At 63.8% G+C, this 48,440-nt stretch carries 39 protein-coding genes and 1 pseudogene; 19 read left to right on the top strand and 21 right to left on the bottom strand.

All coding sequences use genetic code 11. The annotated features are described in order from the left end of the window. From C7450_RS34375 to C7450_RS32280, 8 genes and pseudogenes are all read right to left on the bottom strand, one after another. Nucleotides 1-687, bottom strand: a 687-nt coding sequence (locus C7450_RS34375; RefSeq protein ID WP_210206603.1) for a hypothetical protein, incomplete at its 3' end; no start/stop codon positions are given. A 2-nt stretch (nt 688-689) separates the two neighbouring features. After that, nucleotides 690-1,673 (bottom strand): IS3 family transposase, encoded by a 984-nt coding sequence (locus tag C7450_RS32305; protein ID WP_245450298.1) that lies wholly within the window; start codon nt 1,671-1,673, stop codon nt 690-692. Then, nucleotides 1,640-1,792: pseudogene (locus C7450_RS34855) on the bottom strand (transposase); the annotation flags it as partial. The gene C7450_RS32305 and the pseudogene C7450_RS34855, both read right to left, overlap by 34 nt. 182 nt (nt 1,793-1,974) lie before the next feature. Next, nucleotides 1,975-2,736 (bottom strand): hypothetical protein, encoded by a 762-nt coding sequence (locus C7450_RS32300; RefSeq protein ID WP_210206602.1) that lies wholly within the window; start codon nt 2,734-2,736, stop codon nt 1,975-1,977. Further along, a complete protein-coding gene (locus C7450_RS32295; protein WP_210206604.1) occupies nt 2,733-3,545 on the bottom strand; it encodes an ABC transporter permease in 813 nt (270 codons plus the stop codon). The genes C7450_RS32300 and C7450_RS32295 overlap by 4 nt, the downstream gene beginning before the upstream one ends. Further along, complete coding sequence (locus tag C7450_RS32290) at nt 3,545-4,375, bottom strand: ABC transporter permease (RefSeq protein ID WP_425351275.1); 831 nt, start codon at nt 4,373-4,375, stop codon at nt 3,545-3,547. The genes C7450_RS32295 and C7450_RS32290 overlap by 1 nt, the downstream gene beginning before the upstream one ends. Nucleotides 4,376-4,539: 164 nt before the next feature. Then, entirely contained in the window at nt 4,540-5,670 is a 1,131-nt protein-coding gene (locus tag C7450_RS32285; protein WP_110378523.1) for an ABC transporter substrate-binding protein, read from the bottom strand. A gap of 15 nt (nt 5,671-5,685) precedes the next feature. Continuing rightward, nucleotides 5,686-6,777, bottom strand: coding sequence for an ABC transporter ATP-binding protein (locus tag C7450_RS32280; protein WP_110378522.1), 1,092 nt, complete (start codon nt 6,775-6,777; stop codon nt 5,686-5,688). Between the two features lie 142 nt (nt 6,778-6,919). Here C7450_RS32280 and C7450_RS32275 point away from each other — a divergent pair, with 142 nt between their 5' ends. The 4 genes from C7450_RS32275 (at nt 6,920) to C7450_RS34245 (ending at nt 9,682) form a co-directional block, all read left to right on the top strand. Further along, nucleotides 6,920-7,435, top strand: coding sequence for a 2'-5' RNA ligase family protein (locus C7450_RS32275; RefSeq protein ID WP_170147557.1), 516 nt, complete (start codon nt 6,920-6,922; stop codon nt 7,433-7,435). A gap of 135 nt (nt 7,436-7,570) precedes the next feature. Continuing rightward, nucleotides 7,571-7,783 (top strand): ParD-like family protein, encoded by a 213-nt coding sequence (locus tag C7450_RS32270; protein WP_110378520.1) that lies wholly within the window; start codon nt 7,571-7,573, stop codon nt 7,781-7,783. Beyond that, nucleotides 7,780-8,580, top strand: a complete 801-nt coding sequence (gene map / locus C7450_RS32265) for a type I methionyl aminopeptidase (RefSeq protein ID WP_110378519.1) — start codon at nt 7,780-7,782, stop codon at nt 8,578-8,580. The genes C7450_RS32270 and map overlap by 4 nt, the downstream gene beginning before the upstream one ends. A 721-nt stretch (nt 8,581-9,301) precedes the next feature. After that, the gene (locus tag C7450_RS34245) at nt 9,302-9,682 is read left to right on the top strand and encodes a helix-turn-helix domain-containing protein (RefSeq protein ID WP_170147556.1); all 381 of its coding nucleotides are present in this window, start codon (nt 9,302-9,304) and stop codon (nt 9,680-9,682) included. 54 nt (nt 9,683-9,736) lie between these two features. Here C7450_RS34245 and C7450_RS32255 read toward each other — a convergent pair whose 3' ends face one another. The 7 genes from C7450_RS32255 to C7450_RS32230 all read right to left on the bottom strand — a co-directional run bounded on the left by C7450_RS32255 (nt 9,737) and on the right by C7450_RS32230 (nt 20,219). Next, entirely contained in the window at nt 9,737-12,703 is a 2,967-nt protein-coding gene (locus C7450_RS32255) for an autotransporter outer membrane beta-barrel domain-containing protein (RefSeq protein WP_110378517.1), read from the bottom strand. Between the two features lie 345 nt (nt 12,704-13,048). Next, nucleotides 13,049-13,396, bottom strand: coding sequence for a hypothetical protein (locus C7450_RS33800; protein WP_146227618.1), 348 nt, complete (start codon nt 13,394-13,396; stop codon nt 13,049-13,051). A gap of 452 nt (nt 13,397-13,848) precedes the next feature. Continuing rightward, nucleotides 13,849-14,652 carry a 5-deoxy-glucuronate isomerase gene (gene iolB, locus C7450_RS32250; protein WP_110378516.1) on the bottom strand — a complete coding sequence of 268 codons (804 nt, stop codon included), beginning with the start codon at nt 14,650-14,652 and terminating at the stop codon, nt 13,849-13,851. A gap of 13 nt (nt 14,653-14,665) precedes the next feature. Next, nucleotides 14,666-15,565, bottom strand: a complete 900-nt coding sequence (gene iolE, locus C7450_RS32245; protein ID WP_110378515.1) for a myo-inosose-2 dehydratase — start codon at nt 15,563-15,565, stop codon at nt 14,666-14,668. 12 nt (nt 15,566-15,577) lie between these two features. Continuing rightward, nucleotides 15,578-17,419 (bottom strand): 3D-(3,5/4)-trihydroxycyclohexane-1,2-dione acylhydrolase (decyclizing), encoded by a 1,842-nt coding sequence (iolD, locus tag C7450_RS32240; RefSeq protein ID WP_110378514.1) that lies wholly within the window; start codon nt 17,417-17,419, stop codon nt 15,578-15,580. 27 nt (nt 17,420-17,446) lie between these two features. Further along, nucleotides 17,447-19,378, bottom strand: a complete 1,932-nt coding sequence (locus tag C7450_RS32235) for a bifunctional 5-dehydro-2-deoxygluconokinase/5-dehydro-2-deoxyphosphogluconate aldolase (RefSeq protein ID WP_110378513.1) — start codon at nt 19,376-19,378, stop codon at nt 17,447-17,449. Then, nucleotides 19,371-20,219 carry a MurR/RpiR family transcriptional regulator gene (locus C7450_RS32230; RefSeq protein WP_170147554.1) on the bottom strand — a complete coding sequence of 283 codons (849 nt, stop codon included), beginning with the start codon at nt 20,217-20,219 and terminating at the stop codon, nt 19,371-19,373. Before C7450_RS32230 ends, C7450_RS32235 begins: the two co-directional genes overlap by 8 nt. Before the next feature lie 112 nt (nt 20,220-20,331). On the opposite strand from C7450_RS32230, the gene C7450_RS32225 reads away from it, so the two are divergent. The 6 genes from C7450_RS32225 (at nt 20,332) to C7450_RS32200 (ending at nt 27,477) form a co-directional block, all read left to right on the top strand. Then, a complete protein-coding gene (locus tag C7450_RS32225) occupies nt 20,332-21,132 on the top strand; it encodes an SDR family oxidoreductase (protein WP_245450297.1) in 801 nt (266 codons plus the stop codon). Between the two features lie 55 nt (nt 21,133-21,187). Then, the gene (gene iolG / locus C7450_RS32220) at nt 21,188-22,183 is read left to right on the top strand and encodes an inositol 2-dehydrogenase (RefSeq protein WP_110378529.1); all 996 of its coding nucleotides are present in this window, start codon (nt 21,188-21,190) and stop codon (nt 22,181-22,183) included. Continuing rightward, nucleotides 22,183-22,980 carry an inositol monophosphatase family protein gene (locus C7450_RS32215; RefSeq protein ID WP_110378510.1) on the top strand — a complete coding sequence of 266 codons (798 nt, stop codon included), beginning with the start codon at nt 22,183-22,185 and terminating at the stop codon, nt 22,978-22,980. The genes iolG and C7450_RS32215 overlap by 1 nt, the downstream gene beginning before the upstream one ends. Before the next feature lie 81 nt (nt 22,981-23,061). Beyond that, nucleotides 23,062-24,093 (top strand): ABC transporter substrate-binding protein, encoded by a 1,032-nt coding sequence (locus C7450_RS32210; protein WP_110378509.1) that lies wholly within the window; start codon nt 23,062-23,064, stop codon nt 24,091-24,093. A 90-nt stretch (nt 24,094-24,183) separates the two neighbouring features. Beyond that, nucleotides 24,184-26,400: an ABC transporter permease gene (locus tag C7450_RS32205; RefSeq protein ID WP_110378508.1), complete on the top strand. Its 2,217-nt coding sequence runs from the start codon at nt 24,184-24,186 to the stop codon at nt 26,398-26,400. Nucleotides 26,401-26,415: 15 nt separating this feature from the next. Beyond that, entirely contained in the window at nt 26,416-27,477 is a 1,062-nt protein-coding gene (locus C7450_RS32200) for an ABC transporter ATP-binding protein (RefSeq protein WP_110378507.1), read from the top strand. Between the two features lie 10 nt (nt 27,478-27,487). Here C7450_RS32200 and C7450_RS32195 read toward each other — a convergent pair whose 3' ends face one another. Beyond that, nucleotides 27,488-28,522 carry a sensor histidine kinase gene (locus tag C7450_RS32195; RefSeq protein ID WP_245450296.1) on the bottom strand — a complete coding sequence of 345 codons (1,035 nt, stop codon included), beginning with the start codon at nt 28,520-28,522 and terminating at the stop codon, nt 27,488-27,490. Nucleotides 28,523-28,855: 333 nt separating this feature from the next. On the opposite strand from C7450_RS32195, the gene C7450_RS32190 reads away from it, so the two are divergent. Next, nucleotides 28,856-30,070 (top strand): MFS transporter, encoded by a 1,215-nt coding sequence (locus tag C7450_RS32190; RefSeq protein WP_110378527.1) that lies wholly within the window; start codon nt 28,856-28,858, stop codon nt 30,068-30,070. A gap of 137 nt (nt 30,071-30,207) precedes the next feature. Then, nucleotides 30,208-30,489: a hypothetical protein gene (locus C7450_RS32185; RefSeq protein WP_110378506.1), complete on the top strand. Its 282-nt coding sequence runs from the start codon at nt 30,208-30,210 to the stop codon at nt 30,487-30,489. A gap of 160 nt (nt 30,490-30,649) precedes the next feature. On the opposite strand, the gene C7450_RS32180 is transcribed toward C7450_RS32185, so the two are convergent. From C7450_RS32180 to C7450_RS32170, 3 genes are read right to left on the bottom strand one after another with little or no spacing between them, the layout of a single operon-like run. Further along, nucleotides 30,650-32,212: an ABC transporter substrate-binding protein gene (locus C7450_RS32180; RefSeq protein WP_245450295.1), complete on the bottom strand. Its 1,563-nt coding sequence runs from the start codon at nt 32,210-32,212 to the stop codon at nt 30,650-30,652. Between the two features lie 25 nt (nt 32,213-32,237). Next, complete coding sequence (locus C7450_RS32175; RefSeq protein WP_110378505.1) at nt 32,238-33,152, bottom strand: ABC transporter permease; 915 nt, start codon at nt 33,150-33,152, stop codon at nt 32,238-32,240. A gap of 7 nt (nt 33,153-33,159) precedes the next feature. Continuing rightward, nucleotides 33,160-34,101 (bottom strand): ABC transporter permease, encoded by a 942-nt coding sequence (locus tag C7450_RS32170; RefSeq protein ID WP_110378504.1) that lies wholly within the window; start codon nt 34,099-34,101, stop codon nt 33,160-33,162. A gap of 186 nt (nt 34,102-34,287) precedes the next feature. On the opposite strand from C7450_RS32170, the gene C7450_RS32165 reads away from it, so the two are divergent. The 3 genes from C7450_RS32165 (at nt 34,288) to C7450_RS32155 (ending at nt 37,907) form a co-directional block, all read left to right on the top strand. Further along, nucleotides 34,288-35,418: a LacI family DNA-binding transcriptional regulator gene (locus C7450_RS32165; RefSeq protein WP_110378503.1), complete on the top strand. Its 1,131-nt coding sequence runs from the start codon at nt 34,288-34,290 to the stop codon at nt 35,416-35,418. Continuing rightward, nucleotides 35,408-36,817 (top strand): amidase, encoded by a 1,410-nt coding sequence (locus tag C7450_RS32160; protein ID WP_170147553.1) that lies wholly within the window; start codon nt 35,408-35,410, stop codon nt 36,815-36,817. Before C7450_RS32165 ends, C7450_RS32160 begins: the two co-directional genes overlap by 11 nt. A 589-nt stretch (nt 36,818-37,406) precedes the next feature. Further along, complete coding sequence (locus C7450_RS32155) at nt 37,407-37,907, top strand: hypothetical protein (protein ID WP_146227617.1); 501 nt, start codon at nt 37,407-37,409, stop codon at nt 37,905-37,907. Between the two features lie 130 nt (nt 37,908-38,037). On the opposite strand, the gene C7450_RS32150 is transcribed toward C7450_RS32155, so the two are convergent. Next, nucleotides 38,038-39,486, bottom strand: a complete 1,449-nt coding sequence (locus C7450_RS32150; RefSeq protein ID WP_146227616.1) for a hypothetical protein — start codon at nt 39,484-39,486, stop codon at nt 38,038-38,040. Nucleotides 39,487-39,679: 193 nt separating this feature from the next. Beyond that, on the bottom strand, nt 39,680-39,979 hold the full coding sequence (locus tag C7450_RS32145) for a helix-turn-helix domain-containing protein (protein ID WP_110378499.1): 300 nt from the start codon (nt 39,977-39,979) through the stop codon (nt 39,680-39,682). A 492-nt stretch (nt 39,980-40,471) separates the two neighbouring features. Here C7450_RS32145 and C7450_RS32140 point away from each other — a divergent pair, with 492 nt between their 5' ends. From C7450_RS32140 to C7450_RS34240, 4 genes are all read left to right on the top strand, one after another. Beyond that, nucleotides 40,472-43,576: a DUF4214 domain-containing protein gene (locus C7450_RS32140; RefSeq protein ID WP_110378498.1), complete on the top strand. Its 3,105-nt coding sequence runs from the start codon at nt 40,472-40,474 to the stop codon at nt 43,574-43,576. 74 nt (nt 43,577-43,650) lie between these two features. Then, entirely contained in the window at nt 43,651-44,439 is a 789-nt protein-coding gene (locus C7450_RS32135; RefSeq protein ID WP_110378497.1) for a SapC family protein, read from the top strand. 330 nt (nt 44,440-44,769) lie between these two features. Then, complete coding sequence (locus tag C7450_RS32130) at nt 44,770-46,293, top strand: methyltransferase regulatory domain-containing protein (RefSeq protein WP_110378496.1); 1,524 nt, start codon at nt 44,770-44,772, stop codon at nt 46,291-46,293. Between the two features lie 223 nt (nt 46,294-46,516). Then, a complete protein-coding gene (locus C7450_RS34240) occupies nt 46,517-48,166 on the top strand; it encodes a hypothetical protein (RefSeq protein WP_110378495.1) in 1,650 nt (549 codons plus the stop codon). The last annotated feature ends 274 nt before the right edge of the window (nt 48,167-48,440 follow it).

Raw genomic sequence — 48,440 nt, 5'->3', positions numbered from 1 at the left:
GCTAGTGGTTCTCTTGACTCCGACATTTGCTCCGAGGCCCGTATCAGGCGGATGCAAATGTCGGAGCAGAACCACTAGTGGAGCGAATTTGACATTTGAGACTCGCCTCACATCAGGCTCCGGATCAAATGTCAAATTCAAAAGCTCCACTAGAACCATTAACTTGCTAGTGGTTCTCTTGACTCCGACATTTGCTCCGAGGCCCGTATCAGGCGGATGCAAATGTCGGAGCAGAACCACTAGTGGAGCGAATTTGACATGTGAGTCCCGCCTCACATCAGGCTCCGGATCAAATGTCAAATTCAAAAGCTCCACTAGAACCATTAACTTGCTAGTGGTTCTCTTGACTCCGACATTTGCTCCGAGGCCCGTATCAGGCGGATGCAAATGTCGGAGCAGAACCACTAGTGGAGCGAATTTGACATGTGAGTCCCGCCTCACATCAGGCTCCGGATCAAATGTCAAATTCAAAAGCTCCACTAGAACCATTAACTTGCTAGTGGTTCTCTTGACTCCGACATTTGCTCCGAGGCCCGTATCAGGCGGATGCAAATGTCGGAGCAGAACCACTAGTGGAGCGAATTTGACATGTGAGTCCCGCCTCACATCAGGCTCCAGATCAAATGTCAAATTCAAATGATCCGAGACCGAACGCTGGACCGCCGGAAGGTAGAGTTTTCCGGCCATGATCACGTCGGCGGGCTGGTGATGCCGCCGTGATTGGTCAACGAGATCGGGACCTTGTGCCCGATCGCCCCGTGAGGACGATCCTCGTTGTAGTATCTGCGCCAAGCCTCCAACTTTTCGGCCGCGTCCGCAAGGGTCAGGAACCAGTGGGCGTTCAGGCACTCGGCTCGGAAGCGACCGTTGAAGGCCTCGATGTAGGCGTTGTCGGTGGGCTTGCCGGGCCGGGAGAAGTCAAGCGTGACGCCCTTGGCATAGGCCCACAGGTCGAGGTCCCGGGACACGAACTCGGAGCCATTGTCTACCCTGATGGTTCGGGGATAGCCGATCCGCGAGCAGGCCCTTTCCAAAGCCAGAACCACGTGCTCGCCGCGATAGCTGAACCGCGGATCGAGCACCGGCACATAGCGCGAGAAGGTATCCACGACCGTCAACACGCGCAGCTTGGTCCCGGTCGCCAACTGGTCGTGGACGAAGTCCATGGCCCACACATCGTTCGGCCCGACCGCATCCTGGCGATCCTCCCGAAGCTTCGCCTTCACCCGCCGCTTGGGCGTCTTGTTTCTCAGCTGCATGCCCAACTCGCTGTAAATCCTGCGGGTTCGCTTCTCGTTGATGTCATGGCCTTCCCGGCGCAGCAGCACATGCACACGTCGGTAGCCATACCGGACTCGCGTCTCGCAGATGTCCCTGATCCGAGCTTCGATGCCGGCCTGATCGCGGCGGCGCGCCTTGTAGTGGTATGTCGAGGTGTCAAACTCCAGGACCCCGCAGGCCCGACGGATCGACACGTCCCACTCTCGGCACAACTGCGCCACCAGCTCGCGTTTGCGACCAGGCCTCACAGTTTTCGGCGGATCACGTCCTGCAGCATCTCCTTGTCGAGCGACAGGTCCGCCACCAGCTTGCGCAGCCTGCTGTTCTCGTCCTCGAGCTGCTTCAGCCGTCGCATCTCTGTCGGCAACAGCCCGTCGAACTTCTTCTTCCAGTTGAAGTAGGTCGCCTGGCTGACCCCCGCCCGCCGGCAGATCTCGGCAACCGGCACCCCATCGGCGCCCTGCTTCAAAATGAACGCCTTCTGCGCGTCCGAAAACTTCGATGCCTTCATCGTTCTCCGCTCCTTCCAGCCACAACAGGCTAGCGCGGAAAACTCCACCTCAAAACGATCCAGTTTCCTGGGCTCAGATCACAAAAGCTCCACTAGAATCATTAACTTGCTAGTGGTTCTCTTGACTCCGGCATTGGCTCCGAGGCCCGTATCAGGCGGATGCAAATGTCGGAGCCGAACCACTAGTCGGCTATCAGCGCTCTCCGCGCTTCCATTTCGAGGTCTTCATAGGACGCCTTTTCGACGGTGATGCCGACCGCCTGGATGGTCCCCCCATGGAACGTGCCGGGCGTCTTGTATTCGGCACTGACGGCGTCGCCGCTGTCGTAACCAACGCAGAGGCCGTCGCCCGATAGGGTAAACTTGGCCGCCTGCGTCTTCATCGGGCCTTGGGCAACGACCTTGTCGTTGACGTACAACTTCAGCGTGCCCAGCGATTCCTTGTGCGAACCGGCACCCGTGCGCGTGAACTCCATTCCGAGCGTGTACTTCCCGGGCTTCAGTGTCTCGGTGGAGACAAACTTCTGCTCCGGCTTGATGCCGAGGAAGTTATAGACATAGTGAAGCTTGTGGTCCTTGATGAACAACGCATGTCCGCCGAAGCGCGACCCGTGTGCGAAGATGACGCCGCCGGCATCCGCATCTCTAATGTCGACATTGGCGAGGATCTTGTACGAGCGATTGCGGATGTTGACTGCAACGCCTTCCGGCACCGGTGCCGTGTCGGGGTCATAGACGTAACGTTCACGCGCAGGCTCGGCCGAGGGGCGCTCCAGGGTTAAGAGTTCAGACGCGGTGCGATCATCGATCGGCAGAGCGAGATTGGCGCGGGCTTCCTCGTCCCATGCTTTCTTCAGCGCCTCCAGCTTGTCGGGGTATCCCGCTCTTCCGCTGTCGTAAGGATGACGGACAGGTTCAGCGACCTGCGGCCGAAAGCACCTCAAGAGCCCACCTTGGCGAGCACATCGGCGCGCAGAAACCGCTCGATGAACAGCATGAACAGGACGGATGGCACGAGGAGGATGAGGGCCGTGATCGAGGCGACCTGATAATTGCCGCCCATGGCCGCGTTGTAGAGCAGCAGCGGCAGCGTGATCACCTGCGGCACGCCGACGAAGAACGTGCCGGTGAATTCGTCGAGCGATTCCAGGAAGACGAAGATGCCGCTGGCGATAATGCCGGGCGCCGCGAGCGGAAGCGTGACCGTGAAGAAGGTCCGCAGGGCGGAGGCGCCGATGTTCCGGGCCGCGAGTTCCAGGTCCTTGTCGACCGCCGCAAAGGCGGCTGCGGCGATCCACACGGAATAGACAAGACCGTGGGCGGCATGCACCAGCACGACGCCGAGCACCGTGCCGTTGATCCCGAGATGATAGAAAATGCGCGCGACATTGATGTAGATCGCCACCGACGGAAAAGCCTGGGGCAGCAGGAAGACGATCATGAACAAGGCGCGCATCGGCAGCTTCAGGCGCCCCAGGGCGTAGCCGGCCGGCACCGACAAGGCCAGCGCGATCAGGACCGTCAGGATCGCGATCCAGATCGACGTTCCGAGCGACGCCATGGCATCACCCGTCGGGCGGAACACCTGCTCCCAATAGCGGGTGCCGTAGACGACCGGAAGCTTGTAGGGCGTGTACCAGCGCTCCGCCACCGACCACAGCGCCAGATTGGCCAAAGGACCGAACAGCAGGAAGGCGAAGACGACGAGGAGCGCGCTGGCGAGGGACGCGCGCAGCAAGGATGCGGCGCGGATCACGACGCCGTCTCCTTCGTCATGCCGTGCCGGAGGTAGAGGATCGCAGCGCCGGCGCTGATGAGATAGGTGATGACGCCGAGCGCATTGGCAGTGGCATAGTCGCCATAGGCGTTGATGCGGAAAGCCATGTCGACCGTCAGCATGGTGGGTTGCGAGCCTGCCACCATCATCGGAACGGAAAGCACCGAGAGCATGGTGACGAAGGACAGGACGAGCGCGACGAGCAGCGTCGGCAGGACCTGCGGCAGGGCGAGTTCGATGAGCACCCTGAGCCGCGAGGCGCCAAGATTGCGCCCGGCCTCCAGGGTTGCCCGGTCGAGCGCGGCCAAAGCCCCGGCGAGGAGCAGCGCGACGAACGGCGTCTGCTTCCACACGAAGGTGGCGATGATCCCGCGCCAGTCGAGATAGCTCACCGCCTGCAGGGGTTCCATCAGGCCGAGCGACACGAAGGTGTTGTTCATCAGCCCGTTCTTCGCGAGGAAGGTGCGCATGCACTGCGCGGCGACGATGAACGGGATGAACAGGGGCCAGCGGTAGAGGGCGCGCAGCGTGCCGACGATCCAGGGATTTTCGCCGAGCGTGAGCGTGCCCGCGATGGCGACGGCCACAAGCGCCGTCAGGGCGCAGGACGTCACCACGATGACGACCGTGAAGAAGATGTCGCCGGAATAGAGTTCGTAAGCTTTTGCAAAAGCTTGGAGCGAAAAGCCACCATCCGGATCGGTGAAGGCCGAAATGAGCGAGAAGCACAGCGGATAGAGGAAAAGTGCGGCCACGAGTGCAAGACCGGGCGCGATCAGCAGCAAGGCGAGCTGACGTTGGGACAGGCTCATGACGGCAATTCTCGGCAGGGGAAGGCGACGTCCGGGATGGGCGTCCCAACAATGGCAATCCGCGGTCCACGCCCTCAGTCATTCAGGCGTGGAACCGCGCTCTCCAGGGTGCTGGGCAGGATGCCGGCGCAAGCGCCTGGCATCCCGCAAGGCGAAGCTCAGTTCGCGACCTTCTTCTCGTAGCCTTCGAGAATGTCGTTGAAGTAAGGCGCGATCGGGAAGGGCTTGGCGTTCGCGGCCAGGTCCGTCGGGGTGATATCGGTGAAGAGCTTGTCCCAGGCGGCCTTGTCGAGTTTGCCCTCGAGGTTCTTGGCGTCGATGCCCGGATACCAGTTGAACTTCTTGACGATGCCGTCGGCCTGGACCTGCGGGCTCGTGGCAAGGGCGATGAACTCGCTGGCGAGCTTCTGCTGCGCCGACTTCTCGGGCACGGCGTAATACATCGGCTGGCCCGGCATGCCGGGCGCCGCCAGCTTGAGCTTCATGTTCGGCGGCAGCTTGCCGTCGGCCTGCCAGGAATAGAACATGTCGACCCACACCGGCCCCATGGCGATCTCGCCGCGATTGAGCATGTCGAGCGTGCCGGCGTTGCCGGGGGTGATGACGACGTTCTTGTTGAAGTCCTTGAGTTCGGCGAAAGCCTTGTCCCACCTGGCTTTTTCGGCCGCATCATAGGGACCCGCGATCAACTTGCCGGCGTCGCCGCCGAAGGCATAGACCCAGCCGGCGACGAAGGCGACGCCCGACATGCCGCCCTTGATGCCGTTGTAGCCGAACTGCTTCGGGTTCTTATTCACCCATTCCTTGAGCTCAACGAAGTTGTTCGGCGGGGACTTGAGCATGTCGGCATTGTAAGCGAGTGCCGTCTGGGACTGGAACATCGGCATGACATAGCCCGACACGTCCGAGCCGAGGGCGTTCTTGGCGGTCTCGCTGGATACGAGCTTCGCGGTATCCACCTTGTCGGTGTATTTCGCGAGGAGCCCCTCCTTCACCATGGTCCCGGCGGCCTTCTGGTGGATCACGACCACGTCGAAGTCACTGGCGCCGGCCCCCTTCTGGGCATCCAGCTTCTCGTAGATCTTCTGCGAGCCGGCATCGCCGGGACCGGTGCCGACGGAGACGACTTTCACGCCGGGGTGGCTCTTCTCGAACAAGGGCCCGAGATAGTCCTTCACGTAGTCGACCATGTTCTGGTCGCCTGCGGAGGCGACATTCAAGGTCTGGGCATAGACCGGAGACGCTGCGGTGAGCGCCGCCAGAGAACAGGCAATGGTGAGGATGCGCATGGGCTTGGCTCCTGGTTAGGCAGCTAGGGCGGCTTCGGCCGCCGGGAAGATGTGAAGGCGTTCAGTGGGGATGCGCAGGCTGACGGCGACGCCGGGTTCGTGGCGCGTGGCGTCATCGACGGTGATCTGCCGGCCGGCCGCCTCGACGCGATAGCGATAGAGCCCGCCGGGATAGCTGCGCGCGACGATCAGCCCCGGCACGAGGAGATCGCCGCGCGGATCGGCATCCGGCGCGTCCAGACTGGCGACATCGTCACGGAAATAGGCGACGGCCTCCCCTGTCGGGTGCGCCGGCGCATCCCTGTTTGTAAGGTGGACGACGGCGCCGCCAGCGGTGATGGCGGTTCCGGCTCCGGTGCGCTCGACATGCAGAGGCAGGACGTTCTCCGCACCCATGAAATTGGCGACGAAGGCGCTCGCCGGCCGGTCATAGACCTCCTCGGGGCTTCCGACCTGGGCGACCCGGCCGGCCTGCATGATGACGAGCCGATCGGCCATCGTCATGGCTTCCTCACGATCATGGGTGACATGGATGGCGGTGACGCCGAGCCGCTGCTGGATCGCGCGGATCTCGTGGCGCATCGTCATGCGGATCTTGGCGTCGAGATTGGACAGGGGCTCGTCGAGCAGCAGGATTCCAGGATCGATGGCCAGCGCCCGCCCCAGCGCGACACGCTGGCGCTGTCCGCCCGACAGCGCCGTGACCTTGCGCTCCTCATAGCCGGTGAGGCCGAGCATGGCGAGCAGGGCGGCCACCTTGGCCACGATCTCCGCCTTCGGCTTGCCGCGCAGCCTCAGCCCGTAACCCATGTTCTGCAGCACGGTCATGTGCGGCCACAGGGCGTAGGACTGAAACACCATCGCCATGCCGCGCTTTTCCGGCGGCAGCGGCGCGACATCGCGGTTCCCGACGAGAATAGCCCCCGACGTGACCGGCACGAATCCGCACAGGGATCGCAGCAGGGTCGTCTTGCCGCAGCCCGACGAGCCCAGGAGCGCCGTGAAGGTGCCGGGTGCGAAATCGAGGCTGACGCCGTGCAGGACCGGCGTACCACCATAGGCAACACGCAGATCACGGACCTGGATGGCCGCGCCTGCGCAGGACATGGTTTGCGTTTCCGCCTGCACGATCCACTCCCCCCTTTTTTGCGGCTCTCGTCACAAAAATGGAATTAATCTTCCATTCCAAGACAACCTTGGAATAAACATAACGATCTATAGCCTGCTCATGCAACGGATTTATGAAGCCATGCCTGCCGCCGTCCGATCGATCTGGCTCATGCCGAGCAACGACGACGAAACCTTGCTCGCGTCACTGGTCCGGGATCTCGCGGATCGCTTCGGGACGCCGGTTTTCCAACCGCATCTGACGCTGCGCGGCGATACGACGACAGAGACCGCCGCGCTCACCGAGGCGATTGCCGCGGCCGCGCGCCAGGTGCCGGTTTTCGCGGAACCGATCAGCAGCGTTGACATCACGGAGGCTTATTTCAGAGCCTTCTATGCGCGCTTCGCTGTCTCGCCCACCCTGGCAACGCTGAAACGCAGCCTGGACCCGGCGGAAGCCGGATCCTTTCTGCCGCATATATCGCTGCTCTACGGAACGCTCCCGGCGGAGCGGAAAGTGCCCGCCGCCGCCGCAATGGGCCGGCGCCTCGCCGGCCGCAGGATCACCTTCGACCGGATCTGTGTGGTCCGTTCCGGGCAGGATATCCCCATAGCCGAATGGTCGGTCCTGGCGACCGCGCCGCTGAAGCGGAGCTAGTGGTTCGACGCCGACATTTGCATCCGCCTTTTGATCGGAACAAGTGCGCAAAAGGCGGACTTGCTCTAGGCTTCCCTTGGCATTCTCGCGCGCAGTCTATATATGCCTCATATACGAACCGTATATGGATATCCCATGGGCATTGTGAACATAGATGATGATTTGCACGAGCAGGTGCGCCGGGCGAGCAGGGTATCGTATCGTTCGATCAATGCGCAGGCCGCCTATTGGATCAAGGTCGGCATGCTCTGCGAGACCAATCCAACGCTCAGTTTCTCCGAGATCATGGGACGGGAGCTCGATTCCGTAGGCGTTTCGGCTCCAGTACTGGCTCCGAGCAAAGCATGACGAAGCAGCCTCAGGAACTGGCGTTGCTGGCCGAATCCGGCCGGCTACTGGCGTCCGTATTCGAAATGCTGGATCGAACCTCGCTCGTCGGTCTGTCGACACTTCAAATCAATGAACAGGTCGAGCGCTTTATCGTTCACGATCTCCATGCCCGCCCCGCGAGCAAGGGCCAATACGGCTATGGTTTTGTATTGAATGCTTCCTTGAACGATGTGGTCTGCCACGGCGTTCCGTCACAATCGACCGTGCTGCGGAACGGCGACATCGTCAATTTCGACATCACCCTTGAGAAGAACGGCTATATCGCGGATTCCAGCAAAACCTATCTCGTTGGGGAGGTCAGTCCAGCCGCCAGGAGGCTGGTCCAGACCACCTACGAAGCCATGTGGATGGGCATCCGTTCGGTTCGCCCGGGCGCGCGGCTCGGAGACATCGGCTGGGCGATAGAACGACATGCCAAGCGCAATGGCTGTTCTGTGGTGCATGAATATTGCGGCCACGGCATCGGCCGGGAGATGCATGAGGAACCGCAGATTCTGCATTTCGGAAAGCCGGGAACCGGCCTTATCCTCCGTGAGGGCATGGTGTTCACGATCGAGCCGATGCTCAATCGAGGTCGACGGAGTGTGAGAACGGAGGCTGACGGCTGGACTGTCGTGACGAGAGACGGGTCGCTGTCCGCGCAATTCGAGCATACCGTCGCCGTGACAGCGTCCGGCGTGTCGGTGCTGACGCTGCGCCCCGACGAACCTGGCTCAGGACCAGTCAAGCGGCTCGCGCTGGCGACGGTTGGTTGATCGGGCTCTGGCCAATGAGCCCGTGATTTCGCCCCGTACTCGCATTGACGGCCAGGAACCCAAATGACACACAGATGTGCGCAATAGCGACAGTCTCGATGCCTTGGAGACTAGGACGACAACGCATGAGGATTGGTGATTGGACATGGTTTCCGACCCAACGTCTCGACCGGCGGACAAGCCAGCGCCCCCGCCCGTATCTCCCAGGCAATTCTCGACAGATGCGCTGCCGCCCTCGGACCAGTTCGATGCGTGGCGAGATCATTACCGCGACGTGTTCGATCTCAATCTGGCCGAGCCGTCTCGCAAAGCCTATCCGGCCGAGCATGTCTCATGGGACCTCGGTGGGCTGACATTCACCCGGGCATCCATGCCGGTTGGCGTCGAACGGCGCTGGAAGCACTGGTCTCGCCCTCGGATCGACGATTGGATACTTGTCGCGGCGCGCCGGGACAAAGCGCATCCGGGCGGCCCGCATGTTGGCTTCCGATCGTTATACCGCGAATTCGAGGGGCTGGGTGGAGACGGAGAGATTCTCACACTCTTTCTTCCTCGGGATCACTTTGACAAGGATGCGGCCACGTTTGACGGAGCACCTGAGCAAATTCCCTGGAATGGAATGGCTGCGATCCTCGCCGATTTCCTGATATCACTCGACCAAAATCTTCCGTCCCTTTCCCAGGGCCATATTGACGGCATAGCGTCGGCAACGAAATCCCTCGTGACAGCTTGCATTTCCCCGACACCCGAGAAGCTGGTGCAGGCGCGAGACGTCCTGACAAGAGCCAGCTTCAGCAGGGCACAGAGGATCATACGCCAGCATCTCTATTCACCTGCCCTTGGGCCAGAGTTCCTCGCCCAGGCCGCTGGCTTGTCGCGATCGACACTTTACCGCGTCTTCGCAAGTCACGGCGGTGTTTCCTCGCTGATCACACGGGAACGTCTCAACGAGGCGCATCGTCGCCTGACCAGTGCCGGCGGCCCTTCCGCCATCAATGCACTGGCCTATGATCTATGCTTTTCCGACCCTTCCACCTTCAGCCGCGCCTTCAAGCGCCAGTTCGGCTATTCGCCCCGGGACGCCATCGGCCTCAGGACGTGAAACCGCACCGACCAGTTTGTGAGGCCGCACCGCCGCGCGGCCTCCCGATCTCGGTCAGAAGGTCCAGGTCAGGTTGCCCTTCACGGCGTTCTGCCGGACATCGGTGGCGAGTTCCCCGACATAGGACAGGCCCACCTTGACGTCATCGCTGACCTTGAGCGAAGCGCCCACGTCGATCAGCATGGCATTGGTGGCCAAGGGCACGCCCTGCACCGAGAAAGCCGTGCCCCCGATGCCGGCAAAGGCCAGCGTGGTCGAGGGTGTGACGTCTCCGAAGGCGTATTTCCAGGCGACGGAGGCATGCGGCACCAGCACCATGCCGTTGGACAGGGCGAGGTCCGTTGCGACGCGCAGGCCGAGCGTCGTGAAGCCGACGTTCGAGGACGTGCCGCCGCCGGTGAGGCCGAGGGCAATCGCGTTCTCGGTGACGTTCTGGGTGTTGAGATTGGCCCAGGCCAGCCCGCCGAAGGGCTCGATCGCCACATTGCCCATCGCCATGGCGTAGCCGATCTCGCCGAACATCTGGAACAGGCCGGCATTGTAGTCGCCCTTGGCGGTATCGTTGAAGGTGGAGGTGACCACCGTTCGCGATGCATCCACCTGGGAGAGCGTGTAGCTCATGCCGCCGCGGACGTTCCAGGCGCCGAAGCTGGTGCCGGCATAGGCCGAGACAAGCCCGCTATCCGCCCGCGCCGACGAGCCGAGCGCCCCGATCGTGGTATTGGACTGGGAGTAACCGAGAGCCACGCCGAGATAGCTGTTGGCGCCGATGCGCTTGTCGAAGCCGGCGATGATGCCCCCTAAGCTGGTGCTGACGCTGGCGGCATTGGCATTGCCGTCGTAGTTGCCCCAGCTGCCATAGGCTTGCGCCCACATGGCAAGGCCCGGCGTCCTGTCGGGCGCGGCGAGCGGTGCCGTCCCCGCCTTGGCGATCGAGGCGGCGGCCGGGCTGTTCGCGGCTCCCTTCGGATCGGCGGCATAGGCCAGGGCCTCGCCGCTCGCGCCGAGCGCCGCGACGGGACCGCCCGCGCCACCATAGGTCAGTTGCCGCAGCCGGCCCAGCACCGCCTGCCGCGTGAACAGGCCGTCATTGATCAGCACCGACGTCTCGCTGGCATAGGCCTCGCCCGAGAGCGTGCCCAAGGCCGCGCCCAGTTGCGCGCCGTCGAAGGCATAAAGGCTGCTCAGGGCGACCGCGGTCGGATTGACGGGATTGGCGGTCGCGCCGCTGTTGAAGGCGCGGTCGACCGCGCCGCCGACGGAAGACTGATTCGTCGACAGGCCGGGCAGCTCTGCCATCTGCGAGGTCAGGTTCAGCCCCACGCGGTTGCTGGTATAAGCCAGGGCTGCGCTGACATAGCTCGGCAGGCCCGCCGTGGCGAGCGTGTCGAAGGCCCCTGTCATGCCCTCCGTGGCGGTCACGAGCGAATAGCTGTTCTGCAGGGTCGATGTCTGGAAGGGAACGGCCAGCGTACCGGCGAGCCGCGCCACGCCCGTCACCTCCAGCCCATCGGTGCCATTGGCGCCCACGCGCAGGGAAAGCGTGCCCTGCGAGGTCTGCGAATAGAGGCCGTTGATATGATGGGTCATCGGCACGCCGGTCCCGGTCGAGCCGATCCAGCCGCTGTTCTCGAACCGCGTCTGCGGCCCCAACGTCGCAGCGATCCGGCCATCGATGATGCCGGTGTTGACGATGACGCTGCCATAGCTGTCCGCGCCGGTGCGCAGGGCATCGGCGACCGCCGGGGCCTGCAGGGTACCGTAGTTCAGCAGGGTGCCGTAGAGGCCGTGCATCTCCACCGCCGCACCGCCGATCCCGGTGGCCGACACGGTGCCGGTATTGGTCAGAACGCCATAGGTCTCGCCGCGGATGCCGACGCCGACGGTGCCGCTCGCCTGGATGGTGCCGCTGTTGACGATGTCGTCGCCCTTGCGGCCGGAGAGGGCCGCCGCATTGTCGGTGCCGAATGTCAGCGTGCCGGTGTTGCGGATCGGGTTGTAGATGCCCGGAATCGTCGCGACGTAGCCATTGGGCGTCGAGGATCCCGGCATGAGATAGATGCCGACCACCGTGTCGCCATAGGCGGAGTTGGAGGACACCAGCGTGGCGCCGGGGATATTGATCTCGTACCAGGTGGGAATGCCGAGCGCATCGACATGCAGCACGCCGGCATGCGCCACGCCGTCGGGCGTCACCCAGTCGGCGACCATGTTGTACTCGCCGGAGCGGCCCGCGCCGGTGATGCCTTCGAGATGGGTGATGATGGCTTCGGGATGGTCGTAGGTCGCCCAGGTTCCGGTCGCCTGATTGTAGAGATAGCCGTGCTCGAAGCCGATGCCGCCGCCCGGCGCGACATTGGCATAGCCGCCGGCGAGCATGTCGCCATAGACGCCGTAGACCGTGGTGCTGACCGCGCCGGGCTTGTTGTTGGTGGCGTAAGTGCCGGTGGAGATCGTATAGATCATCGCATTGCCGGTCGCGAGGCGCGTGTCGTAGTTGCCGACCACCTGATCGCCAAACGTGCTGTGGGCGATGGTGTAGAGGGTCGGATTGCCGGGGGCACTCGGATAGGCGAGCCCGGTCAGTTGCTGGCCCGGCGCCGCGGCGGCATCATAGAGATAGCTCAGGTCGTAGGGCGATGACGCCGCCGTCATATAGCTGCCGACGGTGCGCAGCACGCCGCCCTGGTTGCCGAAGCTCGGCCCATAGGGCGAGGAGCCGATGGCATCGGGATAATTCACACCGTTGGCGGTCGCCACCGGCATGGCTGACCATTGGCCGGAACTCATATTGTAGAGCAAGCCGCCCGTGGCCGTGGTGCCGGGCACCACATAGTTGCCGACGATGCTGTTGCCGCGAATACCCGTGAGGAAGGTGCCGGTCGTGCCGTAGTTCAGCGTCGTATAGGCTGTGGCCGCCTCTGCATAGGCCTCGCGATTGACGCTGCACAAGGCCAGGCCGATCGTCACGAAACTCGCGCAGGAGGACAGCAGATATCTGCGAATTGCAGCCTTATTCATAAAATCACCCCCCGAGCAAGCCACCATAACTATTTCCCGTAACAGAATTCGGGATGGAATCTAGTCTGATTGCAAGATAGGGGCGTCTTGGGGGCGTCTTACCGGGAAATTTTCATAATATAGGATCAAATAATAACATTGAAGAGGCGATGCGGCGCTCCGAATCACTGGCTATCGGGCAGGGAGAAGACTGGACAGGCCAGCAGCGCGGTTGCCGCCGCCCGAATCATCGGGGGCGAGCGCCTATTCCATCCGCGGCGCCGGCCTCGCGATCAGCGCGAGCGTCATCTGGCGAACACCAGAAAACTATATAAGTATTCATTTTTCAGTTTTATTGAATAGTCTCTACGGTATGATATACAGGGAATATTCTGAAATATTCGACGGCCACGTCCCTTCGTAAACATATCCCTCTAAAAATTCAATATATCCATCTCTTAAAAATACGATAAAACCGGCATCAAACGCCCCGAAGTTTATCTTCGCACCAATCCGCGCCCAATGCTTAATTTTGATATTATCTTTATTCTGAAGCCGAACATCTCTTTTGTAGTCAGTGAAAAACCCCGCCCGTGTAAATCTTCTCTCTGCGACCAGAGTGGCATATTCTGAAAATTCAAGTCCACTTTCGACGCCGATGTCAGAAAGACATTTCGATAGGACAGCCAGTTCAAGATCTGCGATCGCGGTCATTTTTTTATCCAAGTGACTTCGTTTGATCATCCTGGCCGCTTCGCTGCCCAATCCGTTTCGCTTTGGTCAATTCATAAAGCTCAGTATTCGCCGTCGAGGCCTTTTTTGAAAGCGAACGTCATTTCTGGCAAAAGTATTTGACGGATAGAAATATGAATCAATGAGGTCTCACGCGGGATAAACCACCTGAGGTCTATCACTATCTGGCTGTTTTTACGAGAGAGCCGCGGCGTCATTCCGGGGCGGGCCGAGAGGCCCGAGCCCGGCAACCCATGAACACGCGCTCTGACAAGACGGTACTGCCGGACCGGCCCTCTTCTGGTTCGCTGCAGTGTTCATGGATTCCGGGCTCCTCGCTGTTGCGAGGCCCCGGAATGACGGCGGGCTTCCCTAAAACGCAGCAGGGTCTCGCAGGCTGTTGAAAAGCTCAGGATTCGCCCGAGCGATGTCAATCACGACCCCAGCATCCACGCATGCGCCGGGTCGTTGTGGAACCGCCAGATGCGCTTCGGTCCCGCCATGACATTGAGATAATACAGATCGTAGCCATGGGGGGCGCCGACGGGATGGTAGCCGCGCGGCACGAGGACGACGTCGCCATCCGCGAAGGCGAAGGTCTCGTCGAGCGAGCGGTCGTCGGTATAGACGCGCTGGAAGCCGAAGCCCTGCGGCGGGTTCAGCCGATGATAATAGGTTTCTTCCAGCTGCGACTCGGCGGGCAGCCGGTCCTCGTCGTGCTTGTGGGGCGGATAGCTCGACCAGCAGCCGGCGGGCGTGATGACCTCGACCACCAGCAATCCGTCGGCGGGTTCGGTCTCCGGCAGGATGTTGCGGACATGGCGGGTGTTGCTGCCCTCCCCCCGCGTCTGGCAACCGACGTCCCGCGGGGCGATGACCCGCGCGGGGCGTGCGCCGACGACACCGGGTGCCGAGCAGAGCGCGACCTCGCAGGGGCCTTGAGCCGTGATCGACCACTGCGATCCCGCCGGCACGTAAAGCGACCAGGGATCGGCCTCGAAGGGCGAGGCGCGTCCGCCGATGACGCCGAAATCGGTCTCGCCGGCCGTCGCCGCGACCTTGCCGGACAACAGCACGAGGCAATGCTCGCGGTCGCCGGTGGCACGGGAAACCGTCTGGCCGTCCGCCAGCCGATGAACGGCGAAGCCGACATGGCTCCAGCCGGCGCTCTCGGGTGTTATGGCGTGGACGCATCCCTCGGCGTCGGGGGCATGCGGTTTCACGAGCAGTCTGGACATCGCAGTTCGAAGCTCAGGCGAGCCCCGCCTCCCTGAGACTTTGCTTGAGATGGGCAACGCCCTTTTTCGCATAGGTCAGCGGATTGGCCTTCTCCGGGTCCTGCTCGGCCTCGACGACGACCCAGCCGGAATAGCCCGGCAGCGCCCTGAACACCGCGGCATAGTCGACCATGCCGTCACCCGGGACCGTATAGACGCCGAGTTCATCCCCCTTGCCGAGCACCGCATCGAGGAAGCTCCAGTCCTCGGCACGCGCCTGTTCCATCACCGCGCGGCGCACATCCTTGGCATGCACATGGCTGATGCGCGGGCGATAGCGCCGCGCCAGCGCGGCCGGATCGGCCCCGCCCCAGGTGGCGTGACCCGTGTCGAGCAGGAGATGGGCGGCCTCGCCGGTCGCCGCCATGAAGGCGTCGATATCGGCCTCACTCTCGACGATCGTGCCCATGTGGTGGTGGTAGACCAGCCGCACCCCCTCGGCGTAGGTGCGCTCGGCGACCTCGGTGACGCGCCGGCCGAACTCCGCCCAGTCGCCGGCCTTCATCACCGGGCGCTCTGACAGCGGCCGCGACCGGTCGCCATGGATGGCGTTCGAGGTCTCGGCGAAGACGAGTACGGTTGAACCCATCGCCTTCAGGAGGTCGAGATGCGGCCTGAGATGGCGCATCTCCGCCTCGGCATCGCGGCGCAGCAGCTCCGCGGAATACCAGCCGGAGATGCAGGCCATGCCGAAGGGCGCCAGCACGGCCTTCAAAGTCTGCGGCTCGCGCGGAAACTTGTGGCCGAGTTCCATGCCCTCGAAACCGGCCTCGCACGCCTCGGCGAGGCAGGTGCCCAGCGTCGTCGTGCCACCGATCTCCTGCAGGTCGTCGTTCGACCAACCGATGGGGTTGGCGCCGATCCTTATCGTCATGTCGTCCTCACCTCAATTGTCGCGCCGCGCCAGCGCCTCGTCATAGAGGCGCCGGGCCGTCCTGACCTCGTCGCGGGCGGACGTCTCGGGCACCGCGACGTCCCACCAATGGCCGCCGGCATCGGTGGAAGCCAGCGGGTCGGTATCGATGACGATGACGCTGGTCAGTTCATGGGCACGTGCCTCCATGAGCGCCGTCTCCAGCTCGGAGAGGCTGGCGACCTTGCGCGAGATGGCCCCGAGCGACGCCGCATGCGCCGCGAAATCGATCGCCGGCAGCGTCTCGTGGCGCGTGTCGCGCAGGAGATTGTTGAAGGGCGCCCCGCCGGTGGCGTTCTGCAGGCGGTTGATGCAGCCGAAGCCCCTGTTGTCGAGCACGACGATCGTCAGCTTCGCGCCCAGCATCACCGATGTCGCGATCTCCGAATTCATCATGAGATAGGAGCCGTCGCCCACCATGACGATGACGTCGCGCGCCGGATCGGCGAGCTTGGCGCCGAGCCCGCCGGCGATCTCATAGCCCATGCAGGAATAGCCGTATTCCATATGGTAGCCGCCGGGTGCGCCCGCCTGCCAGAGCTTGTGCAATTCGCCGGGCAGCCCGCCCGCCGCGCACAGCACGATATCGCCGGGCGCGCTCTGGCGCTGCACCGCGCCGATCACCTGGGCATCGCTCGGCAAGGCCGCGTTCCCCGCGGCTGTATAACGCGCCGCGGTCGCGAGCCAGTCCGCACGGGCGGTCTCGGCGCCGGTGCGCCACGCCGCTGGAGCCGTCCAGCCGGACAGTCCCGCGGAGAGTTCGACAAGTCCGGCCTTCGCATCGGCGACCAAAGGGCGCGCGCGGTGCTTGCCGGCATCGAAGGCCTGCGTATTCAAGCCGATGATCGCCACCGCGGGATCGGCGAACAGCGTCCAGGAGCCGGTGGTGAAATCCTGCAGCCGCGTCCCGACAGCCAGTACGACATCGGCGCGGCGCGCCGCCTCATTGGCGGCGGCCGTCCCCGTGACGCCGATCGCGCCGAGGTTCAAGGGATGCGCGTGCGGCAGGCTGCTCTTGCCGCTTTGGGTTTCCGCCACGGGGATGCCGTGAGCGGTGCAGAACTGCGCGAGCGCCTGTTCCGCCTCGCTGTAGAGCACGCCGCCGCCAGCCACCACGAGCGGGCGTTGCGCGCCCCTGAGGCGTGCGATCGCCCCATCCAGCTCGGCCGCGTCCGGCCGCAGGCGGCGCGGCTGCCAGAGCCGCTCGGCAAAAAAGCTCTCGGGATAGTCGTAGGCCTCGGTCTGCACGTCCTGGCAGAGCGCGAGCGTTACCGGTCCGCAATCGGACGGATCGGTCAGCACCTGCATGGCGCGCTCGAAGGCCGGGATGATCTGCTCGGGCCGCGTGATGCGATCGAAATAGCGCGAAACCGGGCGAAAGCAGTCGTTCGCCGAGACGGTGCCATCCCCGAAATCCTCGATCTGCTGCAAAACCGGATCCGGCCGGCGCCCGGCGAAGACATCGCCGGGGAGCAGCAGCAGCGGCAGGCGATTGACATGGGCGACGGCCGCCGCCGTGACCATGTTGGTCGCGCCCGGGCCGATCGAGCTCGTCACGGCCATCATCCGCCGGCGCCGCGCGGTCTTGGCGAAGGCGATGGCCGCATGCGCCATGGCCTGCTCGTTGTGGGCGCGCAGCGTCGGCAGCCGCTCGCGCATGGCATAGAGCGCCTCGCCGAGGCCCGCGACATTGCCATGCCCGAAGATCGCCCAGACGGCCGCGAAGATGGGCGCCACCTGTCCATCAACCGTCGTCTTCTGCGCCGCCATGGCTGCGACAAGCGCCTGCGCCATGGTGAGCCTTACTGTTGCCATCACCCCTCTCCTCACGGCCGCTGCGGCTCAGGCCTGTTGCCCGGATTGTTGCCATGACTGGACCAGCCGGCCAAATCGCGCGGCCATCGCGGCGATGGCCGCCTCGTCATCGATCCGCCCGGCAAACCAATCGCGCGCCGCAGCGCCGAAGATCGAGCGCCCGACGGCGAAACCCTTCACGCTGGCCGCCCCGCGCGCCAGACGGAACGCGTCTTCGAGCTCCGCCAGCGGCGCATCAAGCCCAAGCAGCACGACGCCGCGACACAGGGGATCGTTCTCGGCGATCGCCGCGTCGATCGCAGCCCAGGCTGCGGCGCTCGGCTGGCTCTCAAGTTTCCACCAGTCCGGCTTGATCCCGCAGTCATAGAGCCGGCGCATCACCTGGGCCATGGCGTCATCGCCGAGCGGTCCATGCTTCGAGGCGATGATCTCCACCAGAAGTTCACGCCCGACCTGCCTGCACGCCAGCGCTACACGCCTGAGCGTCGCTTCCTGCGTGGCCTTCAGTGCTTCGTCGTCGTCGGGATGATAGAAGCACAGGCACTTGGCGACATGGTCCACCGGCCATTCATTGAGCGCCGCGCCGAGCGAGCCCTCCGCATCGGTCTCCAGCGCCAGGGGGCGGGAACCCGGCACCTCCAGCGGCCGCGCCACCCAGAAGCCGTGATCGGCCGCGCGGAACAGGGCCTCACGGCCATGGCGGCCGTCGATCAGCATACCGAAACCCGCCAGATCCCCGGAATCCGCCATATCCCTGGCAACGCGGGCCGCCGCCGCGACGGCGAGCTGCTTGAACGCGGCGATCCGGCCATGCGGAACGCCCGCCTCGTCGGCGATGGCTTCGATCTGCGCGCGGTGGTCGATGGCCAGCGCCATCAGGGTTTGCGGCTGCGGGCGTCGTGTCGTGGCCCAGTGGATGTGGTTGAGCGCGGCATCCTCGCGGAGCGCGCGGTTTGGCGAGCCGTGCTTCAGGAAATAATCCAGCTCCGCGAAGGTCGGACTCTCCGGCGAACACAAGAGCCGCGACACCGCGAAGGCCCCGCAGGCATTGGCCCAGGCGCAGCAGGTCGCGATCGGCTCGTCGCGCAGGTACCCGCGGAGAAAGCCCGCCATGAAGGCATCCCCGGCGCCGAGCACGTTGTAGACCTCGACCGGGAAGCCCGGCCCCTTGATGCCCATCTCCAGCGATTCCGGGATGGCGCCGGGAAAGACCACGCAGCCCATCGGGCCGCGCTTGCAGACGATGGTCGCCCCGGACAGCGCCCGGATGGCACGGATGGCCGTCAGGGTGTCCTCGCTGCCGCCGGCGGCATGCAGTTCCTCCTCCGTGCCGACGATGAGATCGCAATCCGGCAGGATTGTCTTGAGATGGCTCGTCACGGTCTCGGAGCGGATATAGCGCACCTCGCCTGCCCCATGGCCGGCCAGGCCCCAGAGATTGGGGCGATAGTCGACATCGAAGACGACCCTGCGCCCGTGCTTTTTCGCAAGCGCTATCGCCTTGCGCTGCGCCTTGGCGGCGCCGGCAATGGCAAAATGCGTGCCCGTGACCACGACGGCGCGGGCGGAGGCGATGAAATCCTCGCTGATCTCGCTCTCGTCGAGCGCGGCGTCGGCGCAGTCCGTCCGGTAGAAGATCAGCGGGAACGTATGTTCGTCACGCACGCCGAGGACGACGAGGGACGTCAGGCGCTTGGGATCGACGATGACGCCCGACGTGTCGACCCCTTCCCGGCCAAGCTGCTCCAGGATGAAGCGGCCCATCTGCTCGTCGCCGACGCGGGTGATCACCGCCGTCTTGAGGCCAAGCCGCGCGGCGCCGATGGCGATGTTGGTGGGACACCCTCCGACCGCCTTGGAAAAGCTCGCCATGTCCTCCAGCCGGCCACCGATCTGCTGGCCGTAGAGATCCACCGAAGAGCGGCCGATCGCAATCAGATCAAGTTCTGGTTCAGTCATCTGCCTGTGCTTTCTCGGCAGTCGCGACGGCCAGCGTCATGGCCAGGGCGAAGGTGGCGGCCATGGAGCGGAAGGCGCCGTAGTCGGCCTCCTGCACTTCCAGCCACAGGAGGCAATTCCGCGCCAGCGGGCTGAGCGGGCCGTCGGTGAGGGCGATCACGGGAACGCCACGCCGATGGGCGTCCGCCGCGATGTCGATGATCTCGGGCGTATAGGGGGCGCAGCTCACGGCGAGCAGGACATCGTCGGCCCGTGCCACAAAGGCCTGTTCCGCACCGAGCCCGGCGATCTGGTCGACCAGGACGGCGCGGATGCCGAGCTTGCCGAAGGCGTAGGCGAGGTAGGACACGACCGGGAACATGCGCCGCGCGCCGACGAGGACGATGCTCTGGGCACCGGCAAGGAGATCGGTCGCGCGGTCGATATCGGTATGGATCACGCTGGCTTCGAGCTGTGCGAGCGAATTGCGGCTTGCCGCCACGAAGCCCTCAAGCAGCACGCGCGCCATATCCGGACCGGCCGCGCCTTCACCACGCAAACTCTCGATGCGCTCGCGATAGTCGGGAAACTGCTGGCGCAGCCGCGCGCGAAAGACCTGCTGAAGCTCGCTGAAACCTGAAAAGTCCAGAGCCTGCGCGAAGCGCACGAGGGTCGAGGCCTGGACACCCGCTCGCTGCGCCACCTGCGCGGCTGTCAGCAGCGCCATGTCATCGGGGTGTGACAGCGCGAAATCGGCAACTTGCCGCAGGCGTTTGGGCAACGCCTCGGCCCGGTCACGCAAACGCGTGACGAACCCCTCATACGCGGATCGGGCATGCTCGCGGGATAACGCTGGGGACATGAGAATGAAAGCTTCTTCGACCTTGACTTGGCGCCCCCGAGAATGGAATATTTGTTCCATTAGTCAAGAAAAACAAAATTAATGTACTATTTTAATGGTGGGAGCGACCAGTTTGCCTCAAGCGGATGCCTATAGCCGGGACCTCGGCGGCAAGGTCGCGATCGTCACCGGTGGCACGCAGGGCCTCGGGGAGGCGATTGCGCGTGAATTCGCGGCGCGCGGGCTCACCGGCATCGTCGTGACCGGCCGCAACCGCGAACGCGGCGCATCGGTCGCGGCTGCCCTGTGCGCGCAAGGGTGCCGGGCCATCTTTCACGCCGCCGACCTCAGCGACCTTGCTGCCGTGCAGAGCATCGTGCCGGTCGCCGAGCGGCACTTTGGCCGGCTCGACATCCTCGTCAATGCGGCCGGGGATACCGATCGCGGCACGATCCTCGACACGACGCCAGAACTCTATAACAGGATTATGGCGGTCAACCTCACGGCGCCGTTCTTCCTGATCCAGGACGCCGCCACTCTGATGCGGCGTCTCGGGATAGCCGGCACGGTCGTCAACATCCAGTCGATGTCGGCGCACGGCGGCCAGCCCTTCCTCGCAGCCTACAGCGTGTCGAAGGGTGCGCTCGCCACGCTGACGCGCAACGCCGCCTATGGGCTGCGCGCTGACCGGATCCGGGTCAACGGGCTCAATATCGGCTGGATGGCGACACCGGGCGAGGATGCGATCCTGCGGCTGCGCCATGGCGCCGAGGACGGCTGGCAGGAGGAGGCGGCCAGAAGGCAGCCTTTCGGCCGGCTCGTCGATCCGCGCGAGGTGGCAAAGGCGGTCGCCTATCTCGCCTCCGGCGAATCAGGGTTGATGACCGGCGCCAATATCGACTTCGACCAGACCATTCTCGGCGCCCATGATTGACGGCGCCCATGAATTGACGGCGCCCACGACTGACCGAACGACGGACAAGGACATGATGATGCGGTTTGGACTTCTCGGCGCAGGCAGGATCGGGCGGATCCACGGGCTCAACGTCGCCGCGCGCGGCGATGCCCGGCTGGTGGCGGTGGCGGACGCCTCCGCCGACGCCGCGGCCTCTCTGGCAGAGCTCGCGGGCGCCAAGGTGGCCAGCGCCGAGGCCATTCTCAGCGATGCCGCGATCGATGCCGTGCTGATCTGCACGCCGACCGACACCCATGCCGATCTCATCGAGAAAGCGGTCGAGGCGGGCAAGGCCGTCTTCTGCGAGAAGCCGGTCGATCTCGACGCCGCCCGCATCCGCCGCTGCCTCGATGTGGTGGCGAAGTCCGGCAAGCCGCTGATGATCGGCTTCAACAGACGCTTCGACCCCAATTTCGCCGCGCTCGAGAAGCGGCTGCGGCAGGGCGAGGCCGGCGATATCGAGATCGTCACGGTGATTTCGCGCGACCCCGGCCCGCCGCCGGTCGATTATGTCCGGCGCTCGGGCGGCCTCTTCCGCGACATGATGATCCATGATTTCGACATGGCCCGCTTCCTCCTCGCCGAAGAGCCGGTGGAGGTCTTCGCGCTCGGCTCCGCGCTGGTCGACAAGGCGATCGGCGAAGCGGGCGACGTGGACACCGCCGCCGTCGTCATGAAGACGGCGAGCGGGCGCATCGCCCAGATTTCCAACTCGCGCCGCGCGACCTACGGCTACGACCAGCGCATCGAGGTGCATGGCGCGAAGGGCATGCTGCGCGCCGGCAATATCCACGAGACCACCGTCGAGATCGCGACGGGCGACGGCTTCCGCTCCGATCCCGTGCAGAACTTCTTTCTCGAACGCTATGCCGCGGCCTATCGGGCGGAACTCGACGCCTTCGTCGCGGTCTGCGCCGGCAAGGCCGCGCCCTCGCCGAGCGGCCTCGACGGCCTGCGCGCCCAGCTTCTCGCCGATGCCGCCACCCAGTCCGCCCGCAGCGGCAAGCCCGTTGCCATAGAGGTCGCCTGATGATGACGCCTACCGAACTCGCATTGCGGCTCTATGCCGTGCAGGGCCTGGCGCTGGAAGCCGGGCGCATGGCGCTCGACTATTTCGGCCGGCAGGAGAGCCTCGGCGTCACCATGAAAGGCGATCAGGACTGGCTGACCGTCGCGGACGGCGCCGTCGAGGATTTCCTGCGCCGGAAGCTCGCCCTCATCTTCCCCACCGACACGATCATCGGCGAGGAAGGCGGCGGCGAGGCCAGCGACGCGGTCTGGATCATCGATCCGATCGACGGCACCTCCAATTTCGCGCGCGGCGACCGCAACTGGTGCATCTCGATCGGCTTCCTCCTGAACCGCGTTCCCACCATCGGGATCGTGTTCGCACCGGCCTTCGAGGAACTCTACGTAGCGCAGCGCGGACAAGGCGCGACGATGAACGGGAAGCCCATCACCGTCTCCGGCGGCGATGACATCAGGCGCGCCTATGTCGAGCTCGGCTGGTCGACGCGCATTCCCGCGGAGCGCTACGTCGATCTCGTCGCGCGCGGCTTTGCCGCGGGCAGTTCGATGAAGCGCGCAGCCTCCGGAGCGCTCGGCCTCTGCCATGTCGCGAACGGTCGCACCGACGCCTATGCCGAACTGCATATCAATGCCTGGGACGTGGCGGCGGGCATCGTCATCGCCGGCGAAGCTGGGGCATCGATCAGTGATTTCTTTGCCGGCGAAGGGATCGCCAAAGGCAATGCCATTCTGTGCTGCACGCCGGCATTGGCGCGACAACTCGGTGAAATCACCGGGATTGCCGTGACGGCACGATAGGTTGCGGCGGCGGGCGGATGGACCACCGTCGTCGAAAGACTGAACCGAAGAACGCAAAGTTCTCGTTTGAGGGAGGTGACTATGCAGTTGAAATTCTGGCTCGGCGCGAGCGTGCTCGCGACCGCCGCGATGTTTGGATCGGCCCCGGCCTCGGCGCAGGGCTCGCTCGTCATGTATTGCGGCGTCCAGGAGGAATGGTGCCGCGCGATGTCGACGGCCTTCGAGAAGGAGACCGGCATCAAGGTTGCGATGACCCGCAAATCGGCCGGTGAGGTCTATGCGCAGGTCAAGGCCGAGGCCTCCAATCCGCGCGGCGACATCTGGTGGGGCGGCACCGGCGACCCGCACCTGCAGGCGGCCGAAGAAGGGCTCACCGAGGAATACGAGTCCGCCATGAACAAGGACCTGCAGGATTGGTCCCTGTCACAGTGGAAAGCCGCCAAGAAGCGCGCGATCGGCATCTACGCCGGCGCCCTCGGCTTCGGCTTCAACACCCAGCTGATCAAGGAAAAGGGCCTTGCCGACCCGAAATGCTGGGCCGACCTGCTCAACCCCAAGCTGAAGGATGATGTGCAGGTCGCCGATCCGAACTCGTCCGGCACCGCCTATACGCTGCTCGCCACCGTCGTCCAGCTGATGGGCGAGGACAAGGGCTTCGATTATCTCCGCGCGCTCCACAAGAACGTCAGCCAGTACACGAAGTCCGGTGCGGCGCCGGCCAAGGCCGCAAGCCTCGGCGAGACCGCCGTCGGCATCGTCTTCATCCACGACGCCGTTGTCTTCGCGGTGCAGGGCGATCCGATCAAGCCGGTCGCGCCTTGCGAAGGCACGGGCTACGAGATCGGCTCGATGTCGATCATCAAGGGCGCCCGCAATCTTGAGAACGCCAAGAAGTTCTACGACTGGGCGCTGACGCCGGCGGCGCAGGCGCTGGGCGCGCCGGCCAAGTCCTACCAGGTGCCGTCCAACAAGAACGCCCCGATCCCGCCGCAGGCCCCGAAGATGTCCGACATGAAGCTCATCAACTACGACTTCGTCAAATACGGGTCCTCGGCCGAGCGCACACGGCTTTTGACCAAATGGGACAAGGAGATCAAGGCGCAGCCCAAGTAAGTTGCCCAAGTAAGCCGCCCAAGTAACTCGCCCAAGTAAACCGTTGAAGTAAGCCGCTGAAGTCAGCCGCTTATCTCCGGAGAGAACCTCATGCGCGCCTCGACACGGCTGGCCCTGTTGATCGGCTGGCTCGGTTACGTGCTCATTCCCTGGTACCTGCCGCAGGATGGGAGCCTCGCCGGCTATCCATTCGGCCAGGCCGGAACGGCATTGGCGCTCGTTCTCTCCGGAGCCTCGCCCTGGCTCCTTCCTATCGGCCTTGCCCTGGTCGCTGCGAGCCTCCTGGTGGGGCGCGAGGAGCGGCCGTGGATCGGGCGCAGCCTTGTCTGGATCGGCCTTCTCGGCCTGATCGCCTTCTTCGCCCAGGGCTTCGCGATCACACTGCCCGATCAGGGCATTCCCTGGCTGGCAGCCCTCTTCGGCGGCGCCGGCCAGGCGCAGCCCGGCATGGGCTTCGGCGCGCTCATGACGCTGTTCTCCCTGCTCCTCATGATGTGCCATGGCCTTGCCTATCGCGGCTATTGCAGGGGCGATCTCTTCACCACCTCGGCGATCGGCATCGTCGTGCTGCTGATCGGATTGTTCGTCTTCTATCCCGTCGCGACGATCCTGCAGAGCGCGCTCGTCGAATCGGACGGCACGCTCGCCCTCGCCAGCTTCTTCGAGCGGCTCCTGAGCCCGACGATCTGGGGGCTCGGCTGCCTCGGCGGCGGGACCAACTGCGGCGTCGCCTGGAATACGCTGATCCTCGCCGTGCTGACAGGCGTCATCACGACCCTGCTCGGGCTGGCCTGCGCCCTGCTCGTCCTGCGCACGCGCATGCCCGGCAAGCGGCTGATGCGGGCCATGACGGTTCTGCCGATCATCACGCCGCCCTTCGTCATCGGGCTTGCGCTCATCCTGTTGTTCGGTCGCTCGGGCGCCATCACCGGCATCCTGGCCGAATGGGTCGGCATTCCGCGCTCGCGCTGGATCTATGGCCTGCCCGGCGTCCTTCTTGCGCAGGTCCTCGCCTTCGCGCCGATCGCCTTCCTCGTGCTCATGGGAACGGTGCAGGGCATTGCGCCGAGCATGGAAGAGGCCGCACAGACACTGGGCGCCAAGCACTGGTCGACCTTCCGCACGGTGACCTGGCCGTTGTTGCGGCCGGGGCTCGCCAATGCCTTCCTGCTCGGATTCGTCGAGAGCATGGCCGATTTCGGCAATCCGCTGGTGCTCGGCGGCAATTTCGAGGTCCTGTCCACCAAGATTTTCTTCGCCGTCGTCGGCGCGGCGCATAACCAGGGGCAGGCGGCGGTGCTGGCCATCGTGCTGCTGGCATTCACGCTCGGCGCCTTCTGGGTCCAGCAGCGCTGGCTCGGCACCAAATCCTATACGACCGTTGCCGGCAAGGGCGACTCCGGCATTCCGGCGATGCTGCCCACCTCCGCGAAGGTCATATCGGCCGTGGTGATCGTGCCGTGGGTGCTGCTCACCGCGGTGATCTATGCGGTGATCCTCATCGGCGGCTTCGTGAAGGCCATGGGCCGCGATCACACATTGACGCTCGAGCACTACCGCACCGGCTTCGCGATCGACTTCAGCAACGGCATCTTCTTCGAGGGCGCGGCCTGGCCATCCCTGTTCACGACGCTGAAGGTCGCCGCGATTTCCTCGCCGCTGACCGCCCTGATCGGCTTGATCACCGCCTTCCTGCTGACGCGTCAGCACTTCGCGGGACGCCGGACGCTCGAATTCACGACGATGCTGAGCTTCGCCATCCCCGGCACCGTGCTCGGCGTCGCCTATATCCTGGCGTTCAACGTGCCGCCAGTCGAAATCACCGGCACCGGCCTCATCCTCGTCCTGGCCTTCGTGTTCCGCAACATGCCGGTGGGCGTGCGCTCCGGCATCGCCGGGCTCGCGCAGATCGACAAGAGCCTCGACGAGGCGTCGATGACGCTCAGGGCGCGCAGCTTCACGACCCTGCGCCGCGTCGTGCTGCCGCTGCTCAAGCCGGCGCTGATCACCGCGCTGGTCTACAGCTTCGTGCGCTGCATCACCTCGGTCAGCGCGGTCATCTTCCTTGTCTCGGCCGAATATAATCTGGCGACGGCCTATATCGTCGGCCGGGTCGAAGCCGGCGAGTTCGGTCTGGCCATCGCCTATTCCTCGGTTCTGATCGTCGTGATGGCGGTCGGCATCGCGCTGATCCAGGTCGGCGTCGGCGAACGCAAGCTCGGACGCCGGGCGGTTCCCGTTCCCAAGCCGAAAGCCCCGAAACAAACCGCGCGCCTGACGAAACCTGCCGTCGAAGCCGCCAAATAGGGACCACAGACCGCCATGTCCAAGGCCGGCCCTGCCTCCGTCGAGTTCCGCAACGTCAGCATGCGCTATGGCGCGGTGACGGCCGTCGACACTGTCAGCTTCGCGATCGAGGCGGGGCAGCTCGTCACGCTGCTCGGCCCGTCCGGCTGCGGCAAGACGACGACGCTGCGCATGATCGCGGGGCTGGAGATCGCCAGCGAGGGCGAGATCCTGATTGGCGGAAAGGACGTCACCCATCTGTCGGCGGCCGACCGCGACGTCAGCATGGTGTTCCAGTCCTATGCGCTGTTCCCGCATATGAGCGTCATGGAGAACGCCGCCTACGGTCCGACGGTGAAGGGGTTCGCGAAGGCCAAGGCGCAGGAGATGGCGCTTGAAAAACTGGCGCTGGTCGGCCTGAAGGGCTTCGAGAAGCGTTACCCGTCGGAGCTCTCCGGCGGCCAGCAGCAGCGCGTCGCCGTCGCACGCGCGCTCGTCCTGGAGCCGCAGGTCCTCCTGTTCGACGAACCTCTATCGAACCTCGACGCCAAGCTCCGACGCAGGGTGCGGCAGGAGATCCGCGACCTGCAGCAGTCCCTCAACCTCACGGTCGCCTACGTGACCCACGACCAGGAGGAAGCGCTCGCGGTTTCGGACAAGATCATCGTGATGTCGAATGCACGCGTCGCCCAGCAGGGATCGCCGCGCGAGCTCTATGAGGCTCCGGCAGACGCTTTTGTGGCCGACTTCATCGGCGACGCGAACCTTCTCGATGTCGCGATCACCTCCGTCACGGACGGCCGTGCGGACATCGCGCTCGGACCGGCCCGGCTCAATCTTCCCGCGCGCGGGCTCGCCGCCGGGCCGGCGAAGATCGCGATCCGCCCCCACAGTCTGCTGGTCAGCGAGCCTGGCTTACCGAACGGCCTTCCGGGAATAGTCCGCAAGAGTTCCTATCTCGGCAATCACGTGGATCTCATCGTGGAAAGCCCGGTCGGGGAACTCTTCGTGGTCAGCCCGGACACCCAACGCCCCCGCGCGGCTGGCGACAGCATCGCCCTCGCCTTCGCCGAAACGGGTCTCGTGCTCGTGCCCTGAACGGGACGCCTCAAAAACTCAAGCAAGACATCTTCGTTGTCAGCGCATAGCGGAAGCCGCCCGGTTCGTAACGCAAAGCGACTTCCCCCCGGAAATCCTGCGCGACGACACGCTCCAGCAGCCGCGAGCCGAACCCCGTTGTCTTCGGCGCCTGGACGAGCGGGCCGTTCTCCTCCAGCCACAAGAACTGGAAAATATCATCGCTGTTCGGCCGGCCGATCTTCCACGAAATCCTGATCGTGCCGCCTGGAACCGACCAGGCGCCGTATTTCAGCGCGTTGGTCGCCAGCTCATTGACCGCGAGGGCGAGGGACAGAGCCTGTTGAGCCGCGAGTTCGAGTGGCGCGCCCTCGATCTCGACCGCCTCGGCTGAGCCACGGTGAGGCGCAATGGCGCCTTCGACGATCGATCGTATGGGCGCGCCGGCCCAGCTGGCCTGGGTGAGCAGCGAATGCGCGTCGGCGAGAGCGCGCAGCCGCTGGCCGAAGACGTGCTGGGCTTCGCCTATGGATGCCGATGCATTGAAGGTCTGGTTCGCGATTGCTCCCACCACAGCGAGCGTATTCTTCATGCGATGCGCCAGCTCGCTGTTCACGATCCGGGCATTCCGTTCCGCCAACATCTTGGGCGTCGTTTCCATGACGGTATCCATCATGCCGCCGATGCGCCCCTCCTCGTCCCGAATCGGGCTGTAGCAGAAGGTGAACCAGGCCTGCTCGGGATAGCCGGAGCGCTCCAGGATCAGCGGAAGATCTTCGATGAAGGTCGCCTCGCCGGCATAGGCTTTCTCCACGAGGGGGCCGATCTCCGGCCACACCTCCGCCCAGATGTCGCGAAACGAGCGTCCAAGACAGTTATCTTTCCCGCCGAGGATCGGAACAAAGGCGTCGTTAAAAATAGAGATGTAGTCGGGGCCCCACACGACGCACTTCGGAAATCGCGAGTTCACCATCATGCCGACCGCGGTCTTGAGCGTGGCGGGCCAGTCGGCAAGAGGACCGAGAGCGGTCTTGCTCCAGTCAAATACACGGATCGCTTCTCCCATGGAGCCGCCTCCGCGTAGAAATTGTGATTTTGGCAAAACTCGCTCCAATGTCTTACGCAATCTACGCATGTCTGTCGGCCAGGGGAAATACATTCCAGGACAATCGTTGATGCCAGACGGCCGGCGACGGGCATATCCTGTGTAATCGAAAGCCACCATAATCCGAATCGGGATGCATTTTTCGCCAGCTGCGCATGCACAGAATTCAATGCGGCAATATTGCAGTGCAGTATAAGAAGGAGGCGTTGAGCTTCGGTCCTGGTGGCATGGCTAGTCATGCTGATCGGCCTGAACTCGCATTGCGGTGCAACGCTTTCATCACGCCGGTATCCGATGACCGTACAATCCGAGACCGCGGTTTCGGCGGCCGCGCCTTCGTCGCGCCTTCCGCTGTTCGCACTTGCAACAGCATCCTTCGGCATCGGCACCACCGAATTCGTCATCATGGGGCTGCTGCCGGATGTCGCGTCGGACCTCGGCGTCACGATCCCGCGGGCTGGCCTCCTTATCACCGGCTATGCGCTGAGCGTCACCTTCGGCTCCCCCTTTCTCGCCATCGCCACGGCCAGGATGGACAGACGCCACGCCTTGATGCTGCTCATGGCGGTTTTCATCCTCGGCAACCTCCTCTGCGCCGTATCGCCGAACTATGCGCTGTTGATGGTCGCCCGCGTCGTCACAGCGCTCTGCCATGGTGCCTTCTTCGGCCTTGGCGCCGTGGTGGCGGCCGCGCTCGTTGCGCCGCGCAAGCGGGCACAGGCGATTGCCATGATGTTCGCCGGGCTCACCCTGGCCAATGTCCTCGGCGTTCCATTGGGAACCGCGCTCGGCGGCCAGTTCGGGTGGCGCAACGCGTTCTATGCCGTCGCTCTCATCGGCGTCGTTGCCGCCCTTGCGCTCCAGCTCTGGCTGCCGCGCACCATCCCCGTGCCACCGATGAACCTCAGGCGTGAAGGGGGTTCGCTGCGGAGCGCGCAAGTCATTCTGGCGATGGCCATCAGCGTCGCCGTGTCGGCGAGCATGTTCAGCGTCTTCACCTATATTGCGCCGATCCTCACGACCGTCACTCAGGTTTCGGCGCGGGGCGTCACCGTGATGCTGCTCTTGTTCGGCATCGGCCTGACCGTCGGCAATGTGATCGGCGGGCGCCTTGCGGATTGGCGGCTGATGCCCTCGATCCTCGGTGCGTTGGCCGTGCTCATTCCCCTGCTTGCGCTATTTACGGTCACGAGCCTGTCGCCGATGCTCACCGGTGTGACGCTGGTTCTCTGGGGGCTCGTCGCCTTCGCACTCGTTCCGCCGCTGCAGACGCGCGTCGTCACCGAGGCTGCGGGCGCCCCCAACCTCGCCTCGACCTTGAACCAGGGCGCCTTCAATCTCGGCAATGCCATCGGCGCCTGGCTCGGCGGCGTTGGGCTCACCCTCGGCCTCCCCTATCAGATGCTCCCGTGGATGGGATCGGCACTGGCGCTTGTCGCGCTCGTGCTGGCGCTGATCTCCCATCGCCTTGCCCTCGCCGGCCGGGTCACCATGCAGCCGGCGCTCTGAATTCAGGCGACAGCCGTGACCCGGACGCCGCGCACGACCCTGGACCGCAAAGAGAACAACGCAAGCCTGAAGCGAGCCTGCACGATCCGTTCAATGCATCCGCCCGCGTGGCAGGCTTGGATGAGCCACCCTGCGAGATGACCGCAACGATCGATCGTTCCCGCCTCGAATCAGACCACGCGCAATCCGTGGCGGCCTCGGCCCGGCAAGCTCATGGTCACACGTGGACCTCCGCCATCGTTATCCTCGTCGCCCAACGCGCTCACCATCTCGACGAGTTGGTCGAGTTGCGCATCAATCTCGCGCCGCAAGGCGCAGAGGCGCAGAAATTCTTCCTCATAGGTCCGACGAGAGGGCCGATTGGGGAAGCGGAGTACCGTCATGAGCGAATCCCTGTGATCGCGTTGTCGTCACAGTGATGCACCGGAGATGGCAAATTTTTCCCTACCAACGATCAGATCTGCCCATCGCCTAACCCAAAATGCGGCGTGCCGGCAGCTCCCCGAAGCAGCGCCGGCACGCCTGACCTTCATGAGGCTTTCGATACAACCTCATGCGAACACATAGCTTTTTAGAAGATCACTGCCCCTTGCTCACGTTCCAGTAGACGGGAACGCCAGCGGCCAGAAGGCCATCGACATTCTTGCGAACGCCACGCACGAGAAAAAACTGTCCCACCGGGACATAGGGCACCGTCTCGACGGCGCGAAGCTGGATCTTCTCGGCAATCGCCTTGCGCGCCGCAAGATCCGGCGCTGTCGTGAAAGCCGCGCGCAGCTTTTCGATCTCCTCATCGCACGGCCAGCCGAACCAGGCCTTCTCGCAGTTCGAACGCAAGGCCATATGGCCGACCGGCTCGCTCATGTCAGGCGCCGCGGGTCCGGACAGGAAGATCGACCAGCCGCCCTGCCCCACCGGGTTCTTGCTGGTGCGACGGCTCGACAGGGTACCCCAGTCCATGGCCTGGTAGTCGACCTTGAGGCCGATGTCGCGCATGGCCTGCGCCACGACGAGGCTTGCAGGATGGAGGGCGGTCTCGGTCGCGTCGAGAAGGACGATCGGCGTGCCATCATAGCCGCTTTCCTTGACGAGCTGCTTGGCCTTCTCGACGTCGGGCTTCGGCCAGCCGGCCTTCGTGAAATACGGCGAATCGCACATGTAGAACGACGGGCAGTTGGTGTAGAGGCTGGGGTCGTCGACATAGGCGCGCAGCGCCGGGTCCTGATCGACGAGCGCCAGGATCGCCTGCCGCAGTTTGGCATTGTTGAACGGCGGCTGCGCCTGGTTGAAGCGCATCACCCCCTGCAGCGCGGCGAGCTTGGCAATCCCCACATCCGCATTGCCCTTCACCAAGGGAATCATGTCCGGCGGGACTTCCTCGAAGATATCGATCTCGCCCGCCTGGAGCGCATTCAAGGCCGTCTGCGCGTCGGGAATGATCTGCCATTCCACGCGGTCGACCTTCACGGTCTTGCCGCCGGCGAGGCCGTCGGGCGCTTCGCCACGCGGCGTATAGGTCGGCGACTTCACATAAACCACTTTCGAGCCGGGCGCCCACTCGTCCAGCTTCATGACGAAGGGGCCAGAGCCGACCGGGTCCTTGATATTCTCGTTGGCGGGCGTCTTGGCGATACGCTCCGGCATGATGAAGGGAACGTTGGAGCTCGGCTTGCCGAGAGCTTCCAACACCAGGCCCCAGGGGTTCTTGAGCGTCAGCTTGACCGTCTTAGGGTCGACGGCTTCCAGGCTCCCGGTGTTCGCCATGAGCTGCTGGCCAAGGCCGTCGCGTTCGCCCCAGCGCTTGAGAGAGGCGACCACGTCGGTCGCCGTGACGGGGGCGCCGTCGCTGAATTTGAGGCCATCCCGCAGCACGAAGGTCCAGGTCAGTCCGTCTTGCGAGCGGTCGTAGCTCGCGAGCATCTCCGGGACGATCTCGCCCTTCGCGTTCTGCGCGAAGAGCACGTCGTAGACCATGTAACCATGGTTGCGGACCATGTAGTCCGAGGTGGTGATCGGATCGATCGTCTTGAGATCGCCGAAGGGCCGCACCTTGAGCGTCGTTTCCGCCGCGGCCGGCAGTGCCCACAGGCCAACGATCGCAGCCGCGGTCGCAAGCCTCCATCCCTGTCTAGGCTTCATCATTCCTCCCCTTCCTTACGGTGTGTTTCTATCGTCTGCGTCGGCTAAGCTTCGGGTCGAGCGCATCGCGCAGGGCATCGCCCAGAACATTGACGGTCAGAATGAGGACGGCCAGGAACACGCCGGGAAAGGCTGCAATCCATGGCGCACGCTGCAGATACTGGCGCCCCTCGGCCAGCATGTTGCCCCAGCTCGGAATGGTCGGCGGGGTGCCCGCACCGAGGAAGGACAGCACCGATTCAACGACCATCGCAGCCGCGAAGACGTAGGTCGCCTGGACAAGCACCGGCGCGGCAATGTTCGGCAGGATCTCGCGGACCAGAAGGCGCGGCATCCGCGTGCCGAGCGTGATCGATGCTTCCACATAGGGCTGATCGCGCAGCACAAGCACGCAAGCCCGGACCACGCGCACCATGCGCGGCACTTCGACGATGGCAATGGCGACGACCACGTTCTGCAGGCTCGATCCGAACAGCGACATCAGCGCGATGGCCAGGAGGATGCCGGGGATCGCCATGATGCCGTCCATGAACCGCATCAGGATGCCGTCGAGCTTGCGGAAAAAGCCGGACACGAGCCCGAGGAACACGCCGAAGAGCGTCGTCAGCACCATCACCAGCGTCCCCGCGGCGAGCGAAATGCTGGTGCCGTTCAGCGTGCGCGACAGGACCGAGCGGCCGAGGTGATCGGTGCCGAACCAGTTCTGGAGGCTCGGCGGCCGCAGACGCTGCGACGGATCGAGGCGCGTCGGATCCGGCAGAAGATAGGGGGAGACGGCGGCGATCAGCATGAAGACCACGAGCAAGCAAACCCCTGTCAGAATGACGGGATTGCGCCCGAGGAAGCGGCGGAACGCACCAGCCCTTCCCCGGGACCGGGCCGCCCCGGCCGCCTTGTCTTCGATGGTCGTGGATTCGATGGCCTTGGCTTCGATCATCGCCATGGCCGCCTCAATACCGCACGCGCGGGTCGATCAGCCCGTAGCTGAGATCGACCAGGAGATTGATGAACACGTAGATTGTCGAGAACAACAGGATCAGTCCCTGCACCACGGGGTAGTCGCGACGCAGGATCGCGTCTGTGGTCAGCCGCCCGAGACCGGGAATATTGAAGACCGTTTCCGTGACGACGACGCCACCGAGCAGGGCCGCCATGCCGACACCAACCACGGTCACGATGGGAACGGCGGCATTGCGCAGCGCATGCGCGATCACGATGACCCGCGGCCGCACCCCTTTGGCGTTGGCGGTGCGGATATAGTCCTCGGACAGAACCTCGAGCAGGCTGGCGCGCGTCACCCGTGCGATCAGCGAGGTATAGAGCAGCGCAAGCGTCAGGCCGGGCAGGAACAGGCTGCGCAGGCACGGCCAGAGCCCTGCCGACAGCGGCGTATAGCCCTGCGTCGGGAACCAGCCGAGCGAGAGCGAGAAGACATAGACCAGGAAGAAGCCGACCACGAACACCGGCGCGGAAAAGCCGAGCACCGCCACGGCCATCGCCAGCCGATCGATCGCGCCGCCGGCGCGCACGGCGGCGATGACGCCCATGGGCAGGGCAAAGACGAGCGACATGACGATGGCGACGAGCGCCAGCATGGCCGTCGCCTCCGCGCGCTGCCCGATCAGCCGCGTCACCGGCATGTTTGAGAAGACGGACCGGCCGAGATCGCCCGACGCAAGCTGCCCGGCCCAGCCGACAAGCTGCTCCACCACGGGCCGGTCGAGGCCAAGCTTCAGGCGCATCGCCTCGACCTCGGCCGTGGTGGCCTGATCGCCGGCAAGCAGCGCCGCCGGATCGCCGGGCGTCAGCCGCAGCAGACAGAAGGTAAAGAGCGCGACGAAGAGGAATACAGGCAACGTGCCGACCAGCCGCCGCACGACATAGCGCCCCATCTACCCCGCTCCCTGCAGCATCAGCACGCGACTGGGCACAGCGCCCTCCCCTTTTGTAACGTTTCGCATAACGTTCTCACAGCGTCGCACCTCCGGGCAAGCGAAATTTTAGGCCAATTTTTCTGTTTTATTCTCGCATCAGTCGTGAGATGAAGACGGTCGTTGTAAAACGTTTTTTGGATCGAAATGGCGACCATTCGCGATGTCGCGCGCCTGGCCGGGGTGTCCGTCACCACCGTGTCCAACGCCTTGAACCGTCCAGGCCGCGTAAGCGCAGAACTCAGTGCGCGGGTTCATGCGGCGGTCGAGAAGCTCGGCTATTCGCCCCATGCCGCGGCCCGCAGCCTGCGCATGCGCACCAGCGGCCTCATCGGCATGGTCGTCGCTGACATCACGAATCCCTTCTTCAGCGAGTTGTTCGAAGCGGTCGAGAATGCCGCCGCCAAGGCCGGGTTCTCGATGGTCCTGTGCAACTCCGGCGAGGCCTTCACACGGGAAGAGCGGCATATGCAGATGCTGCGCGCCCAGCGGATCGACGGCCTCATCCTGGCCCCGACGGGGGCGATCACCATCAACCGGGCTGCCATTCTTGCGGATCTCGCTGTGCCGGTGGCCCTTGTCGATCGCGGCATGGTCGAACTCGGCTATGATGCCGTGGTTCTCGACAATCACCGCGCCGGCGCCCTCGCGACCTCGCATCTCATCGAGGCCGGCCATCGTCGCATCGGCCTCATCAACGGGCCGGAGGTGCTGCGCACCGCGGCCGATCGTCTGCAGGGCTACCGGGAGACGCTGCTTGCCGCCGGCATCGCTTTGGACCCATCCCTGGTCTGCGATGCAGGCTATCGCGAGAACGAGGCCTACACGGCTGCGCTGGCGATGCTGCGGCGGGATGATGCTCCCACCGCGATCTTTGCGACCAATAATGTCATGACCATCGGCGTGATGCGCGCCCTCGCCGATCTCGGCCTTGCCTGCCCGACCGACGTATCCGTCGTCGGCATCGACGACTTCCCTTGGGCGGGCGCCTTCACGCCGCGCCTGACGACCGTGGCTCAGCCGGTCGCCGCCATGGGCAAGCAGGTCCTCAACCTCCTGATCGAGCGGATCCAGGGCGTGCGGACCGGCCCCGGCGAGACCCGCGTTCTCGCCCCCAGCCTCGTCGTGCGCGAATCAACCGCCAGACCCCATCGCCGCCAGGAGGCCCGCCCCCTTCGCGGCGTCCCGGGTGCTGGCGATAAGCGCGCTGGCAATCCGGATCCTGCCGAGCCAGTCCAATCGACCAACGCCATACCGGATGAGAACCATGTCGGATGAACTGATCGGCGCCAGCGCGAACCACGTCGTTGCCCTGCTGCGGTCGGGCGAGACAACCGCGCTCGAACTCGTCGAGGCGGCGGCCAGACGCATCGCCGCTATCGAGCCCAGCGTGAATGCGCTGCCCACCTTGTGCCTCGAGCGCGGCCGCGAGCAGGCGGCAGCCGTCGACCTGCGCCGCAAGCGGGGCGAGCCGCTTCCGCTGCTTGCCGGGCTGCCGATCGTCGTGAAGGACAACAACGACGTCGGCGGGGTGCGCACCACAAGCGGCACCCCGCTCTTTCGCGACCGGATCGCCGAGACGTCGGACCGCACCATCGCCCTTTTGGAAAGCCGCGGCGCGATCCCGATCGCCAAGTCCAACCTGTCGGAGCTCGGCGGCGCCCAGACCACCAACGCCGTCTTCGGCGCAACACGCAATCCCTACGACCTCCGGCTGACCTGCGGCGGTTCCTCGGGTGGCGCGGCCGTGGCCCTCGCGACGGGCGAAGCCTGGCTGGCGCATGGCAACGATCTCGGCGGCAGCCTGCGTATTCCTGCCGCATTCTGCAACGTCACCGGCCTCAGGCCGACGCCCGGACGCGTGCCCCGCAAGCGCCTGGCTGCGCCGTTCGATACCCTCGCGGTGGAAGGCCCGATGGCGCGCGACATCGCGGACCTCGCGCTCCTCTTCGATGCCATGGCTGGCTATGATCCGGGCGACATGCTCACCGCCCCCTCATCGGAGCCGCCCTTCCTCGACGCCGCGCGCGCGCCAACCAGGCCACGCCGGGTGGCGGTCAGCGTCGACCTCGGCCAACTTCCCATCGAGGGGCCCATACGCACCGCTTTCGATGCCTTCGTCGCGACCCTCGCGCGCGGCGGCGTTGCGACCGAAGTGGCGGCGCCGGACATCACGGGCGCGCTCGATGCGTTCCTGGCGCTGCGCGGGGCGAGCTTCCTGGCAGCCTGGGAGCCCTTCCTTCCGGCGCATCGCGCGCTCTTCCCGGCGGGCGTTCTGCAGGATATCGAACGCGGGGCAACTCAGGCCGGCCCAGCGCTCGCCGCAGCCGAACACTATCGCGCCGATTTCTACCGCCGCACGATCGACCTGCTGGACCGCCATGAATTCCTGATCTGTCCGGCGACCCAGGCCATGCCCTTCCCCATCGAGACGCTCTCGCCGGCATCGGTCGACGGCGTGAAGATGGAGACCTACCTCGACTGGATCGCCATCACCGCGATCCTGTCGATGACGGCCTGCCCCGCGATCGCCTTGCCCATCGGCTTTTCTCCCGATGGGCTCCCCATCGGCATTCAGATCCTGGCGCACCCACGCCGGGAGGCGGCACTCATCGCCTTCGGCGCCTGGATCGAGCAGGCGCTTGGCTTGCCGACGCACCCCATCGACCCACGCTGATATCTATGGGCTCGGCGTATTCCGGCGAGGTCAACGCCTTCCCGCCCGATGAACGCGCCGCGACCATCCCAGGTCTGTTCGCAGACAACCGCATAGTCCGGGACCATCAAAGGCTTTGCAGCGATTCGTTGCGACCCTCTGTCATCAGGTCTTTGCGACGCTCACTGGCGCACTCAGCCTTGATACGCGGCCCAGGAGACCAGAAACCGCTTCGCAAAATGAATCAAGTCCACGGACCATCTCACTGTTTTTCAACTTTATTTTCCCGAGGCGGGGCCTATTCCTTCTCCGCGCTTACGACAGAAAGCGGTTCCTCTGTTTCACGCGAGCAAAAGATCTTTTAAACTCGGCATGCCTGCAGCTTCACATCGATCGGTCAGCGAGTGTCCCGAATGCGAAATTCGTATCATGTCCGGGACGCGTCTTTCGAATTTCGGATTCGATCTGGACACTAGAAAGCTCATGATTCTCGTGTGGTTTTCGGATTTGAAATTCGTTCATCGCCCTCGATCCGTGCTGTGACGAATTTCAAATCCACCACACGAGAAGCGACGAAGAGTGAGACGACATGCCTAAGGGTGCTCGCCGCTTGAATCAGTTGAACAGCCGATCGGCTTCATCCTGTCCGCTTCCAGGAAGATGGCGGGCGTTCAGCCTTTTGGCCTTGGCCGGCACGCTTGCCTGTTCGGCGCCCCTATCAGCCGCGTTTGCGGAGACGGTGCTCTATCGGACCCTGCGCGTACAAACCGGCAAGCCTAACCGCGTCGCCGTCTATCTAAGCCTCAAGCCCGATTGCAGCCGCGGCCCGCTCGCCGAAATCCGTGTCAAGAAGTTGCCCGGGCATGGTACCCTTGTGGTCCGTCGCGGATCTTCGAAACGCTCCAGTGGGCCCTGCGCCGCAATTCCGGCTCCGGCGCAGGCCATTTTTTATCAGTCCCGCGACGGCTTCAGCGGCCAGGATCAGATCGAATACGAAGTGGTTTTAGGCAACACGGTCGAGCGCTATGCCGTCTCGATCGTGGTGGAGAAAACAGCCCCGCCGACACAGAGGATGCCGGATCGCCGGCTTGATGACAGCATCGATATCTGAGGTCTTTTCCGCGCCGCTTCAGCGGGTCGGACAAGCGCCGGAGCGATGAACAGGCCTCCGCAAAAAAGCCCGCGCCAGCCATGGCCCGGGCCTCGCGTTCTTGGTGATTGGATGCATCCGGCGCGCCGGCTCAGGCGGCGATGGCGAGTTCCTGCGGTAAAACACCAATCAGGCTCAGCGTCGAACCGTCATCAAACGTCCAGGTCACGAAGCTCAGAGCATCGCCCATGTGGACGTCCGGCGTCAGATCGTACAGGACGATATCTTTTCCCGACAGGGCCAGCTCAAAATCGGCGTTCTTCTCCTTGAAGGTCGCCATGACGCCCTTGTAGCCGTCATCGCTATCATGAAACGCATGCAGCGGGCGATTGTCGCCGAATAGCGCCTCGATCTTCGCAGCCAAGGCGCTCGTCTGCTCCTTGCCGGGCTGATCGGGCTGAACCGTCGCGATGGCTTCCGGATGAAGCGTATCGGAAACCAGAGTCACGGTGGTGTCATTGCTCATCAAGGAGGCGAGCAACCCGTCATCGACCTTCATAATTTCTTTTGTGTCAACGGACGCCAGCACGCTGCTCTCAACGTATCGAACCGCTTCGACGACGGGCAAGGAAGCGTGCTCGGATGGAGCCTGCGCGAGAACCACCGTCACCACTTCGGCGCTGTCCGACTTGTGCTCCGGTGTCGCCGTGCGCTCACGCTCGGCTATGAGCTCCGGGGAAGCCTCTGCTGAGTTGGAGGAGCCGCTATGGGCCGACTCCTGGCGATAGGTGCTGAGATCCTCAACCACCGCCACGGCGCCCGGCAAATCCACGTCCGACGCGCCGGCCTTGTCTGCGGATTGCCCCCCGTTCATGAGGCTCGTCAGAAGGCTGATCAAGGAGAGCTTGTCTCCGAACAGTGCCGCCAACTGGTCCAGATGCCCGTCGTCCAGCGGCAGCAGGCTGACATGCCCCTTGTCGGCCGCGGATGCATCAGACGTCACGTCCACCAGATTCGCAAACTCGATCAGGTCGCTTGCCAGCTTGGGCGCCACCGCGACCTGTGTGCCGTCGCTGTCCTGGTCCAACCAGTCCGACGCGCGGCTCAGCCACTGCGTCCAATCGCCATTGAAGTCATGGGTCACGGCAAAGGTCATGGCGGCCAGGACCACGGCCACATGGCGACGGTCGAGCTGGATGACCGACTGCTTCACATCACCGTCGGACTTGATCCAGACTTCCCGCGAAGCGGCGCTTTCGCCACCCTTGCCATCCGCCTCGCCCGCCTGCGCATCCACTTCCGACAGCTTGAAGAATGCCGTCGCGACAAGCGCGACCAGCAACGAGCTCGGATGGAGCCGAATGTTGTCGCGCGCCTTCGGCATGACCAGCGGATGCCGCGATAAAAGCGCCTCGACGACCGAGCGAAAGTCCCTTCCCCGCAGCACGCCGTCAAAGGCGCCGCTGGCGGCCACATAAGCACCGTCGATACGGGCGAAGTGAATAATCACCTCACCGCTGTCGGAATTGCAGAAGACGAACCAAGGCTCGTTCTCGTCCGTGATCCCGCGGTCCGTATCGATCAGGAGCCCCGCCTGCACAAGCGATGCCTCCACCCGATAGAACTCCGCGAGCTCCTGGTTGCTCCAGTCGTTCGATCGCGGACGGAATGAGAAAAGTTGAGCGACGTTGGATGCCATACGGGTCCCGAGGTAAGTGCGCGCCGCGTGTGGGCCCCAACGGGCCCCGGCCAACGGATTGGACTGCACCAGGGCGCCGACGCCCTGAAGCCGATCAGGCGTCTTCGAAGAGGATCTCGTAGGTCGCGGGATCGTAGAACCTCAGGATCTGCCGGACGAACTCCTTCGGGTCCATCTGCAGAGCCTCGGCCCAGGCGCGGTACCGATCCGGCGGGATACGCCCGCGGCCGGTCTCAAGCTGGGAAATGAAGGTATAGTAATCGGTGCCGACGAGCGTAGAGAGATCACGCTGGGAGAGGTTGCACGCCTCGCGCCGCTGCTTCAGCCAACGGCCGGCTGCACGTCGGAGCTCCTGCACATCATTGGCGCTACGCCTTTGTGGATTTCCATACATCAGGATTCTCAAACATCAGCCCAGCAAGTGATCACGGTTGTCGAGAATAAGTGTTTGCCACATCAAGATCAAGAAGATTGACCCAGCCGCGCGCGCTTCATCGACGCAACATCGGCCTGAATCAACCGAGCAGACGTTGAGAACGCGCACACTCGCCAGAAAAGACAACATAACTGACCCAATGGACCCAAGGCAGACCAAGAGCAACACGCCGGCAGGCGTTGCCCATAAGACACAGACCAGGCGCATAACCTCTTGTTCATCAATCCCAGACCGCCTCGCTCCGCCGAAGGGAGATCGATACCTCGGGGTATCACGCTGATTTATCGCGATTTTCCGGCTTCCCCGCCCGACTTCGAGGCCAGGAACGCGCTTAAGCTCTGCATATAAAAGACATTTACAGCAGTATGGTAATCACTGTATAGCCTGTTGCAGGCTGCGCTGGCGATTCCGGTCGCGGTTGGGTTAGCGCCCTGTTCTCAAGAGGTTACCATGACACTTCCTGCTGATATCGTCATTCCGCGCTACGAGGGGATCCTCCGGTCCACCCCTTCGGAAGCGCAGCTTGCGAACTACACCGACTTCGACACGGTTGTGGAGCTGGACAACGCTCTCCTCTCTGCGGCAGTCGTGACCGTCGATCCGGTGGTTCGCCTGTATCAGGCTGTGTTCGGCCGCGTGCCGGATTCCGACGGCCTCGACTTCTGGGTTGCCGCGTTTGACGGCGGCCAAGGCATGTCCCTGCTCGAGCTGTCCAGCGCCTTCGGCGATTCCGGCGAGTTCGAATCGCAGTACGGCGGCCTGACCAACTCCCAGATCGTCGGCCGCATCTACTCGAACGTGCTCGGCCGTCCGGGCGACCAGGCCGGCATCGCCTTCTGGACGGAAGTCCTGAACAACGGCGGCTCGATCGCCGAAGTCATCGTCGGCTTCTCCCAGTCGCCGGAATTCGTCACGTCGACGGAAGCTTATGTAGAGGGCTTCCTGCTCGCCGCGGCTGACGGCGAAGGCATCTACACCGGTTCGCTGTTCGACGTTCTGACGACGACCTACGACCTGACCGTCAATGCCGACCACATCGTCGGCACCGGCAGCAGCGAGATCTTCTCCGCGCCGCTCGCGACGGGTCTCGACGGCCTGTTCGCCACGCAGACGCTCCAGGGCGTTGACGTGCTGGATGGCGGCGACGGCCACGACATCCTCAAGGCCGAGCTCAACGGCTTCACTGGCATCGGTGGTTCTGACGATCCGTCGATCAAGAATATCGAAGAGTTCCAGCTCACCTCGCGCGACAATGATGCCGAACTCGACATGACCCGTGTCGAGGGCGTTGAGGAAATCCGCAACGTCAATTCGACGCGCGACCTGGACGTCTACGAGATCCAGAACTCCGTCGTTCTCGCCATGGACAACGTCTCCGAGAACACGACGTTCTATGCGTCCTATGCCGCTGATGCCCTCGGCAGCGACCACGCCTCGCAGGTTGTTGAGATCAACAGCGTCGGCAAGGATGCGGACAACCGCACCGAGCTGAACGTTCACGCCAATGGCGCTGATGTCATCACCGACCTCGCGCTGACGGTCACCGGCGACAACTACCTGCAGGTCAACTACGGCCTGCACGGCACTGTCGAGCACCTCACCATCGACGGTGACGGCGATCTCAACGTGCGCGGCAACTGGTTCCAGCAGCAGTGGGACAGCCTGAAGACGCTCGACGCGAGCGAGATGACGGGCGACCTCGACATCGACGTGCGTGGCTCGACCACCATCGAGAGCATCGAGACCGGCTCTGGTAACGACCGCGTTGTCGTGAACGGCGCCAACTTCGACGGCGCTGACATCCTCATTGACCTCGGTGCCGGCGACAACCAGTTCGCCCTTGCCAAGGTCTATGACGACGGCGACATCGATGCCCTCGACTTCACCGGCACGACGCTGGAAGGCTTCGACGGCGTTCTCGAGTTCGTCGACAACGTCAGCCTGGGCGGCGACGCGACCCTCGATCTCAGCGGCATCGGCGAGCAGGTCACGACGCTCGACTTCGTCGACATCGACGGTAACGGCAACGAGCTGATGCTCGCCGGCACGGCGGACGCCCTGACCGTGGACGTCGAGTTCGAAATCAACGACCTTGAGCTCCACGCCGGCTCGGTGGCCGATCTCACGGTGGTTGCGGGCGATCGGATCGATCTCGATCAGGTCACGGGTTCTGAGCTCAAGAGCCTGAACCTGGCGACGACGGAAGACAACAGCGACATCTGGCTCGACATCGACGCCGCAGTCGATCCGTTGGACAGCACTCGTAATGTCGCTGCGCTCGAGACCATCAATGTCGATGCGACGGCTGGCGTTAACTCGGATGCCTCGGTCGAAATCGACGCTTCCGGCGCTACCGACGACATCGACTCGCTGAAGACCATCGATGTCCGCGCAAGCGGCAATGCCGAGCTCAACCTGACCGGGCGCGCGGGCGTGGTCGAGGTCCTCGGCGTGCACCAGGTCGAGCAGTTCACGATGAGCGTGACCGGTGCTGGCGGAAACTTCCCGCTGTTCAATCCGTCGACGGCTGCGGGCGAAGTCACCTTCGCGAGCGGCAGCTTGGATGCGGGCGTGGTACTGACGGACTACTCGTCGACGCTCGGCTGGCCATTCAACCAGAACGGTAACGTTCTGCATGACGTCGAAGCAGCTTCGGATATCGCCGCCGACCTTGATGCTCTTGCGGAACTGAATGCTTCGTCTTCCGGCAACGTCGTGACGGTCGAATGGGCTGACTTCGGGCCGCAGACAGGCCTCACGGTGTTCGCACCCGGTACGGGTGCGACCTCGGGCAGCCTCGTGGACCCGGTCGTGTCCATCGTGACGCCTGGCGTTACGCCGGTGTCCATGGAGCCGGGCTCTGGCTTCGATGCGCTCGAGACGGTGACGCTCGTCGCAGGCGCTGATGCAGATGCCAATCTTGAGGACGTCTACGGCGACTTCGTTCTCGACGTGTCGGCTGGCAACAATGCCAATGTTGACCTGTTCAACACCGAAGCCGTTTCCGCGACGATCTCGGCGGGTAATAGCGCCGTGGTCGATGTCTCCGGTGACACCATCGGCAACTGGAGCCTGGAGACTCTGACGGTTTCCGCTGGCAATAGCGCCACCGTGGACCTGTCCGACAATCTCGCCAGCTTCACGACGCTCGATGTGTCGCAGGTGGGCACGAACCTCACGGGTCTGACGACCCTTACCGTCGATGCCTCGGACGCTCTCTACGGCGCGACCGCGGTCACTTACGTCCTCGGTGCGACCGACACCATCACCTTCGACGCAGAGGCCGCTGGTGCAACCCGCGAAATCTTCACGTTCGACGGCGCTGGCATCGACCTCATCACCATCAACGACTTCGAAGGCGGCAACACGGTCGACTCCGACCGTATCGACCTGTCTGCCTTCGGTGTCACCAGCGCGGGCGAACTGTCGTTCGTCGACAACGGCGGCAATCTGGAGATCACCTCGATCACCGGTGCTTTCGCTGGCGAGATCACCCTCGTCGGTCTCGGTGCCGATGCGAACGACGTGTCGCAGTTCAACATCATTTACGCCTGAGCCTTACCGGCTTATACAGCGTGAGACGGGGACGGGGGGCGATCACGCCCCCCGTTCTGCTTTGGGAGAGAGCCATGTTCAAGACGCAGATTCCCCTGACATTCGCGCAGCACCGCGATCTGCGGGTCTTTGAAAGCAATGACTACAGCTACGCCAAAGCTGAAACGCTGGCACCGCTCGTCCTCGACGAGTTGGGCGACATTGCGCGCGAATATCCCATCATCTTTCCCGACAACCAGAGTGACCTGCCGTCCGCCCTGCTCGGGCTCGAGCCCGGCAAGAACGCCTATGTGGCCGACGACGGCCGCTGGCTGGCGACCTATATTCCGTCTTCCATCCGCCGCTATCCCTTCCTGTTTGGAAGCGTCGAGCAGCCGGAAGGCGAACAAAAGCGCATGCTCGTCTTTTTCGACCCGGATGCGCCGCATCTCAAGAATCCGAGCGGCCATCCAGTCTTCACGCCGGAGGGTGAACTGACGCCCCATATGCAGCGGCGCATGCAATTCCTGGAGAACCTCCAGAAGAAAATTCCCAAGACCCGCGCCGCGGTCGTCGCCCTCGCCGCGAGCGGCGTCCTCGCCGAGCGCAGTATCGTCATCCGCAAGTCCGATGGTCAGCGCCATCAGATCAAGGGACTGCGCGTCGTTGACGAGAAGAAGTTCAATGAGCTGACCGACGCCGATTTCAACGCTTTGCGCCGATCGGGCGCCCTTACCCTGCTTTATGCACATCTCCTGTCATGGGCGAATTTCCGCCAGGGTCCCATCGGCGGCAAATATCCGGATCTGGCCGCCAAGGCCGGCGGCAACAACGCACCCTTCCAGTTCGAGAGTGATGTCCTCGACCTTTCGCACCTGAGTTGAGGCACGGCCCTTCTCCTGGAGGACAGGACGAGGCGGCCGGCTCTGTCCCGGCGCCTCTCTCCATAAGTGACGATTCGTTCACGGTACCGGGGTGACTTTACCCCCCCCTCCTCGCAGTCCAGCATTTTTGCGCGCGAACAAGCCCGTCCTGCAGAGGGGCGCGCGAGGCCACCCAAGCCTATGAGTTTTTGCGTTTATTTGTGAGCGAAGGACGTTCGCGACAGGCGGACTTGGCCTGGATGAACAGGCTTTCTCCTGGTCGGATCGCTTGCATTGCCAGCGTCGCTGATCACAATCCCCTCCAAATCAAGGTCCCTAGGGGAGCGGCGCATGACGGAATGGAGCGACGGGTACGTCACGGAAGTTGGCTACACGCACGGCTTCTATCGGGAGCTCGTGCCGCTCAGTCTCCAGCTTGCGGCGCTCAACGCCGGCGTGAAACCGCCGACCGGGCGACTGCGCTACCTCGAGCTCGGCTGCGGCCAGGGGTTGTCGGCCAATATCATAGCCGCGGCCAATCCCGATGTCGCGGTCACCGCGATCGACTTCAATCCCGCGCATATCGTGGGCGCACGGGATCTCGCCCGCCTTGCGCGTAACGAGCGTATCGACCTGCGCGAGGCGAGTTTCGCCGATCTCGCGGCTGATCCCGGCCTCGGCGATTTCGACATCATCGCGCTGCACGGTATCTATAGCTGGGTCTCGTCCGAGAACCGCGCGCTCATTCGTGACATTGCCCGCAGGCGCCTGAAGACCGGCGGCCTGCTCTATGTCTCATACAACGCCCTGCCCGGCTGGGCCGCGGCTGCGCCGCTGCGCCGCCTGTTCACCGAAACGGCAGCCCTCAAGGGCGGCCCATTGTTCGAACGCATCGACGCGAGCCTTGATCTGGCGAAGCGGTTGCAGGCGGTCGAGGCGCGTTATTTTTCGCAGGCCCCCACGGTCGGCGGCCGGCTCGAGGGGCTGGCCAAGCAGCAGAAGGCCTATATCGCGCACGAATATCTCAATGCCGAATGGGCGCCCTTCTACTGTACGGATGTGCGCCGCGACTTCGAGGGCGCCAAGCTGAGCTATGTGGGCCAGGTCCAGCTTTCCGACCAGGTCGACGCCATCAACTTCACCGCGGAGCAGCGAACGCTGCTCGCGGAGATCAAGGATGCGGCCTTCCGTGACCTCGTCGCCGACATGATTCTGAATCGCCCGTTCCGGCGCGATCTGTTCGTGCGCGGGCGCCTCGCCCTCGATCCGGCGCAGCTCTTCGAGGCCTGGGCCGCCCAGCGCTTCGTGCTGGCCACCGCCCCGCAGTCGGTGTCGCGCTCCATCACCACACCGCTCGGCACGGTTGGCTTGCAGGAGGCCATCTATGATCCGCTGATTGAGGCCCTCGCCGAGCGGCCTAAGACGGTTAGGGAGCTCATGAGCGCGCGCGCGCTCGCCACCATCGGCTGGCCACGTCTCAATCAGGCCTTGCTCGTCCTCATTGGCCAGGGAGCGGTGAACCCGGCGCTTCCCCAGGAGGGCGAAGAGGCGCGTGCTGTCGGCACGGCCCATTTCAACGATGCGGTCCTCAATGCCGCCCGACACAACGGCCAACTGTCGTTTCTCGCTTCGCCCGTCACAGGCGGCGCGATCGCCGTCGACCGCATCAGCCAGCTCGCGCTTCTGGCCCGCCGCGAGAAGGCCGAGGCTGTCGTCGACTTCATCTGGTCGGCCTTTGCGGCGCAAGGCCAGCGGCTCCTGAAGGACGGGGAGCCCCTTCAGGACGAGGCCTCCAATCGCGCCGAGATCGAGGCGCGCCTGTCGGCCTTCCACAACACGCTGATGCCGACGCTGGCACGTCTGCGCATCATCTGACCGCTCCGGCTGCATGCGGTGCCATCGGGGACAATGACGGCCGGACGGCAACGGCAGCCGCTACGCATCCGCATATTACTGCCGTGCATTAGTATATCATAGACATCTAACATTCTCGTATTGCCAGTATTTTTGCGCGAAAATGCTATGACGCCGCTAACACATTCGACTAAAAGAAATTTATTGCTGTCTGCAATTTCTATATTTTATCCTTGAGGTTTTCATGAGTGATTTATCAGCGAGTTCGGCGCCCGTTAGCGGCGGGGCAACTGTAATTTCTGGCGCAAAATCCGCCGTTACCAATGAATACGCCATCGAAGTAAAACAATGGCAGCTCTATGAGCAGCTCAAGGTCACTATCGGCGGCCATGTCTTCTCGGCATCGAGCGTCATCGAGGGGTTCCGCCTCGACGCACCAGGCGGGCCGCAATGCAACGGCAAAGCCTCGCTCGATCATTTCGTCGCCTTCAACAAGGCGGCGATCGAGAGCCTCACCGGCGGCACGGTTTTCGTGCGCCCGGCGCAGAGCGGCTCCGGCAATTTCGAGCTCGTCATCCAGGCCAAGACCGGGACGGACCTCCATGGCGGCCAGGTCTCCGCAGCGATCGACCGCGGCAAGAGCCTGCACCTGCCGGCGCATTTCGATGATCAGCCGCAGGACAATCTCGTCACCGTCACGCGGAATGGCGAGGCGGTCGTCGTCCCCACGCCCGCGGTCAATGGCACCGTTCACGCGACCATCGACCTCGACAGCTGGAACGCCCGTGACACGCTGCATGTGAATATCGGCGAGCACGCCTTCACCGGCGGCGCCGGCGCCAACCCGGCCGAATCCCTCGAGCAGTTCGTGGCAACGAACGGCGCGGCGATCAACGCCGTCACCGGCGGCCAGCTCGCCATCGAACATGGGGATCTGGTGATCAAGGGTTCCAGCAGCCTCAAGGGCGGCCTGATTTCCGCATCCATGGAACGCGGCGATCTCCCATCGGCTTTCACGCCCGATGTCGCCCTCAAGGTGACACAGGACAGCGGGGGCTCGACGGCCAGCAACGCCTACGAGGCTCCGGCGCCGAAAAAAACAGCGAGCGAATATCGCATTGAAGTCGGGCCCTGGATGGAGCACCAGCAGTTCCAGCTGACGATCGGCACGCATAGCTATACGTCGTACGGCGTGTTCGGGATCGATACGGCAAAGTCTCTGGCCAAATTCGTCGACATGAATAAGGCGCCGATCGAGGCCCTGACGGGCGGCAAGATCTCGGCCGAGGGCGACACGCTCGTCATTCACAGCGACAAAGGCCTTACGGGCGGCAGCGTCTCCGCGCATATGGACGAATGGAACGGAACGGCGATCGATATCAGCGCGACGGCCTATGTGGAACCGATCGTGCCGGTGAAGCCAGTCGAACCGGTGAAGCCGGTCACACCCGTCGTCCCCGTCAAGCCGGTCGAGCCTGTCCATCCTGTCGATCCGTCCGCCGGCACGAAGACTGATACCGGTCTGAACTTCACCGTGGACAGTGGAGGCTTCAAGGACGGCGATGCCAAGGTCGTTCTGAAGGGGCTTCACCTCGGCACCCAGAATATCGCCGGCCGGGAGGATACCGTCGACCTCAGCTTCACCATCGACCTCGTCGCCAATACCTCGCGCGTCAAGCCGATTGCCGGCGCGTCCCTCGAGCAGGCGGTCAATACTTTGTTCAAGGCGGGCGGCGAGCTGGACGGCAGCCACCACACCGCCGGCCTGTTCGGCTATGGTCAGGATGTCTATCTCGTCGCCGCGCAACAGGCCGGCACGAGCTTCGGTTCCGATGACGTGATCATCAAGGTCACCGGTTATACCGGCGTTGTCGATCATTCAGACTTTGTCTGAGATGTAGGATGCGCGGGGCGCACCCGCTTACCCGGGTCAACAGGCCGCATGTCCCATGGCGTGAAGGTAGCGGAGAATGCTCCGCTGTCCTCACGCCATGCCTCACATCAGCCGCCCTTAATATGCTAACTCGCCCATAAGTTGGGCTGGCGTGATATACAGTGCTTACGAAACCCCGTATGATACGCCTTGTTGGATTGGAGCGTTGATTGATGTCACAAGCGGGACCGACGGGGGGAGGTAAGAAGGCGCCGACGGCGCTGAATGCGGCGAT

This window comes from Chelatococcus asaccharovorans, from assembly GCF_003201475.1.
In the GTDB taxonomy this organism is placed as follows: domain Bacteria; phylum Pseudomonadota; class Alphaproteobacteria; order Rhizobiales; family Beijerinckiaceae; genus Chelatococcus; species Chelatococcus asaccharovorans.
This window is presented reverse-complemented; position numbering and strand designations above follow the sequence as displayed.

Excerpts from the sequence above, each read along its gene's own strand:
- C7450_RS32285 (WP_110378523.1), bottom strand. The coding sequence starts at position 5,670 with ATGCGCATCCTCACCATTGCCTGTTCTCTGGCGGCGCTCACCGCAGCG.
- C7450_RS32280 (WP_110378522.1), bottom strand. The coding sequence starts at position 6,777 with ATGTCCTGCGCAGGCGCGGCCATCCAGGTCCGTGATCTGCGTGTTGCC.
- C7450_RS32275 (WP_170147557.1), top strand. The coding sequence starts at position 6,920 with ATGCCTGCCGCCGTCCGATCGATCTGGCTCATGCCGAGCAACGACGAC.
- C7450_RS32270 (WP_110378520.1), top strand. The coding sequence starts at position 7,571 with ATGGGCATTGTGAACATAGATGATGATTTGCACGAGCAGGTGCGCCGG.
- map (WP_110378519.1), top strand. The coding sequence starts at position 7,780 with ATGACGAAGCAGCCTCAGGAACTGGCGTTGCTGGCCGAATCCGGCCGG.
- C7450_RS32255 (WP_110378517.1), bottom strand. The coding sequence starts at position 12,703 with ATGAATAAGGCTGCAATTCGCAGATATCTGCTGTCCTCCTGCGCGAGT.
- C7450_RS33800 (WP_146227618.1), bottom strand. The coding sequence starts at position 13,396 with ATGACCGCGATCGCAGATCTTGAACTGGCTGTCCTATCGAAATGTCTT.
- iolB (WP_110378516.1), bottom strand. The coding sequence starts at position 14,652 with ATGTCCAGACTGCTCGTGAAACCGCATGCCCCCGACGCCGAGGGATGC.
- iolE (WP_110378515.1), bottom strand. The coding sequence starts at position 15,565 with ATGACGATAAGGATCGGCGCCAACCCCATCGGTTGGTCGAACGACGAC.
- iolD (WP_110378514.1), bottom strand. The coding sequence starts at position 17,419 with ATGGCAACAGTAAGGCTCACCATGGCGCAGGCGCTTGTCGCAGCCATG.
- C7450_RS32235 (WP_110378513.1), bottom strand. The coding sequence starts at position 19,378 with ATGACTGAACCAGAACTTGATCTGATTGCGATCGGCCGCTCTTCGGTG.
- C7450_RS32230 (WP_170147554.1), bottom strand. The coding sequence starts at position 20,219 with ATGTCCCCAGCGTTATCCCGCGAGCATGCCCGATCCGCGTATGAGGGG.
- iolG (WP_110378529.1), top strand. The coding sequence starts at position 21,188 with ATGATGCGGTTTGGACTTCTCGGCGCAGGCAGGATCGGGCGGATCCAC.
- C7450_RS32215 (WP_110378510.1), top strand. The coding sequence starts at position 22,183 with ATGATGACGCCTACCGAACTCGCATTGCGGCTCTATGCCGTGCAGGGC.
- C7450_RS32210 (WP_110378509.1), top strand. The coding sequence starts at position 23,062 with ATGCAGTTGAAATTCTGGCTCGGCGCGAGCGTGCTCGCGACCGCCGCG.
- C7450_RS32205 (WP_110378508.1), top strand. The coding sequence starts at position 24,184 with ATGCGCGCCTCGACACGGCTGGCCCTGTTGATCGGCTGGCTCGGTTAC.
- C7450_RS32200 (WP_110378507.1), top strand. The coding sequence starts at position 26,416 with ATGTCCAAGGCCGGCCCTGCCTCCGTCGAGTTCCGCAACGTCAGCATG.
- C7450_RS32195 (WP_245450296.1), bottom strand. The coding sequence starts at position 28,522 with ATGGGAGAAGCGATCCGTGTATTTGACTGGAGCAAGACCGCTCTCGGT.
- C7450_RS32190 (WP_110378527.1), top strand. The coding sequence starts at position 28,856 with ATGACCGTACAATCCGAGACCGCGGTTTCGGCGGCCGCGCCTTCGTCG.
- C7450_RS32185 (WP_110378506.1), top strand. The coding sequence starts at position 30,208 with ATGACCGCAACGATCGATCGTTCCCGCCTCGAATCAGACCACGCGCAA.
- C7450_RS32180 (WP_245450295.1), bottom strand. The coding sequence starts at position 32,212 with ATGATGAAGCCTAGACAGGGATGGAGGCTTGCGACCGCGGCTGCGATC.
- C7450_RS32175 (WP_110378505.1), bottom strand. The coding sequence starts at position 33,152 with ATGGCGATGATCGAAGCCAAGGCCATCGAATCCACGACCATCGAAGAC.
- C7450_RS32170 (WP_110378504.1), bottom strand. The coding sequence starts at position 34,101 with ATGGGGCGCTATGTCGTGCGGCGGCTGGTCGGCACGTTGCCTGTATTC.
- C7450_RS32165 (WP_110378503.1), top strand. The coding sequence starts at position 34,288 with ATGGCGACCATTCGCGATGTCGCGCGCCTGGCCGGGGTGTCCGTCACC.
- C7450_RS32160 (WP_170147553.1), top strand. The coding sequence starts at position 35,408 with ATGTCGGATGAACTGATCGGCGCCAGCGCGAACCACGTCGTTGCCCTG.
- C7450_RS32145 (WP_110378499.1), bottom strand. The coding sequence starts at position 39,979 with ATGTATGGAAATCCACAAAGGCGTAGCGCCAATGATGTGCAGGAGCTC.
- C7450_RS32140 (WP_110378498.1), top strand. The coding sequence starts at position 40,472 with ATGACACTTCCTGCTGATATCGTCATTCCGCGCTACGAGGGGATCCTC.
- C7450_RS32135 (WP_110378497.1), top strand. The coding sequence starts at position 43,651 with ATGTTCAAGACGCAGATTCCCCTGACATTCGCGCAGCACCGCGATCTG.
- C7450_RS32130 (WP_110378496.1), top strand. The coding sequence starts at position 44,770 with ATGACGGAATGGAGCGACGGGTACGTCACGGAAGTTGGCTACACGCAC.
- C7450_RS34240 (WP_110378495.1), top strand. The coding sequence starts at position 46,517 with ATGAGTGATTTATCAGCGAGTTCGGCGCCCGTTAGCGGCGGGGCAACT.